Origin of the sequence: Sphingobium xenophagum (genome assembly GCF_002288285.1) — a bacterium.
Classification (GTDB): Bacteria; Pseudomonadota; Alphaproteobacteria; order Sphingomonadales; family Sphingomonadaceae; genus Sphingobium; species Sphingobium xenophagum.
In genome coordinates, this window is sequence record NZ_CP022745.1 from 2,851,162 (window position 1) to 2,908,832 (window position 57,671).

Consider the following 57,671-nt stretch of genomic DNA (forward strand, 5'->3'; position numbering starts at 1 on the left):
TGATCCTGGCGCTGGGCTGCGGCACGCGCAAGGACTGCAACCCCGACAATCTGCGCTATGAGCGCATCGTCATCATGACCGACGCGGACGTCGATGGCGCACACATCGCAACGCTGCTGATGACCTTCTTTTTTCAGGAGATGCCGGAACTGGTGCGGCGCGGGCATCTCTATCTCGCGCAGCCGCCGCTCTACCGGATCGTGGCGGGCGGCAAGAGCCTCTATGCCAAGGATGACGCGCATCGCGAGGAACTGTTGCGCAAGGAGTTCAAGGGCAAGAAGGTCGAGGTCAGCCGCTTCAAGGGGCTGGGCGAAATGAACCCGATGCAGTTGCGCGAGACCACGATGGACCCCGCCACCCGCAGCCTGATCCGCATCACCCTGCCCGCCGATGTCGAGGACCGCGCCAGCGTGCGCGATCTGGTCGACCGGCTGATGGGCACCAATCCGGCGCACCGCTTCGCCTTCATTCAGGAAAATGCAGCGGCGGTGGACGAAGAAGCGATCGACGCATGAAGATGCTCGTCGCGGCGCTTGCCTTGCTGGGGCTGGCGCTGTGGCCGACCGTTGGCGCAGCCAGGGACGCGACCTATCAGGCCAGGGCCGACCAGCTATTGTCCATCCTGTCCGCGCCGGGTGGCGAGGATGCCTATTTCTCCACCCTGTTTCTGGACGCCGTCCCGGTCGCGCAATGGCGCGCATTGGCCGCCGATCTGCGCAAGCAATATGGCAAGCCACTGGCGCGCGGCGCAGTGCAGGTCGAAAGCCCGACGACAGGCGTGGTGGAAATCCGTTATGAGCGGGCGACGATCGGCTTTACGCTAGTGGTCGCGCCCCAGGCGCCCAACCGGGTTGTCGGCCTGCAACTGATCGGCACGCGGCGGACGGATGACGATATGGACCGGGTTCTGGCCGGCATCGCCGCCCTCCCCGGTCGGACCGCGCTTTCGATAGCGCAACTGGGCGATGCAGGCCCGGTCTGGCTGCACGATCAGCACGCCGATACGCCAATGGCAACCGGCTCATCCTTCAAACTCTATATATTGGCGGAACTCGCCCGCGCCGTGGCAGCAGGCGAGCGACGCTGGAGCGACGTCATCCCGCTGTCGCACAAAAGCTTTTCCGGGCGGCTGTTGACGACGCCCGATGGCGCGCCGATGACGCTGCACAGTCTGGCGCTGGCGATGATCGCGGAAAGCGATAATAGCGCGGCCGATACGTTGTTGCTGGCGCTGGGGCGCACGCGGGTCGATGCCATGGTCGCAACCAGCGGCCATGCCCGCCCCGACGCGACGCTGCCCCTGCTGACGACGGCAGAGGCGTTCGCGCTCAAAATGCCCGCCCATGCCGATCTCGCACGCAACTATGCCGCAGCGACGCCCGACCAGCGCCGTGCGATCATCACCGCCAACGCCGCGCAACTGACGGCGGGCGCGGTCGACATCGGCACGGTTGCGGACATTCCCACCGCCATCGACAGCATCGAATGGTTCGCCACGCCGCGCGACATGGTTCGGTTGCTCGACTGGCTAAGGCGAAATGGCGGCGATGCCCTGCCGATCATGGCGGTCAATCCCGGCATTGCGCCTGCCGATGCGAAACGCTGGCGCTATCTGGGCTATAAGGGCGGATCGGAGCCGGGCGTCATCGCCATGAATTTTCTGGTGCAGGCGCGCGATGGCCGGTGGTTCGCCATCGCCGCCAGCTGGAATGACAGCGCCGCGCGCGTCGATGAACCCCGCTTCGTGGCGCTCATGACCCGCGCGCTGAACCTGCTGGCGCAATAGCGCTCAATCAGGATCGCGCGCGCCGTCAGTCATCATCGTTTAGAATGCGCAGCGCAGCACCATCGGGATCATCGAACTGCCCCGCCTTCAATGCCCAGAAAAAGGCGCCAAGCCCGACCAGCCCCAGCGAAAGGGCAATGGGAATGAGGAGAGCAAGGCCGATCATCGTGCCGCCCGCCGCAAACGCAGCGCATTGGCGATGACGATCAACGACGAACCGGACATGGCCAGCGCCGCGACCAATGGCGTGACAAGCCCGGCGATCGCCAGCGGCACCGCCAGAAGATTATAACCCACGGCCAGCATGAAATTCTGACGCACGATCGCCAACGTCCGCCGCGCTGCACGCACGGCAACCGCAACCGATGACAGGCTGTCGCCCAGAAACACGACATCGGCCGCCAGCTGGCTGGCGTCGCTGGCCGATGAAGGCGCCAGGCTGACATGGCCCGCCGCCAGCGCAGGCCCGTCATTCAGGCCATCCCCGACCATCAGCACGCGATGCCCCTGCGCCTTGAGCCGCTCGATCATCGCCAGCTTGGCCTGCGGGCTCATATGGCCGGTCGCCAGCATCCCCGTCGCCATCGCCACTTCATGCAGCGCCTGCGGCCGGTCGCCGCTTGCAATGATGGGATCGAGGCCAAGGGTACGAAGCGCCGCCGCCGTCGCGGCGGCATCGGGACGCAGCATGTCGGCAAAGGTCAGGAGAATATGGCAATCGCCATCCCGATATTCGGTCGCCAGGCTGGTCCAGTTGCCCGCATTGGCCGGTCGGGCAAGCGATACCGGCCTCCCCTGCCACAAGCCGCTGACGCCAACGCCAGCCTCCTCGCGCAGGTCGGACAGCGTGGCCGCCATGACGCCCTCCCGTTGCAGCGCCTCGGCCAAGGCAATGCTCAGCGGATGGCGGCTGGCGCGGGCCAGCGCCAGCACCACCGGCCGCGCATCGGCAGGCAATGCATCGAGGTTTTCGGGCATTGGCCGCCCCAGCGTCAACGTGCCGGTCTTGTCGAACATTGCGCGGTCCGCCTCTGCCAGCCGCTCCAGCGCAGACCCGTCCTTCACCAATATGCCGCGCCGCATCAGCGCGCCGCACGCGACCACCTGCGCGGCGGGCACCGCCAGGCCAAGGGCGCAGGGACAGGTGATCAGCAGCACGGCAGTCGCGATCAGCAGCGCCTGATGCACGCCAGCGCCAGCGATCATCCAGCCTGCAAACGACAGGGCGGCAAGCAGATGGACGGCAGGCGCGTAGAGCCGCGCCGCCCGGTCGGCAATCCGCACATAGCGTGACTTGCCCTGCCCGGCTGCATCCATCATCCGCGCAATGTCGGCGATCAGCGTATCCGCGCCCGCCGCCCTTACGACCACGCTGAGCGGCCCGTCCATGTTGAGCGCGCCCGCATGAACGCCATCACCGACGCCGACCGCCACCGGACGGCTCTCACCCGTCAGGAAGGCCAGATCGACGCTGCTTTTCCCCTCCCGAATTTCGCCATCGGCGGCAAAGCGTTCGCCCGCAGCCACCTGCATCATCATCCCCGGCACCAGCGCGCGCGCTTCCACCCAGCGGCGCTGGCCGGCCTCGATCACATAGGCGCCCGGCGCGGTCTGGCGCAGCAGGGCGGCAACGCCGTCCCGCGCCCGCCCCCGCATCATCGCGTCCAGGCATCGTCCAGCCAGCAGGAAAGTCAGCAGCATCACCGCGCCGTCGAACCAGGCATGGGTGCCGCCGGTAATCGTCTCATAGAGGCTCATGCCCGTGGCCAGCAGCACCCCGATGCTGATCGGCACGTCCATATTGGTGCGCCCGACCCGCAGCGCCGCAAAGGCGGAACGGAAAAATGGCTGCCCGGCATAGGCGACCGTCGGCAGCGCGATCAGGGCGGACAGCCAGTGGAACAGCTCACGAGTCGCGCCCACCGCCCCGGACCAGATCGATACCGACAGCAGCATGATGTTCATCGATGCAAAGCCAGCGACGGCCAGCGCGCGCAACAGCCGCTTGTCCTGCGCATTCTCCACCGCGATCGTCGGATCGGCCAGCGGCTCGGCGGCAAAACCAATGCCCGCAATCGCCGCGCGCAGGTCCGGCAGGGTCATCGCCGGATCATGGGTGATGGCGACGCGCCTGGCCGAATAATTGACCCGCGCGGCATGAATGCCCGGCAGCGCCGTCAGCCCGCGCTCGACCTTGGCGATGCAGCCTGCGCAATGCATGTCCGGCACCGCGAACAGGCTATGGGCCGCATCCGGTGCGATGGGATCAGGCGTCAGGGTGACGGGCAGGCTCGCCATCATCCATGCCTTTCCACAAAGCGCATCTCATGCCCGTCGGCCCTGACGGTCCAGTGGATGATCCACCGTCCCGCTGGCAATGGCTGCGCCGCCCGCCACTCGCCATCGGCCTGCCGCTCTATGCGCAAATCCAAGTCGGGTGCGCGCCCCAGCGGATGCTCCGCCGTCGCGGTGACCGTCATGGGCTGCGATCGCGGCCCGACCAGCTTCAGGATCACATGGCGGGCACCGTCCAGCCGCGTTTCCTGTTGCCAGCCAAGCGCATCCTGTTGCCGCGCCTGCGCCAGCCAGCCGTTGAAGCGTTGGCTGGCGACATAGCTATTGTCGACCACCGTGCCGCCAAAACCGCCCACGGCATAGCTCGCCATCAGGACATTCACCGCGATCACCACGGCAAAGAAGGCCACGAAAATCGCCGCGACATGGCGGCCGGTCAGGTGAAAGCCGGGCATCATTGCAACCTTTCAAAATGGGCGGGTTCGCTGGCTGTGCCGCCTTCGCGGTCAGTGGCGCGGACAGTGAAGGCAAAATCCTCGCGCTGCGGGCCATTCGCTGGCGCAGCGAGGAAGATGCGCAATTTCGCCACGCTGTCGGACGGGACGATCGTGTCGATCGCCGCCCGCGCATCGGCCCGGCCATCCCGGTCGGTCCACAGGCTGACCCCGGCAAGCCCTTCTGCCGATATACGCATGGGCCGTGGCCGCGATTCCATGTTGCGCAGCTTGACCGTAAAGGCATTGCGGACCGTGCCGTCGGACAGGCGCATCGCGATGGGATTGCGATCCTGCTGCGCACTGATGTCGATCCGGGTGCGAGTGCCCAGCGCAAACAGCATGGCGACGCCGACTGCGCTCCACAGCGTAAGATAGACGAGCGTGCGGACATGGAGCAGCGAACGGATGACGGGGCGCGGCGCACGGCCTGCCTTTTCCGCCGTGGCGTCATCCTCGGTGCAATAGTCGATCAGGCCGCGCGGACGCCCCACCTGCGCCATCACCTTGTCGCAGGCATCGACGCACAGCGCACAGGTGATGCAGCCGATCTGCGGCCCCTCACGAATGTCGATGCCGGTGGGGCAGACGGCGACGCACTGGTCGCAATCGATGCAATCGCCAAAGGCGTCGGGCTGCGCCAGCGATTTTTTCAGGCTCCCCCGCTGCTCCCCGCGCCAATATTTATAGGTGACCACCAGCGACTTTTCATCGAGCATCGCGGTCTGGATGCGCGGCCAGGGGCACATATAGATGCACACCTGTTCGCGCATGAAGCCGCCCAGAATGAAGGTCGTGGCGGTCAGGACAGCAACCGTTGCATAGGCAACAGGCGCAGCGGTCCCGCTCCAGAACTGTTGCTGCAACGTCGGCGCGTCGGCGAAATAGAATATCCACGCCCCCCGGTGCCAAAGGCGATGAGCAGCCATATGCTCCATTTGGAGACCCGCCGGGCGATCTTGCCCGCGCTCCAGGGCGCCTTGTCCAGTCGGATCTGGGCATTGCGGTCGCCGTCGATGAAGCGCTCGACATGCTGGTAGAGGTCGGTCCACACCGTCTGCGGGCAGGCATAGCCGCACCAGGCGCGCCCGACCGCGGAAGTGACCAGGAACAGGCCGACCCCGGCCATGACCAGCAGGCCAGCGACATAATAGAATTCATGCGGCCAAATCTCGATCGCGAACATGTAGAAGCGACGATGGGCGAGATCGACCAGTACGGCCTGATCGGGTGCATAAGGGCCGCGATCCCAGCGCAGCCAGGGCGTTATCCAGTAGATGGCGAGCGTGACCGCCATGACCACCCATTTCAGGCGACGGTAAAAGCCGTCGATCGCCTTGGGATAAACGCCCTTGCGCTTGGCGTAGAGGGACAGGGGAGCGGCGGTCATGGCAGGCGTACCTGACGCCTGCCATCCACCAACCCTTGCACAGGCAGGCTATTGCCGCGCATCGCTCGTCGCCTCCGCCGCGCCGTTGTCCACCGCCGCCGTCGGCACGGGCACCGCCACCGGAGCAGCCTCGCCCCCGCCCAGGCTGTGGACATAGGCAGCCAGCATCCGCACCGTCGCCGGGTCCAGCTTGTCGCCCCAGCGCGGCATCACGCCCTGCCGGCTGTTCCACACCGTCTGGTGAATGCTCTCCGCGTCGCCGCCATACAGCCAGATGCCATCGGTCAGATTGGGCGCGCCAAGCTCGCGATTGCCCTTGCCCGCCGGGCCGTGGCAGACGGCGCAATTGTCGGCGAAAAGCTGCCCGCCCCGCCGGGACGCGGCATCGGGCTTCTGCTGGCCACTGATCGTGCGGACATGCGCCACAAGATCGTCGACCTGCGCCGCCTGCAACAACTGGTCGCGGCCAAATGCGGGCATGATCGACATGCGGGTTTCGGCATGATCGGGATTGCGGACGCCATCGATGATCGTCTTTTCGATGGTGACCAGATCGCCACCCCACAGCCAGTCATCGTCATTCAGGTTGGGATAGCCCTTCGATCCGGCAGCGCCCGATCCATGACATTGCACGCAATGGACCTTGAACGCCGCGCGCCCGCCATCGACCGCCGCCTGCATCAGCGCGGCATTGGCCGGCAACTGGTCGATCGGCGTCGCCGCGATAGCGCGGTGGATCGGCGCGACTTTCTCCGCCTGCGCCGCCATGTCGCGCGCCAGATCGCCACGGCTGGACCAGCCCAGCATCCCCTTGGTATAGCTGTTCACCAGCGGCCAGGCCGGATAGGCGATGACATAGCCCAGCGAAAACAGGATGCAGGCGTAGAAGGTCCACAGCCACCAGCGCGGCAGCGGCGTATCCAGTTCCTCGATCCCGTCCCATTCATGCCCCATCGTCGGGGTGCCGCTATGTTGGTCGATCTTGCTCTTGGTCGGGTCAGCCATGGTCGCCCCCCTTGGTGTCGCTGTCGGTGAAGATCATCGTGGCGGCATCGCCGCTGCGGCGGCGCGCGCCGGGCCGGAAATGCCAGCCGATGAGGATCAGGTAGGAGAGGCCCATGAAAACCAGGCCCCAGCTGTCGGCGAAATGGCGCATCGCGTCATAGCTCATCGCGCCGTCTCCTGCGCGGCGGCGGCCTTGGTATCGACCAGCGTGCCGATCATCTGGAGATAGGCGACCAGCGCATCCATTTCGGTCAGCCTGTTCGGATCGCCGTCGAAATCGCGCACCTGCGCCTTGGGATAGCGCTTGACCAGCGCCGTGCTGTCGGCGTTTGGATCGGCCTGCGCCTTCAGGTCGTCGTTGGCGGCGGCGATGGCGTCCTTGTCATAGGGGACGCCGACGCGCGCCAGGGCGGTCAGATCGCCGCTCATGTCACCGGCCTTCAGGTCGCGTTCGGCCAGGAAGGGATAGGTCGGCATGATCGATTCCGGCACCACCGCGCGCGGGTCTTTCAGATGCTGGACATGCCATTCGTCCGAATAGCGTCCGCCCACCCGCGCCAGATCCGGCCCGGTGCGCTTGGACCCCCACTGGAAGGGATGATCATACATGCTTTCCGCCGCCAGGCTGTAATGGCCATAGCGTTCCACCTCGTCGCGGAACGGGCGGATCATCTGGCTATGGCAGTTGTAGCAGCCTTCGCGGATGTAGATGTTGCGCCCGGCCAGTTCCAGCGGGGTGTAGGGGCGCATCCCCTCCACCTTCTCGATCGTGGAGTCGATCCAGAACAGCGGCGCGATCTCCACGATGCCGCCGATGGCGACGACGATCAGCGCAGCGATGCCCAGCAGGGATACGTTGCGTTCCAGCCTGCCATGATCGAAAAATTTGCTTTTGGTCTTGGTTTCCATGTCGGTTTCTCCGTCACGCGGCGTGCGGCTGGAGGGGACGGTCGGCGGCGGGATCGAACGCAGCATCGCGCATCGGTTTTTCCTCGCGCTGGCGTCCTGCGATGGTCAGGCCGATATTGACCGCCATGATGATCGCGCCAGCCAGATAGAGCAGGCCGCCGGCCGCGCGGATCAGGTACATCGGGAACATGGCCTTCACGACTTCGGAGAAGGCATAGACGAGGTAGCCGTCGCTCCCATATTCGCGCCACATCAGCCCCTGCATGATGCCCGCCGTCCACATCGCCGCGGCGTAGAGGACTATGCCGACCGTCGCCAACCAGAAGTGCCAGTTGACCATGCGCAGCGAATAGAGCCGCTCCCGGCCCCACAGGCGCGGCGCCATATAATAGAGGCAGGCAAAGGTGATCATGCCGTTCCAGCCCAGCGCGCCGCTGTGCACATGGCCGATCGTCCAGTCGGTATAATGGGACAGGCTGTTGACCGCCTTGATCGACATCATCGGGCCTTCGAAGGTCGACATGCCGTAGAAGGCGAGCGCCATCACCATCATGCGGATGATCGGGTCGGTGCGGATCTTGTCCCAAGCGCCGTTCAGCGTCATCAGGCCGTTGATCATCCCGCCCCAGCTGGGCATCCACAGCATGATCGAAAAGACCATGCCCAGCGTCTGCGCCCAGTCGGGCAGCGCGGTGTAATGCAGATGGTGCGGCCCCGCCCAGATATAGAGGAAGATCAGCGACCAGAAATGGATGATCGACAGGCGATAGCTATAGACCGGGCGTTCGGCCTGCTTGGGGACGAAATAATACATCATCGCCAGAAAGCCGGCGGTCAGGAAGAAGCCGACCGCATTATGGCCGTACCACCATTGGGTCAGCGCATCCTGCACGCCCGCAAAGGCGGCATAGCTTTTGGACCCCAGCAGGCTGACCGGCATCGACAGATTGTTGACGATGTGCAGCATCGCGATGGTGATGATGAAGGACAGGTAGAACCAGTTGGCGACATAGATATGCGGTTCGGACCGCTTCAGGATCGTCCCGCCGAACACCAGCAGGTAACAGACCCACACGACCGTCAGCCACAGGTCGACATACCATTCCGGCTCGGCATATTCCTTGCCCTCGGTAATGCCCATCAGATTGCCGGTGGCGGCCAGCACGATGAACATCTGGTATCCCCAGAAGACGAAGCGTGCCATGGTGGGAAAGGCGAGCCGCGCCCGGCAGGTGCGCTGCACGACATAGAAGCTGGTCGCGATCAGCGCATTGCCGCCAAAGGCAAAGATGACTGCCGAGGTATGCAGCGGCCGCAATCGCCCGAAACTGGTATATTCGATCCCCAGGTTCAGCGCGGGAAAGGCGAGTTGGAGCGCGATGTAGAGACCGGCGAGAAAACCGGCCAGACCCCAGAATATCGTCGCAATGACGCCCCAGCGGATCATGTCGTCATCATAACGCCCCTGATCGGGCATCTTGAGCGCGCCGCGGATGATCGCACCATAGTCGGCGCGTTTCAGGGTGAGCGCCGCGAGCAGCAGTCCGGTCGCCGCCACGATCGTCATATGGACGGCAAAACCGCTGTCCGCCGCCATGACCGCCGCAGCGGCCGCGAGCAGGGCCAGCGCGAACCACCCGCCCGCCTTCATGACCAATTGTTCCATGCTTATCCCCCAGGAGATATGTTCGTCGAAATCGCCTGCACGGGCGGACATCGACTGTCCTTGTCCTCTGTCAAAAGGGGGCATCGGGGTCTGTAGGTGAATGTCCCTATCCGGGCCGATATGTGCCGGTCAGGCCGCTTCGGCGAGGCAGGACAACTGGTCGCGATCCAGTATTTCGACGGTGCGACGGTTCGGCAGGTCGATGATTTTCGCCCGCTTCATGTCGGTCATCTGGCGGCTGACCGTCTCGATCGTCAGGCCCAGCACATCGGCGACCTGCTGGCGCGACAGGGGCAGCGCGAAGCTGTCGAGCGGCCCCGCGCCCTCCCCCGCCAGCCGTTGCGACATATCGAGCAGGAAGGTCGCGATCTTTTCCCGCGCATTCTTCCGGCCCAGCAGCAGCATCCAGGCGCGCGCCCGGTCCAGATCGTCCAGCGTGCGTTGCAGCAGGCGGTGGCCAAGTTCGGGATGGGTGCGGGCAAAACCGTCGAACGCACCCCGCGTGAACAGGCAAAGGCGCGCGTCGGTCAGCGCGGTGACGCTATGGGGGGTGCTGCGGCCAAAGGGGCGACCGATGAAATCGGACGGATAGACCACCCCGACAATCTGTTCGCGTCCATCGCCGGTGGAGGCCGACAATTTGAGCGTGCCTTCGATGACATTGGCGACGATGGTGGCATCGTCCCCTTCCCACATCACCGTCTGCCCGGCCTGCACCGTCACCCGCCGGCCAAGGCGATTGAGCGCGGCGCGATCATCCTCCTCCAGCGTGCCGCAAATCGCGCGCGCGCGCACGTCGCATCGCTGGCAGAAGCTGGCGTCCTGGCACGGAACCGGGGCGGAGGCGGCGGGCGCGGTTTGCGCCAGATCAAAATGCATCATCATGATCGCTGCCTGACGCAGCGGCGGGCATCAGCCTATCCGTAATGTCCCTGATCGGGCATCATTGCATCCCGGCCTGGAACGCGATGCGCAGCGCTTCGGACAGGCTGCGCACGTCCAGCTTCTGCATCAGATTGGCGCGATGGATTTCCACCGTGCGCGGCGAAATGCCCAGATCATAGGCGATCGACTTGTTGGGCAGTCCTTCGACCAGGCCGTTCAGCACCTCGCGTTCGCGATCGGTCAGTATGTTGAGACGCGCCTGCGCATCCTCGCGCCGCGCGCCGGCATCGCGGTGGGCGGCAACCTGCGCATTGGCGGCGGCGATGGCGTCCAGAAGGGCCGCCTTCTCGAACGGCTTTTCGATGAAGTCGGTCGCGCCCGCCTTCATCGCGGCCACCGCCATGCCGACATCACCATGGCCGGTCATGATGATGACGGGCAGCAGGACGCCCCGCGCGCGCAGTTCACGCTGCACCTCCAGCCCGTCCATGTCCGGCATCCGCACGTCCAGCAGGACGCAGCCCTGTTCCAGCCCGGCCGCTTCCTTCAGGAACGGGATGCCGCCCGAAAAGCTCTGCACGGCAAAGCCGCTGGTCTTGAGCATGAAGCTGAGCGATCGGCGGATCGCCTCGTCATCATCGACGACATAGATGAGGGGTTGGGTCATGGCGTCAATCCGCGGCGTCCAATGTGAAATGAAAGGCGACACCGCCCCAGCGCGATCGCGTCGCCCAGATGCGGCCGCCATGGCCTTCCACGATGGTGCGGCTGATCGACAGCCCGACCCCCATGCCCGTCGGCTTGGTGGTGCTGAACGGGGTAAAGAGCGATCGTTCGACCGCCGGATCAAGGCCGGGGCCGCTATCGGCGACAATGATCTCCACCCGGCCATCATCGTCAGGCGCGGCCGACAGATGGAGAATGCGCATCGGACGCCCCTCCATCGCTTCCACCGCGTTACGGACGAGATTCGTGATCACCTGCTGCACCTGCACCCGGTTGGCCATGATGCGGCCTACACGGGGATCGACGGCGATGTCCATATCGATGCCCCGGCTGTTGATGCCGATAAAGGCCAGCGCCACCCCTTCCGACAACAGGGTCGATACGGTTTCGGGCTGGCGGTCCGCTTCGCCCCGGCGAATGAATTCGCGCAGCGACCGGATGATCTCCCCGGCGCGCAGCGCCTGCGTCGCGGCCTCGTCCATCGCTTCGCCCAGCAAGGTCCGGTCGATTGCGCCTTCCTGCGCCAGCAGGTCGCGCCCCGCCTCCATATAATTGGCGATCGCCGTCAGCGGCTGGTTGAGTTCATGCGCCAGCGCCGCGGCCAGCGTCCCCATCGCGGTCACGCGTGACGCATGGCTGAGTTCGGCCTGCAAATCCTGCACCCGCCGTTCGGTTTTCTGCCGCTCGGTCAGGTCGCGGATGAAGCCGGTGAACAATCGCATACCCTGATCGCTGACCTCGCCGACCGCCAGTTCGATGGGAAAGGTCGATCCATCCCGCCGCCGCGCCGTGGTCAGGCGACCGATGCCGATGATCTTCTTTTCCCCGGTCTCGCGATAATGGTCCAGATAGCCGTCATGCCGCTCGCGATCGGGCGATGGCATCAGCATCGACACATTCTCGCCCAGCACTTCGGCTTCGCCATATTGGAACATGCGCTGCGCCGCCGGGCTGAACGACATGATGCGTCCGCGTGCGTCGATGACGATCAGGGCGTCGGGCACCGTCGCCAGGATCGACCCCAGCAACGCCTGTTCCAGGCTATGCGCATCATCGCGCGGATCGACATCGTTGATCGCCATTGCCCATCACTGACGCGAAATCAGTGCGCCAGCAAGAGCGGAACCCGCGCTTCGCCCAACAGATAGCGGGTGACGCCGCCAAATATGGTTTCGCGCAGGCGGCTATGGCCGAAGGCACCCATCGTGATCCAGTCGACGCGCAATTCGGCGGCGGCGGCGGCCAGGGCCTCCTCGACCGTCCGGCCCTTGCGCGGCCATTCGTGGATTTCCGACGCGATGCCATGGCGCGAAAGATATTCGCTGGCGTCGATCGGCGGAAAATCGCGCTTGGCCTTTTCCTCGACGGTCACGACATGCACCTCGCTCGCCAGCGCCAGCAATGGCCGCGCGGCGCACAGGGCCACCGCGGCCTCGTGCGATCCATCCCATGCCACCATCGCCCGGCCCTGACAGGCAAAGGCCTTGCACCCCTTGGGCACGGCCAGGATGGGCGCGCGGCTGCTGATTGCCAGGTCGGCGACGATCGGCAGCGGATCGCCGATCCCCCGGCGGCCCGGCCCCGGCAGGGTCACGATGATCGCATCGACCAGCCGGGACGCGGACAGGATGCATTGCACGACGTCGCCATCGCTGTGCCGCCAGTCCCACGCCACCCCCTCGCGCTGGATACGCGCTTCGATCTTTTCCTTTTCCTTCGCTTCGGCAATGCGGATGTTGTCGATGTCCTGGGGCAGCACATAACTGCCGCCATACATGTCCGCCGACACATAATCGATCACCGGCGTAACCTGAAGGCAGCGAACATGCGCGCCGGTCGCACGGGCAATGTCCAGCGCCACCTCCATCCGGCTATTCTGGGCGCTATCCTCATGAATATGCAGCAGAATGGTTTTCATGGGCGAAACTCCGGCAGGCAAGGGCGTTGGACAATTGCCTTCCTGCTTATCCCTGCGCCGCCACCCGCTCCATCCGCAAATGTCCCTATTCGGGCCGTCAGATCAGATAGCCAACCTCATACAGGCCCCATCGCCGCCCTTCGAAAACCAGCGGCACGAACACGCTGCGCAGCGCGCGATAGCGACCCTCGCCCAGATCCTGGCGATAGGTGAACAGGAAAAAATCGCCTTCCCCGTCCAGCGCCCGCCGGGTCTGGCTGTCCATGAACATCTGGCGGTTGCGCGCATGTTCCATGTTCCAGCGCGGATCGCCGGGCCGCTGCGGCTGGCTGCGGGTGCTGATATGGGTGGGCAGATAGCCGTTCATGTCGATCAGGCAGCACCCCACGATCGCGCTGTCCTCGCCCGTGCGCCTGTCCAGCGTCGGACGCAGCAGCGCGTCGGCAAAGGCGGTGAAGCGGGTCTGATATTGCGCCGGTTCAGTCCCCTCGATCCGGCGATAATCGGTGTCGAACAGGTCGCCCCGGTTCAGCTGATTGTCCGCAATCCCCTGCCGGATCAGCGCCATCACCTCATCGGCGCCTTCCTCCGCCAGCGCGATATAGCGGCTGTTGCGGGTCCGCCCTGGCCCATGGGCGGCGGTATCGAGCATGGCGTTGGCCATGCCCTCCAGCCCTTCCAGTTGCCCGCGCGCCACGTCCACCCGCGTCGCGCTTTCGCTTGCCGACTGGCTGAACCGCGCCAACCCCTGCCGCAACGCCGCCACGTCACTGTCCGCCTCGTCGGTGCAGGTCACGATCGCATCGGACCGTTCGGCAAATTGCGTCACCAGCGATGCGATCTCCGCCATGCTCATCCGCAGCCGGTCGATATGCGTGCCGACATCGCGCCCGCGCACGATATTGGCCTCCACCCCGCCGATCAGCCGCCGGGCATCGCGATCCAGCAGGCCCAGCTTGTCGCCGACCGATGCCGCCGATTCGCCCGCCTGCCCCGCCAGCCGTCGGATTTCGTCCGCCACCACGGCAAAGCCCTGCGTCGCCTCCCCGCCGCGCGCCGCCTCGATCGCCGCATTGATACCCAGCAGCCGCGTCTGCCGCGCGATCGTCCCCAGCTCGTCGGAAATATCGCCCACCGCCTCGATCACCGACAGGAACTGGCGCAAATGCCCCTCCAGCCCCGTGACATGCTCGACCAGCCCCGCCACCTCGCCCAGCGACAATGTGATGGCCGCATGTCCATCGGCGATGATCCGCCCCGCCCGACGCGCGGTCAGGCTCAATTCCTGCGCGGCTGCGACACTTTCATTCTGGCTGGCGGCCAGCGTATCCATATTTGCGTGCAAATCGGACAGCCTCGCCGAATCCTGCTGTATCCGCAGGTTCAACTCGCTCAGAAAGCCCGCAGTTTCGCTGCATTGCAACGCGATGTCGCCTGACCGTTCCCCAAGATCAGCCAGCAAGTCCCTGTTTTCCAAGCGTAGGCCCCAAATTTCCCGATGACTGGATAGTGACGCATTAACCATGCACTGCAACACTTAATATTCCGACAAGCGCTGGGTCCGGCCACTTGCATCATGCGCCGCGCTGCCCGACAAAGGCGTCCATGCTGCTCAATTTTCTCGATGCGCTCCGCGCCGCCGGCATCCCCGCCAGCATCAAGGAGCATCTGCTGCTGCTGGAAGCGCTGGACCGCGACGTCATCGAACGGCGGCCGGAGGATTTCTATTATCTCGCCCGCGCAACCTATGTGAAGGATGAAGGGCTGCTCGACCGTTTCGATCAGGTATTCGGTCAAGTGTTCAAGGGCGTGCTCGGCAATTCGGGCGTAGAGGCGGAAATACCGGAGGAATGGCTGCGACTGGTCGCGGAAAAATATCTTAGCCCCGAAGAAATGGAGAAGATCAAGTCGCTGGGTGACTGGGACGAGATCATGGAGACGCTCAAGAAGCGGCTGGAGGAGCAGCAGGGGCGGCATCAGGGCGGCAATAAATGGATCGGCACCGGCGGCACCTCCCCCTTCGGCAATGGCGGCTATAATCCCGAAGGCGTCCGCATCGGCGGGACGAGCCGGCACAAGCGCGCGATCAAGGTGTGGGAAAAGCGCGACTTCGCCAATCTCGACAACACAAAGGAGCTGGGCACCCGCAATATCAAGGTCGCGCTGCGCCGCCTGCGCCGTTTCGCGCGCGAAGGATCGGCGGAGGAACTGGACCTGGATGAAACCATCCGCGGCACCGCGCGGCAGGGCTGGCTCGACATCAGGATGCGGCCCGAACGGCATAATGCGGTCAAGCTGCTGCTGTTTCTGGATGTCGGCGGATCGATGGACCCGTTCGTCAGGCTGTGTGAGGAGCTTTTCTCCGCCGCGACCAGCGAATTCAAGAATATGGAATTTTTCTACTTCCATAACTGCCTGTATGAAGGCGTGTGGAAGGATAATCGCCGCCGCTTCGCCGAACGTACCCCGACCTGGGACATCCTCCACAAATATGGCCATGACTATAAGGTGATCTTCGTCGGCGATGCGACGATGAGCCCCTATGAGGTCAGCCATCCGGGCGGGTCGGTCGAACATATGAACGAAGAGGCGGGCGCGGTCTGGCTGCAACGGGTCGCCCATACCTATCCCGCGACCGTATGGCTCAACCCCACGGCCGAAGCGCATTGGGGCTATAACCAGTCTATCCGCCTGATCCGCGAATTGATGAACGACCGCATGTATCCGCTGACGATCGAGGGCATCGACGCGGCCATGCGGGAGCTGACGCGCAAGCGCTGATGGCGACGATCGTGGCCGAAGCGCTGGCGCTGCTTCAGCGTGGCGACAGCGCGTCGGCGCATGGGCTGGTCGACGCGGCTTGTGCGCGCGGCGATGGCGATGCGCTGGCGATGCGGGCGCTCTGGCGGGTCGAGGGGCGATGGCTACCGCGTGACCTGGCCGCCGCGCGGGTGGATCTCGCCGCCGCCAACAGCATCGGCGCGGCGCGGATTCTCGCGGGCTTCTTGGCTTCCGGCGTCGGTGGCGCACGCGACTGGGCCGGGGCGCTGACGATGCTCGACGACTGGGCGGATCGCGACCCGATCGCGGCCGGGCAACGCGCCCTGATTGCGGCAATGGCGATCGACGCCCATGGCGATCCGCTCGCCTGGCCGACACCCGAACCATTGTCCGACAGCCCGATGATCCACGCCCTGCCCGGCCTGCTCACGCCATCGGAATGCGACCTGCTCGCCAGCCTGTCCGACCGCAGGCTGCGCCCGGCGCTGATCTTTCATGAAGGGCAAAAGCGCTTCGTCGCCGATCCTGTGCGCGATTCCGACGCGGCGGGCTTTCCCATCGTGTCCGAATGGCCCGCCATTCACGCCATCAACCGCCGCCTCGCCGCCGCCAGCGGCACCACGGTCGAACAGGGCGAAACCCTGCAAGTCCTGCGCTACCGCCCCGGCCAGCAATATCGCGTCCATCTGGACGCCGTGCCGGGCCTTTCCAACCAGCGCAGCCTGACCCTTCTGGTCTATCTCAACGACGATTACACCGGCGGACAAACCCACTTCACCCGCCTGCCCCTCTCCCATCGCGGTTGCAAGGGCGATGGACTGCTCTTCGCCAACATCCTGCCCGATGGACGCCCCGACCCTATGAGCGAACATGCCGGGCTGCCGGTGCAATCGGGGATCAAGCTGATCGCCAGCCGCTGGATACGGCAAAGGCCACCGGACGGCCCGAACGGCTTTGGCCAGCATGAGGCGACATCATCATGACCCCGCTGTCCTACGAAAAACCCGGCTGTTATGATGCGTCAGCCACTTTGCGATAGGATCACGCTCACATAATATAATGTCGCATTTGCCGGGAAATATGCGAAGTTAAGCCCGAAACAGCACCCCGCCCGTCATCGGCGCCGGCGCGCCCGTCGTCCCCGGAAAGCTGATCGGCAGCCCCGCAAGATGGCGCACCGCCATATAGGCGAAACCCTGCGCCTCCAGCGCGTCGCCGTCCCAGCCCAGCGCATCGACCGACCGGACATCGACCCTGCACCGCTCGGCCAGCATCGCCATCAACGTCCTGTTATGTCGCCCGCCGCCCGCGACATGCAGGCACAGCGGACGTTCGGCCAGATGGTCGATGCCGCGCGCGACCGCCGCCGCGGAAAAGGCTGTCAGCGTCGCCGCGCCATCCTCCAGATCCAGCCCCTGCACCGCCTCGATCGTAAACGCCTCACGGTCGATGCTCTTGGGCGGCGGCGCGGCAAACCATGGGTCGGCCAGCATCGCGCCCAGCCGCGCCTCATCGACGCGCCCTTGCGCCGCGCAGGCCCCGCCCGCGTCATAGGCCATGTCGCCATGCGCCTGCATCCAGTTGTCGATCAGGCCGCTCGCCATGCCCGTGTCGAACGCCGTCAGCGCCCCGTCCGATCCGATCGCGGTAATGTTGGCAACCCCGCCCAGATTGAGGATGGCCACCGGCTTTTCCAGCCCGGCGGCCAGCGCGCGATGATAGACCGGCAGCAGCGGCGCGCCCTGCCCGCCCGCCGCCACATCCGCGCTGCGCAGGTCACCGACGACCGCGATGCCGAACGCCCCGGCCAGCGCCGCGCCATCGCCGATCTGCCAGGTCCAGCGCCGGTCGGGCCGGTGCGCGACGGTATGGCCGTGAAAGCCGATGACGCCGACATCCTCCGCCACATGGCCGCTCCGCCCCAGCAGGTCGGCCACCGCCTCCACATGCAATTCAGTAAGCTCCGCCTCTACCGAGGCGATCAGCGGCTCGAACCCCGGCGCATCCATCGCCATGGCGCGAGCGCAGGCTTCGGCCAGCCGCACCCGGAAGCCGTCCTGATAGGCCTGCGCATGAAAAGCGAGCGGCTTGACCAGCCCATCCCCATCCGTCTCGATCAGCGCCGCGTCGATCCCGTCGCGCGATGTCCCCGACATCAGGCCGATTGCCAGCATTTACGACTCTCCGCCTCTTTTACAGCCGCCCTGCCAATGCTACAGGCGCGCGCCATGAGCAACTATCAGTCCGACCTCCTGCGCCTGCTCGACACGCGCGGCTATATCCATGACGTCACCAATGCGGCGGGTCTCGACGCGCTGGCGCAAAAGGAGATCGTACCGGGCTATATCGGTTTCGATCCGACCGCCCCCTCGCTCCATGTCGGCAGCCTGGTGCAGATCATGATGCTGCGGCGGATGCAGCAGGCAGGGCACAAGCCGATCGTCCTGATGGGCGGCGGCACCGGCAAGATCGGCGATCCCAGCTTCAAGGACGAAGCGCGCAAGCTGCTGACCGACGATCTCATCACGTCGAACGTCGCCAGCATCAAGCGGGTGTTCGAAAAATTCCTGACCTTCGGCGATGGTCCGACCGATGCGGTCATGGTCGACAATGCCGACTGGCTCGACGCCCTTGAATATATCCCCTTCCTGCGCGACATCGGCCAGCATTTCTCGGTCAACCGGATGCTCAGCTTCGACAGCGTGAAATTGCGGCTGGATCGGGAACAGTCGCTCAGCTTCCTCGAATTCAACTATATGATCCTGCAAGCCTACGACTTTCTGGAACTGTCGCGCCGTTCGGCCTGCCGGTTGCAGATGGGCGGATCGGACCAGTGGGGCAATATCGTCAACGGCATCGAACTGGCGCGCCGGGTCGATGGCACGCAGGTCTATGGCCTGACCAGCCCGCTCATCACCACGGCGGACGGGGGCAAGATGGGCAAGACGATGAACGGCGCGGTCTGGCTCAACGCCGACGCCCTGCCGCCCTATGATTACTGGCAATTCTGGCGCAACACCCAGGACGCCGATGTCGGACGCTTCATGCGGTTGTTCACGGACCTGCCGCTGGACGAGATTGCCCGTCTGGAAGCCTTGCAGGGTGCCGAGATTAACGAGGCCAAGAAGATTTTGGCCGATGCCGCCACCGCCATGGCCCATGGCGCGGACGCCGCCGCCGCTTCGGCGGAAACGGCCCGCAAGACTTTCGAGGAAGGCGCGTCGGACGCGAACCTGCCGACCGTCAGCATCGGCGCGGACGGGTTGACGGTGGTGCAGGCCAATGTCGCGCTCGGCTTTGCCTCGTCGAACAAGGAAGCACGACGCAAATTGCTGGAAAATGCGATCCGGGTGAACGGGAATGTGGTAAACGATCCTGCCCTGACCCTGAAACCCGGTGACAAGGTCAGTTTCGGGGCGAAAAAGCATGGGATCGTGGTCGCCTGACAGGGAAATAATGCTAGGGGAAAATTAACCGTCCCCGGTAGCATTGCGTCCATCTTCGCCCCCCTAGGCTGCGGCCATGTCTTCGCTGTTCGCCAACCTCAATCATGTCATGCGATCGCGCGATCCCGCCGTGGATCAGCGCCGCGCGCCCCGCGATCTGGTTGACATGGTCAGCCACGTCACCGCGCGCGGCCGCACCCATGGCGTGCGCATCATCAACATATCGCCGCTTGGCGCCATGTGCCGCAGCGATGGCGGCTTGCTGGTGGGCGAGCAGATGACGATCTGGCTGCCGATCGTGAAGGACCATCCCGCCGAAGTCCGCTGGGTCGAGGATGGACGGCTGGGCGTCGAATTTCTGCAACCCATCGCGCCGCGTACCTATGACGCGCTCATGGCGCTCGTCCCTCCGCGCCGGACGGCGTGGTAAACAATCCGTCCGCTTCTATCCGCTGACGGGTCCGCACCAGCGCTTCGGGCATATCCGTGCGCAGGAAGGACAGCATCGCTTCGCGCACCTCGCAGCGCAGGTCGAATGCAATGCCTGCATTGCGGGCACTCAACAATCCCCGCAACTCCAGCGCATCGGCGCGATGGTCAGTCACCTGCAGGATGGCGACGCGCTTGTCCCAGCGGGCATTGGCGCCGGTCACTTCGATGAACTTGGCGCGAATGCGCTCCACATCGGCGGTCGAGTCCACATAAAGAAATATGGTACCCAGCAGGTCGGACGTTTTCGTCGTCCAGTTCTGGAACGGCTTTTCCAGAAAATAGGACACCGGCACCACCATCCGCCGGTCATCCCAGATATGGACGACCACATAGGTCAGCGTAATATCCTCGATCCGGCCCCATTCCCCCTCCACGATCACCACATCGTCCAGCCGGATCGGTTCGGAAAATGCCATCTGAATGCCCGCAATCAGATTCTTGAGCGCCGGCTGGGCCGCCGCGCCAACCGCCAGACCGACCAGCCCCGCCGACGCCATCAACGTCACGCCCACGGCGCGGACACCCGGAATCGCGATCAGCATCATCGCGATCACCAACACCGCGACGATGCTCTGGGCGATGCGATAGAGGATGCGGACCCGCGTATGACGCCGCCGGGCCTTCAGATTATCCTCCACGCTCATGTCGGCCTTGTGCTCGATCATGCTGCGCAGCGCGCGCAGCCCACGCAGGACAAGCCAGCCGACCAGCAACGCGAAGATCATCTTCGACCCGATGGACCAGAACTCTTCGACACGCGGCCCCATCTCGATGGACTTCAGGCCGCCCGCCAGAGCCATTAGCACAACCAGCCATCGCGTCGGCTGGAATATTTCCGGCAATAGCAGCGGGGTCATGCGGGCGCGGACGATCCGCAACGCAACGGCATAGATCGCCCAGTGCAACAGGAATGCCAAGCCAACGGCGATGCCGATGGATAGCGCCGCCATGGGCGTGATGTGGGTCATGCTGATGTCGGTCATGGGATGCGAACGTGGCGCACCCTCATTTGTTTCGCAAATGCAGCATTTTTCCTAGCCGCCGCGCAACAGCCCCACCGCCGCATCCCGCTCGAACAGATAGAGGCAGGTCCGTGCCGCCTGTCCGCGCGGGCTGTCCAGCCCACCGTCGCGGTCGATCAACAAATGCGCGTCATCCCGCGCCGCTTCCAGCAACGATGCCAGATGCTCCGGCGTTGCGAGTTTCAACTGCTGTTCGCCCGACTGGCGCGTCCCCAGCACTTCACCGGCCCCACGCAGCTTCAAATCCTCCTCGGCAATGCGAAAGCCGTCATTCGTTTCCCGCATCAGCGCCAGCCGCGCCCGCGACGTCTCGCCCAGTGCATTGCCGCGCAGCAGCAGGCAGACGGACGGCTTGTCGCCGCGTCCCACTCGTCCGCGCAGCTGGTGCAACTGGGCCAGGCCGAACCGGTCCGCGCCCTCGATGATGATCAGGCTGGAATTGGGCACGTCGACGCCCACCTCGATCACCGTGGTCGCTACCAATATCTGCGTCCGGTTCGCGGCAAAGGCGTCCATCGCCGCGTCCTTTTCCGGCCCTTTCATCCGTCCATGGACTAGCCCCACCCGGTCGCCAAAACGCAGCTTCAACGATTCCGCCCGCGCTTCCGCCGCCGCCTGGTCGCTCGTCTCGCTCTCTTCCACCAGCGGGCAGACCCAATAGGCTTGCCCCCCTCCCTCGACATGGCGGGCCAGCGCGTCGACCACCTCGTCCAGCCGCGTCGCCGCCATCACCACGGTCTGGATCGGCTGACGGCCGGGCGGCATCTCGTCCAGCTTGGACACCTCCATCTCGCCATAATAGGTCAGGGTCAGCGTCCGGGGGATAGGCGTTGCCGTCATCACCAGCAGATGGGGCGCGCGTTCGGCCTTGTTGGCCAGCATCATCCGCTGGGCCACGCCGAAGCGATGCTGCTCGTCAATCACGGCCAGGCCCAGATTCTTGTACTGCACCGCTTCCTGAAAGATCGCATGGGTGCCGACCAGGATGTCGATGCTGCCATCGGCCAGCCCCATCAACGTCGCCTCACGCACCTTGCCCTTGTCGCGCCCGGTCAGGATGGCGATCTCGACCGGCAGGCCCGACGCCATTTTGCGCAGCGTCTCATAATGCTGGCGCGCCAATATCTCGGTCGGGGCCAGCATCGCCCCCTGCATCCCGGCCTCGACCGCGTTGAGCAACGCCATCAACGCCACCAGCGTTTTGCCAGACCCGACATCGCCTTGCAGCAATCGCAGCATCGGCGTGGCCTGCGCCATGTCGCCCTCAATCTCGCCAAAGGCCCGCCGCTGCGCACCCGTTGGCGCGAAGGGCAGCTTGAGCATTGCGCGCAACCGCCCGTCACCCGCGATCGGCACGCCGCGCCGCCGTCGCGAGGATTGCCGCACCAGCATCAGCGCCAGTTGTCCCGCGAAAATCTCGTCATAGGCCAACCGCTCGCGCGCCATGGCGTCGGACGGGTCCGCATGGATACGGGCCAGCGCCTCGCGCCAGCCCGGCCAGTCCTTGCGGGCCAGCAGGCTGGGTTCGATCCATTCGGGCAGGTCGGGCGCGCGGGCGAGCGCCTGCCTCACCAGATCGCGCATCCGGTTGTTGGTCAGCCCTTCGGACAGGCCATAGACCGGCTCGCGCGCGGGAATGGTAGCCGCCTCGTCGGGCGGCAGCACATGGTCGGGATGAACGATCTGAAGATTGTCGCCATAGGCTTCCAGCTTGCCCGATACGAATTTGGGTTCGCCCAGCGGCAACAGCTTGCGCGGCCAGGCGCTGTTCCGGCCGAAATAGGTGAGCGATACATTATTGCCATGCCCGTCGGTCGCATGGACGCGGAACGGCGCGCGGGCGCTGCCGCTCGCTCGATAATCCACCGGGGTCAGGACGATGCCGATCACCCGGCCCGCATCGGCCATATCCAGTTCGTCGGTCAGGACGCGATCGACCCAGCTGACCGGCAGGTGGAACGCCACATCGACCGCGCGCGCCAGCCCCAGCCGCTCCAGCGGGCGGGCCAGCGCCGGTCCAATGCCCTTAAGGACAGAGATTTCGGCAAAGAGCGGATTGAGAATATCGGGTCGCATGTCTATCTGCTGCCCATCTAGCTGAGCCGGGACGATGGCACAAACATCCGATCGGCTTTTTCGGCGTGTCCGCAAAAGGAACAAATTGTGAACGATGATCCCCAGATGCGCCGCCTGAAATTCCGCGCCTGGCACCGGGGCACGCGCGAATCCGATTATGCGGTGGGCGGCTTTTTCGAGCGGTATCACAAGGAGTGGAATGCCGAAGAGATCGCCTGGTTCGAGCGGTTCATGGATGAACAGGACGCCGACATCATCGGCTGGGCGCTGGGCACCATCCCCGTGCCGGACGAATGGAAGGGGCCGATGATGGACAAGTTCCTGAAGCTCGATTTCGTGAAGATCGAAAATTAGAAACTCCTCCCCTGCAAGGGGAGGGGGACCGCGCCCAAAGGGCGTGGTGGAGGGGTGTAACCCTCTCGATAGCCTGACACCCCTCCGTCAGGGCTTCGCCCTGCCACCTCCCCTGCAAGGGGAGGATGATTGAGTTGAAGAGCGAACATTTATGACCGATCTCCAGAAAATCCTCCGCGCCAAAGCGCCGCTGACCCTGTCGGGCGTTCCTGCGGGGTTCCAGCCCTGGCTGCTGGCGGACATCGCCCGCGCCGCGCATGGTGCAGGTTCGGCCCGCGCCGTGTTCGTCGCCTCCGACGAACAACTGATGCGTGCGGTCTCGGAAACGGCCCATTATTTCGCGCCGGAGATCGAGATCATCGAAATCCCGGCCTGGGACTGCCTGCCCTATGACCGCGCCAGCCCTTCGCTGCGCACCGCGTCGGCACGCCTGGCTGGCCTTCACGCCTTGCAGGCCAAGCCCAAAGGCCCGCAACTGGTGCTGACCACGCTCAACGCCCTGACGCAGCGGACGCTGACCCCGTTTCGCATCAGACAGTTGGTGGCGAAGCTGGCGCCCAAGGAGCGGATTGCGATCACCCGCCTTGCCGACATGCTGCAAGCCAATGGCTATGTCCGCACCGATACCGTTCATGATCGCGGCGAATTCGCGATTCGCGGCGGCATTGTCGATCTGTTTCCGGGCGGTGAGGATCAACCGTTGCGCCTCGACTTCTTCGGTGACGAGATCGAGACGGTCCGCCGGTTCGACCCCACCGATCAGCGCACCACCGGCAGCGTGGAAGGCTTCACCCTGCTGCCAGCGTCCGAAGCGTTGCTGGACGAAGATACGATCAAGCGCTTTCGCGGCCGCTATCGCGAAATATTCGGTGCGACCGCGACCGGCGATCCGCTCTATCAGGCGATCAGCGAGGGGCGGCGGCTGGCGGGCATGGAACATTGGCTGCCCCTGTTTGAGGAAAAGCTGGTTCCCCTGTCCGACCATCTGGGCGACGATGCCGTCATCATCCGCGACCATGGCGTCGTCGGCGCGGCGGATTCCCGGTTTGAGGCGATCAGGGACTATCATGCCAACCGGGTCCAGGCGAAATCGTCCGATCCGGGCGCCTATCGCCCGCTCAAGCCCGATCTTCTCTATCTAGACGCTGCCGAATGGGACGCGGTCGTCGCCCGCTGGCCGATGCACGTCGCGACGCCGTTTCACGAACCGGACAGCGCCACCGTGTTGGACTTTGCGGTCGATGGTCCGCGCGATTTCGCGCCGGAACGGGCGCAGAACGCCAATGTCTACGACGCGGTCGGCAAGCATATCGCGGCGTTGCAGCGGACAGACAAAAAGGTCGTAATCGCCAGCTATTCCGCCGGTGCGCGCGAACGGCTGTCGGGCCTGCTGGCCGACCATGGCGTCAGGCGCATGGCGGCGGCGGACGATTGGCAGGAAGCGCTGGGGCTGGCCGCCAATGGCAGCGTGGTGCTGACCATCCTGCCGCTCGACCATGGTTTCACCGCGCCCGACGTCGCGGTGCTGACCGAACAGGACATGCTGGGCGATCGCCTGGTCCGCCGGGCCAAGCGCAAGAAGAGCGCCGACGCCTTCCTTGCGGAACTGGCGACCCTCTCGCCCGGTGATCTGGTGGTTCATATGGACCATGGCATTGGCCGTTATGAAGGACTGACCCAGATCCCGGTCAGCAAGACCGCGCATGACTGCGTAGCGCTCAGCTATGCCGGCGGCGACAAGCTGTTCGTGCCGGTCGAAAATCTCGAAGTCCTTTCCCGCTATGGCTCCGACAGCGAAGGCGTGGGCCTCGACAAGCTGGGCGGCGAAGCCTGGCAGCGGCGCAAGGCGAAGATGAAGGAGCGCATCCGCGAAATCGCGGGTGAACTGCTCAAGACCGCTGCGGAACGCGCGCTGCGCGCGGCCACCGTCGCTGAACCGGACAATGCAGGCTACCCCGCCTTCGTCGATCGCTTCCCCTATCAGGAGACGGAAGATCAGGAGCGCGCCATTCTGGACGTGATCGAGGATCTGGGCGCTGGCAAGCCAATGGATCGGCTCGTCTGCGGCGATGTGGGATTCGGCAAGACCGAGGTGGCGTTGCGCGCGGCCTTCGTCGCGGCGATGGCGGGGATGCAGGTGGTGCTGATCTGCCCCACCACCCTGCTGGCGCGCCAGCATCATATGCAGTTTGAGGAGCGCTTTCGCGGCTTCCCGGTCAATATCGGTCGCCTCTCCCGCCTGGTCCCCGACAAGGAAGCCAAGGCGGTCAAGGCGGGCCTTGCCGACGGCACGGTCGATATTGTCGTTGGCACCCACGCGCTGCTGACCAAGGGTATCGAGTTCAAGCGGCTGGGCCTGGTCATCGTCGATGAAGAACAGCGGTTTGGCGTGACCCACAAGGAACGGCTGAAGGCGCTCAAGACCGACGTGCATGTGCTGACCCTCACTGCCACGCCGATCCCGCGCACATTGCAGATGGCCATGTCCGGGCTACGCGAACTGTCGGTCATCCAGACCCCGCCGGTCGATCGCCTGGCGGTGCGCAGTTACATCATGCCATGGGACGGGGTGGTGATCCGCGAAGCGCTGCTGCGTGAACATTATCGCGGCGGGCAGAGCTTCTTCGTTGTGCCCCGCATCGCCGACCTGACCGAGATCGAGGAGTATCTCCGCACCGAAGTGCCGGAAATCAAGGCGATCGTCGCCCATGGCCAGATGAGCGCCACGCAGGTGGAAGAACGCATGTCGGCCTTTTACGACAAGCGCTACGACGTGCTGCTCTCCACCACCATCGTCGAATCCGGGCTGGACATTCCCAGCGCCAACACGCTGATCATCCATCGCGCCGACCGTTTCGGCCTCGCCCAACTCTATCAGTTGCGCGGTCGCGTGGGCCGGTCCAAGACCCGCGCCTACGCCTATATGACGACGCCCGCCAACCGCATCATTACCGAAACGGCGGAAAAGCGACTGAAAGTGCTGTCCGACCTCGACACGCTGGGCGCTGGTTTCCAGCTTGCCTCGCACGATCTCGACATTCGCGGCGCGGGCAATCTGGTCGGCGACGAACAGTCGGGCCATATCCGCGAAGTCGGGTTCGAACTATACCAGTCGATGCTGGAAGAGGCGATCCTCGACGCCAAGGCGGGCGGCGCTGGCCTTGAAGCGCGCAGCGACAGCTTCTCGCCCCAGATCAGCGTCGATGCGCCGATCATGATCCCCGACGATTATGTCCCCGACCTCGACCTGCGCATGGGTCTCTATCGCCGCCTGAACGAGATAGAGGATCGGCAGGGGCTGGAATCCTTTGCCGCTGAACTGATCGACCGTTTCGGCAAGCTGCCCGCCCCCACGCAAAACCTGCTCAAGATCATCGAGATCAAGCAGAATTGCGTGAGGGCGAACATCGCCAAGATCGACGTTGGGCAAAAAGGCGCGCTGGTCAGCTTCTTCGAGGATCGCTTCCCCAATCCGGCGGGCCTGGTCGCCTATATCCAGCGGCTGGACGGCGTGGCCCGGCTGCGACCCGACAGCAAGGTGGTGGTCAACCGCAACTGGGCCGATTCCGCAGCTCGCCTCAACGGCGCGTTGCAATTGTCGAAGGGTCTGGCCAAGGCGGCAGCATGACGAAAGCAGGCTTTTGTCGTGCGCCAGCAATGGCCGGGAAACAGTGACTATCTAAGTCACGCTGCTGACGATCAGGCAAGATAGCCCGACGTCACAAAGCAGGAGAAATATATGAGCATGTCCCTTTTCGCGATGGCCGCCGCTGCCGCGGCTTCGCATAGCGTTGCGATCGATCATCATGGGATGCAGGTTCAGGCCAATTACACCGCGCGACTGGTGGTCAGCGCGCGCACGGTGGGCGCACGAACCCCCAACCGGATGGATATGCAGCGGTGCAAATGGACCGCGCGGGTCGAGATAGACCGCAGCCTTGCCCATGGTCCCGCACTGGCCCGCACCATCGCCACCGATCCATTGGCGTCGGGCAGCGAGAGCGCGGCCTGTCCTTCGGGCGACCGTTTCCGCAAGGATATTGCCGAACGCCATCAGGGCCAGGTTCAGGCCCAGCTGGCGGCAGCCGTGGCGCAGGACCGCGCGCCATTGCTGGCGGAACTGGACATGGTGCGTAATCTTGCGTCCAACTGATCCGCGTTACGGCATCCTTTGGGCGGCAATGCTTGTCACCGCCGCCCATGCCATGCCCGCCGTCGCGCAAAGTCCCGGCGTCGACGCATCTGTCGAGGCGATGAGCGATGAGCGGCGGCGGGGTATCAGCTGGAGCGATGGTGATCCGGCACTGCGCCTGGGCCTGTCCGTTCCCGTCACGGATGGTTTGAGCATCGAAAGTGCTGCGACCGGCCTGTGGGGCAGCACGCGGCATGGTGGCGCAGATGGCGTCATCGACGCCGGGTTGAACTGGACCCGGCAACTGGGCGGCTGGCGGCTGTCGGCCCAGGGGCGTTACCATATGTTTCCGGGCGCGTCGGGCCAGGACTATGGCGAAGTCGGCGCCGTTGCAGGCTTTCTTCTTGGTCCCGCAAGCATCGACTTCGGCGCGCACTATGCGCCCCATCAGTCGGCCATAGGTGGCGACAATCTCTATCTGTCCATAGCAGGCGCGATAGCACTGCCGAACACGCCCTTCACCCTGTCCGGCCATGTCGGCCGATCATCGGGCGATGCTGACGATCCGGCTCGTTCTGCCCGTTTGCGACCTGACGGCACCTACCGCGATCATGGCGTCGCGCTGGACTGGTATCGCGGGCGATGGTTTGCAGGATTGCGCTACAGCGGCACCAGCATCGGCGGACCCGCGCGCCGCGACGCGGGCGATACGCTGATCGCGCGAGCGGGGTTCAGCTTTTAATTGCCGCTTCCCCGGCATCGGCCTACCCTCTGTCTGTCAACAGAGGGACTATTGTCATGCCGATCGAACTGACGATCCTTGCCTGGGCCATGATTTTGCTGATGGCGCATGTCTTTGCCGCGGCGCATGCCAAAACGCGGCAATATGGCGCGCACTGGAATATGGGCGCACGCGACGAATCGCTGCCGCCGCTCAATGCCTTGGCGGGAAGGTTGGCGCGGGCGCAGGCGAATTTTCAGGAAACACTGCCAATTGCGATCGTCGCTCTGATCGGCGTGGTAGTGGCAGGACGAACCAGCGACATGACGGCGCTGGGCGGCTGGATATGGATCGGCGCACGCATCGCCTATCTTCCCGTCTATGCGCTGGGCATCCCCATGGTCCGCACGCTCATCTTCATGATCAGCCTGATCGGCCTTGGCATGGTGTTGTGGCCGCTGCTGGGCCTTTAGCCCGCCAGCACCAGCGCAACCAGATCGGCCGATGAAACCCCTGCCGATCGCAGGAAGCCCTGATAGAAATCGCACCCTTCGCGCGCCAGCAGGTCAAGCTGCTGCTGCGTTTCGACGCCCTCAGCCACGACCTTGAGGCCCAGCGACTTGGCCATGTGGATGACGCCGCGCACGACGATCCGGTCCCGCGCCGTTCCGGCAATATCCTGCGCCAGCCCGCTGTCGATCTTGAGATAGTCGAGCGGCAGGCTCTTGAGATAGGCGAGGCTGGAATAGCCAGTCCCGAAATCGTCGATCGCGACCGCCAACCCCTCCGACCGGAGCGCAGTCAGCAGCACAGAGGCGGCATCGACATCCTCGATCAATCCGCTTTCGGTGATCTCCACCGTCAGGCGGGACCGGGGAAAACCGCTTCGGTCAACGATCGCCAGCAACCCGGCCATAAACCCCGGCTGGGCAATATCCGCAGCCGTCACATTGATCGACAGGCGCAGCGTCGAGAGCGCGCGCGGCCACGCCGCGGCCTGCCGCAACGCTTCCGCCTGAATATGCGCCGACAGCGGCAGCATATAATCTGATCGTTCGGCGGTCGCGAACAATATGCCCGCACCCAGCGGCCCATATTGCGGATGGTTCCAGCGCGCCAGCGCCTCGACCCCGCTAATGACCTCCGAATCGACCGGATATTGCGGCTGGAACACGATGCCTATCTCGCCCCGGTCGAGCGCTAGTCGCAGGTCGGTTTCCAACTGGTCGGGATCGACCTGACGGCTGTGCCGATCGGTCGACAGGATGCGGATGCCCTCCCCGCCTGCCTGTCGTGCATCCGCCAGCGCAGTCCCGGCACGGCGCAGCAAATGGGTCGCATCGTCTTCGGGCCGCGCCTGGGCTATGCCGCAACGGGCGATCAGGCGGATAAGATGATCCCCCGCGCTGAACGGGCGGCCGATCGCCGCGATCAACTGGCGCGCCAGAAAGGTCGCCCGATCGCTGCCCGCCGCTTCGCCGGTCAGGCCGACCAGAAATTCGGTGCCGGTGATGCGTGCGACCATTGCACCGGGTGCGACATCGTCGACCATCCGTTCGATCCGCCGCGCGATCCGGCCAAGCAATGCGTCGCCGACGACCTGGCCATAGGCCGCGTTCATCCGTTCAAACTGACTGATCGACAGCAATATGGCGGTCGTCGCCAGGCCGGTACGCCGATCCAGCCAGTCCAGCGCCGCCTGTCGCGATCGCAGGCCGGTCAGATAATCGCGGCTGGCCAGATCCCGCTCCTGCGCGTCGGACAGCCATTCAACATCGGCGGCAACCACCCCCTGCTCGATCCGCAGATGATGCACCAGCCGATTGCCCGGCCGGTCGGGCAGATCATGCGCCAGTGCAGCAGGTCGCCCGGCACGCATCATCGCGCGCAGTGCCGTCAGCACCGCGCGCCGTTCCGCCCTTGGCAAACGGCGGATCAGCGTCGCAGGATGAACCTGCGCCATGGGCAGGTCGAGATGACGGGCCAGACTTTCGCTCAGCCGCAGCAGCGAATCGCCGCGTCCCAATTCCCAATAAAGCGCGTCGCCCCGTCGGATGCGCTGCGCGCGCTGACTGGGCGATGCCCCGCCGCCCAATCGCTCCACCAGCCGCTGGGCGGACGCCAGCACAGCGCGCAACGACGCCTCGCTATAGGGTGCGGTCAGAAAATGGGTCGCGCCCGCCGCCAGCAGATCAGGGATGATCGCTTCGTCTGCCTTGTCGACCAGCACGATCAGCGCGCCGCCACCCGCCTCCATCGCCGGGACTAGGGGCGCCAGCAATTTGGCTTCCCCGGCGCCTGAACGCATATCGACCAGCGCAACCTGCGCCTCGCTGCGCAAATAGCGTTGCGGTGCCTCTCGCGCGCGTCTGGCGCCGATCGCGCGCCAGCCGGCTGACCGCGCGGCATGGCACAGTCCGTCCCGGTCGCCGGGCGACAGGATGAACAGGCTGCGCTGTCCGTCTTCGGCCTGATCCGCGATCACTGATATGGTCCCCTGAACGCGCGCATCGTGCCGCCTTAGCAGCAACGGGTTACCGACGTCTTGCCTCTACCGCAACCGGGCTGCCCTTGCGCCGGGCAAGTCCATCGCCTAGCTAGGTTGCCATGGCCATGGCGGACCCCTCGCGCGCGCAGATGACCGACGGCCTGGGCCGCCGGATCAGCTATTTGCGCATATCCGTCACGGACCGCTGCGACCTGCGTTGCCGCTATTGCATGGCGGAAAAGATGCAGTTCCTGCCCAAAAATCAGGTGCTCACGCTGGAGGAGATCGCGCTGCTGGCCGACCTGTTCGTGGCGCGCGGCATCAACAAGATCCGGCTGACTGGCGGCGAGCCGCTGGTGCGGCGTGATATTGGCGATCTGGTGCGCCGGATCGGGCGGCATCTGGGCAGCGGGTTGGACGAACTGACGCTGACGACCAATGGCACCCAGCTGGCCGACCATGCCGACATGCTGGCCGACGCAGGGGTGCGCCGGATCAATGTCAGTCTGGACAGCCGCGATCCAGCCCGCTTTGCCCATGTCACCCGTGGCGGTGACATTGCCGCGGTGTTCGCCGGGCTGAAAGCGGCGCAATCGGTGGGACTGGCGATCAAGATCAACATGGTGGCGCTCAAGGGCATCAATGATGATGAAATCCTGCCAATGCTGCGCTGGTGCGATGCCGAAGGGCTGGACCTCACCCTGATCGAAACGATGCCGTTGGGCGAGACGGGCGAGGACCGCACCGACCATTATCTGCCCTTGAGCGAGGTAGCGGATGATATTCGCGCGCGCCACGCATTGACGCCCCTGCCCGACCGCACCGGCGGCCCGGCGCGCTATCATGCAGTCGCCGGGATGACGGCACGGCTTGGCCTCATCACCCCGCTTACCAATAATTTCTGCGCCGATTGCAACCGCATTCGCATGACATGCGAGGGCAAGATTTTCATGTGCCTTGGCCATGAGGATCATGTCGATTTCAAGACGGCCCTGCGCGAAGGCGGACTGGCTGCTGTCGAGCCGCTGATCGACCGCGCGCTGCGTTTGAAGCCAGCGCGCCACGACTTTCGCATTGGTGCGGGCGAAACCGCGCCTGCGACGCGCCGCCACATGAGCGTTACCGGCGGATGAGCGACGAAATGCGGCGTGCGCTGGTCGTGTCCCCTACCCAGGCAGCCAAGGCTGCCGAGGAACGGCTGCGCGCCACTTATGATTTCGTGCCGGTCGAAGAGGCCGAGATGATCATCGCGCTGGGCGGCGATGGCTATATGCTCCAGACGCTCCACGCGATGCTGGAAGCCCGACGGATTGTCCCCGTGTTCGGCATGAACCTTGGCACGGTCGGCTTCCTGATGAATGAATGGCGGCTGGAACGGCTGGAGCAACGGCTGGAAGCGGCCAAGATGTTCAAGGTCAATCCGCTGCGCATGATAGTCGATACGGTCGATGGTGAGCGGTTTTCGATCCCGGCCATTAACGAAGTGTCGCTGCTGCGCGAAACCCGCCAGACCGCCAAGCTGGAGGTGCAGGTCAATGGCCGCGTTGTCCTGCCTGAACTGGTGTGCGACGGCGTGCTGGTGGCGACTCCCGCCGGGTCGACCGCCTATAACCTGTCGGCTCATGGCCCCATCTTGCCGCTGGGATCGGCGCTCGTCGCATTGACCCCGATCAGTCCGTTCAGGCCGCGTCGCTGGCGCGGGGCGATCCTGCCGGAAAATACCGTCATCCGCTTCACCGTGCTCGATCCGGTCAAGCGCCCGGTCAGCGCCGTGGCCGACCAGCGCGAAGTGCGCGATGTCGCCCAGGTGGAGGTCAAGATCGACCGTGCGACGCCCCTGACCCTGCTGTTCGACCCGGAACATACGCTGGACGACCGCATCGCGGCGGAACAATTCATCGCCTGAACCGGCGCTTTGACAGCGCCAAAGCCCGGCCTGACGGGGAGCCAAAAAAATCATCAGATTAGCGCTTGCCAATTCTTAAAAGCCGCTGCTATAGGCGCGGCCTGCCCGGCGGAAGTCGGGCTGCTCCCCGATAGCTCAGCGGTAGAGCATTCGACTGTTAATCGAATGGCCGTAGGTTCGAATCCTACTCGGGGAGCCAGTTTTTCCTGCCAGCGCGGCGATACTGCCGCCCACGGTGCGGGCTCCAAACTATCCGACGATCACTGTCAGCCGCGCTCTTCCGGCGGGCTGAATACCGACCAGCCGGTTCGGCGGGCAAGTTCTTCGAGCGCCAGCGTGCCAAGGCAGCTATTGCCGCTGGCATTGAGGCCCGGTGACCAGACCGCAATCGCGGCACGGCCCGGCACGATCGCCAATATCCCGCCGCCAACGCCCGACTTGCCAGGGATGCCGACGCGAAAGGCGAAGTCACCCGATGCGTCATAATGGCCGCAGGTGAGCATCAGCGCGTTGATACGGCGAGCGCGGCGCGGCGAGATGACCCGGCCACCGCCCGGATGCCGGCCATCCAGCATCAGATAGCGACCGGCGAGCGCCAATTGCCGGCAGCTCATTTCGATCGCGCATTGATGGATATAGCTTCCCAGCACCAGTTCGGCAGGATGACGCACATTGTCAAAGGCGCGCATATAGTTGGCGAGCGCCATGTTGCGAAAGCCGGTGGCGGTTTCGGACGCGGCCACGGCCTCGTTAATGGCAATGCTGTCATCGCCGGCCAGATAGCGTACGAAGCGCAGCATCTCGCCAATCGCGACACGCGGCTCGTGACCGCCCAGATTGACGTCGGCGACGACGATCGCACCAGCATTGATGAAAGGATTGCGCGGGATGCCCTGCTCATGTTCCAGCTGGGTGATCGAATTGAACGCATTGCCCGACGGTTCGCGCCCGACCCGGTCCCACAGCTGATCGCCGACCTTGCCGAGCGCCAGCGTAAGCGCAAACACTTTGGACACGGACTGGATCGAAAAGCCTGTGTCGGCGTCTCCGCCGGTCAGCATCCTGCCATCGGCGGTAGCGATGGCAATACCGAACTGCGCCGGGTCGACCGTGGCAAGTTCCGGGATATAGGTCGCAACCTGCCCACGATCCTCCATCGACGCCATGGTGGCCGTAATATCGGCAATGACGGAAGATAGATCGAGGCTCATGCCCGCGCCGTGCCCCTGTTGTGCAAAGCCGAAAGGCCGTATCGAAGGATCATACACATCGCATGATGTCTCGATACGGCCTTTCCAGACGCTCTATAGAAGGGATGCGACCAAGCGCGCCGTGCAGGATCAGTCGTCCTGTTCGTTTTCGCCCGACAGGTCGAGCGAATGGAGCGGCTGAACTGTCGAAATGGCGTGCTTGTAGACAAGCTGAACCATCCCGTCGCGCTCCAGCAACATGCAGAACAGATCAAAGGCGGCGATTTCGCCCTGAAGCATTACGCCATTGACCAGGAACATGGTCACCGGGCTGCCGGACTTGCGCACCGCAGTCAGGAAGATTTCCTGCAACAGCTTGGCCTTGCCGTTGCCATCGCTCGCCTTGCGCAGATCGGTCAGATCCATCGACTGGGCAGGCATCACGGTGGAAATCGCGTGCTTGTACACCAACTGGGACTGGCCATCGCGGCGCAGCAGCACGGAAAAATTGTCGAACCAGGTGATGATGCCCTGCAACTTTACGCCCTTGACCAGGAACATGGTCACCGGGGTCTTGCTCTTGCGCAGGCTGTTCAGGAAAATATCCTGAAGATTGTTCACTTTATCGGCCATGGTCTCTGCCGGTCCTTTATTCTTGGCGGGACGTTACCCGCTCTTGCACCCCTGGGCAGGGTGTCTTGCCTGCCCCCGCTTGTCGGGGGTCAGGAGCAATCGTATCGCAATTGCGAAGGGGCGTCCATGGGGAATGGCACGCCCCTGATCGCTGTTGCTATTCCTTGCCGTCAGTGATGCCCAACAGCTTGAGTTTACGGTGCAATGCTGATCGCTCCATGCCGATGAAAGTCGCCGTGCGCGATATATTGCCGGAAAAACGGCGGATCTGGATACGCAGATATTCCCGCTCGAAACTTTCGCGCGCTTCCCGCAACGGCGCGCCCATGATGGCGGACTGCCCCATGCCTTCGCCGCCGCCACTGCTGGTCAGTTCAGCGGGCAGCATGTCCAGTTCGATCCGGCCAATCCGATCACCGGGCGCCAGAATCATCGTGCGTTCGATGACATTACGCAACTGGCGAACGTTACCGGGCCATTCATTGGCCTGCAGGGCCGCCATCGCGTCACTCGCCATATCTGGCGGCGGCACGCGCCGTTCCGCGGCGAAGCGGGCGAGATAATGTTCGACCAGCGGCGGAATATCATCGCGCCGTTCGGACAGGGGCGGAATGACCAGCGGCACGACGTTCAGGCGATAGAAAAGATCTTCCCGGAAGCGGCGCTCTTCAATCTCGGTCGACAGATCGCGTGCGGTCGAGGAAATGACCCGGACATCGACCTTGACCTGACGCTGGCCACCCACACGGGTGAAGCTCTGGTCGGTCAGGACGCGCAATATCTTGCCCTGCGTCGTGATCGGCATGTCGGCAACTTCGTCGATATAGAGCGTGCCGCCATGCGCCTGTTCCAGATAGCCCGGACGGACCAGACCGCTCTGATCCTCCAGACCGAACAGTTCCTCCTCTACCCGGTCGGGGTCCATGCGGGCGGCGGCGACGATGATGAAAGGCGAATCAGCCCGCCCGCTCCAGCTATGGAGCATCCGCGCGGCGACTTCCTTGCCGACGCCCGCCGGGCCGGAAATGAGGACGCGGCTGCCGGTTCCCGCGACCTTCTTGATCGTGGCGCGCACGCCGTTGACCGCCGCCGATGTCCCGGTCAGTTCATCATCCTGCCCGAACCGCGCCCGCAACACCTGATTTTCGCGCCGCAACCGTTCCGTCTCGGTTGCTCGGCTGACCAGATGCAGCAGCCGGTCGGCCTCGAACGGCTTTTCGATGAAATCGGCGGCGCCCTTGCGGATCGCGGCGACAGCCGTGTCGATATTGCCATGGCCGGAAATCATCAGCACCGGGATCGTCGGATCGCGCCGCTTGATCTCGTCCAGCAGCTCCAGGCCATCCAGGCGCGATCCCTGCAACCACACGTCCAGCAGGACCAGCGATGGACGGCGCGAATCCAGCGCCTCGATCGCGCTGTCGCTGTTGGCGGCGGTGCGAGTGGTAAAGCCCTCATCCTCCAGTACACCCGCGACCAGATCGCGAATATCCTCTTCATCATCGACTATCAGAATATCAAGCGCCATTGGCCGTCACTTTTCCTTTGGGCATGGCGATAGCCTGCCCTTCTTCCAATTTTTCCAGCGCCGCCGCAGCAAAGCGCAATGTTACCGATGCGCCGCCCCCCTGCGCGTCGTCGAAACGAATTTCCCCCAGATGCTCCTCGACAATCTTCTTGACGATGGCGAGGCCCAGACCCGTCCCCTTGGTCCGCGTGGTCATATAGGGTTCCAATATGCGCTCCCGCTCGGGGGGCAGGCCGATACCGTCATCGCGCACGGTGATGACCAGATCCTCGTCCACCTGCGCGACCTGCATCGATATATGCCCGCGCGGCTGACCGTCTGCCGGTTCGGGCTTGGGCTCGATGGCTTCCACCGCATTCTTGACGATGTTCGTCAGCGCCTGTCCCAACTGGCGCCGGTCGCATACCAGTTCCAGATCAGGCGCGTCGGCATGATAGTCAAAGCGAATGTCGGGATGCGCCACTTCGTGCAGGAACAGCGCGTGACGGGCAATATCGCCCACCGTCTCGCGTCGGAACACGGGTTTGGGCATCCGCGCGAACGAGGAGAATTCATCGACGATACGGCGCAGGTCGCCCACCTGCCGCACGATCGTTCCGGTTAACCGGGTGAAGGTTGATCGGTCGCTGTTAATTTCGTCGGCATAGCGACGCTGGAGCCGTTCTGCGGCCAGTTGAATCGGCGTCAGCGGATTCTTGATCTCATGCGCGATGCGGCGGGCCACGTCGGACCATGCGGCGCGGCGCTGATCGGACAGTTGCTGCGTAATGTCGTCGAAGGTCAGGATATGGCCGGACGCATCGTCCGATACCTTGACCGCCAGCGTCCGCAAATCGCCATGGGCGCGGACCTGCACGATCCCCGCGCTTTCGTCCGAGGCGATCAGGTCTGCCAGATCGACCGACACGTCGCTGAGCAGGCGGCCGACCGGGTCGTCGCCTTCCTCCACCAATATCGCCGCAGCCGATCGGTTGAGCAACTGGATCACGCCCTTCCGGTCAACCGACAGCACGCCAGCAGTCACGCCCGACAGGATCGCCTCGATAAAGGCGCGGCGTTCGTCCAACTGGCTGTTGGCGGCGACCAGCGCCCCGGTCTGCGCCTCCAGCCGCTGGGTCATGCGATTGAAGGCGGACGCCAGCGTGCCGATTTCGTCGCGGGCAAGCGGGCTGGTGACACGCGCGGACAGATCACCCGCCGTGATCCGGCGGGCCGCCGTCACCAGTTCATTGACAGGCCGGACCATCCAGTCGGCAACGGCCAGCGCGATATAGACCGCAATGCCCACCAGCAGCAGCGATCCCACAAACAGGGCAATGTTGAAGCGGAGCTGTAACGCGCGCGATTGCGCCGAAAACATATCATAATCGGCGATCACCTTTTGCGCGCGCTCGACATTGCTGAAGGCCCAAGACCCGGAATCGCGGGTGGCATAAAGATAGATTTTCGAATTCGGATAGAGCAGCGTCACAGCCTCGATCTGCTGCGGCTTGGCCTGCACGACCACATTTTCGCCTGCGTTCAGCCGCTTGATTACGGCATCCGTCAACATCTGCGCAGCGGGGCGGTTTTCCGGGTCGACCGTGGCGGCGGTGCGGGCGACGCCATCCTTGCCGACTTCAATGATGGCCGAACGATTGAGTTTGCGGGTTACGACCTGATAGATGAAGCCCTCGGCAAAGCGCGGGCTGCTGACCTTCGACTGGGCCAGATAGTCGCGCAGATCGCTCGCCATGGTGACCGTTTCATCGCCGACTTCGCGCAGATTCTGCTCATAATAGCCACGCGCCAGATCGCTGGCATTTTGCAACATTCCGCGCGCGCTGTCGGAAAACCAGAACTGCACGCCATATTGAAACAGGAGCGAGGCGAAGATCACGACCAGCAGCATGGGAACGCTGGCAACGATCGAGAAGATGGCGACCAGCCGAACGTGCAACTGGCCATCGCTACCAATGGCCGAAGCCGCCGCGCGCCGCTTGGCGACACGCCGCCCCAGCAGCACCAGCAAGGCGATGGCAGGCACAAGATTGGCGACCAGCAACAGCGCAACGATCGGCGGGGTCAGCAGCGCATAGGATTGGCCGCTACTCGATACGAGCCGGTAGGTCAGCACCGCCATGCCCACGAACAGCGCCAGGGTCACAGCTTCGACCAGCGCCGCCAGGCGCCGTCGACGCAGGAAAGGCGGCAAATGCCTCCGCCATCCAGGCACCCGCCGTGAAACTGTAGTCGCGCCGCTCATAGTGGCTTTGTTACAACAACCCCGTGCCCGATCAAACACAGTAATTGTCGCTTCTGCTGTTACTGGTCGATCCAGGCCATCCGTTCGTCTCGCACGATGATGATCTGGATCAATCAATCAGGCGCAGTTGCAGCGGGTCCAGCCCATAATCGGTCAGCTTCTTGCGCAGCGTATTGCGGTTGATGCCCAGCAAGCCGGCAGCACGGATCTGGTTGCCATCGACCGTCGCCAGCACTTCCTGCAACAGGATCGGCTCGATGACAGCCAGCAGGTCATCATGCAGGTTGCGGTTGGGCTGGCCGATGCCGACCCCCAATTGCCGCCGCGCCCAGTCGCGCACGGCATGGGCCAGATGGTCGGCAGGGGCGGCATAGTCGGCCGGAACCGCCTCCAACGGCAGCATGTTGCGCAATATCTCGCCAGTGATGACATTTTCGCGGCTCAGCACCGCCAGACGCTGCATCATATTCTGCAATTCGCGGACATTGCCCGGCCAGTGATAGACCATCAGCAATTGGGTCGCATCGTCCGCCAGCGTCTTGCGCGGCAAGCCTTCCTGCGCGGCGCGCTCCAGAAAATGGCGGGCGAGCAGGATCACATCCTCCCGCCGTTCACGCAGCGCGGGCAGGGAAATCGGCACGACATTCAGGCGATAATAAAGGTCCTGCCGGAACCGGTTTTCCTCGATCAGTTGCGGCAGATGCTTGTTGGTCGCCGCGATAATGCGGACATTGACCCGAACAGGTTTGGAGCCACCCACCGTCGTCACTTCGCCCGATTGCAGCACCCGCAGCAGCCGGGTCTGCGCCTCCATCGGCATGTCGCCGATTTCGTCGAGGAACAGCGTGCCACCCTGCGCCTGCTCAAATTTCCCGGCGGTACGGGCGTGGGCGCCAGTGAAAGCGCCTTTTTCATAACCAAATAGTTCTGCTTCGATCAATTCGCGCGGGATGGCGGCCATGTTGATCGCGACGAAAGGCTTGGTGCGACGTTGGCCCAGACTGTGGATGGCTTCGGCCACCAGTTCCTTGCCGGTGCCCGATTCGCCCAGCACCAGGATCGACAGGTCGTTGGACAGCACGCGCGCAATGGTCCGATAGACTTCCTGCATCGCAGGCGATCGCCCGACGAGCGGCAGCCCGTCATGGGGCAGAGCCCCCTCTCCCTCCTCCGCCTCTCCATTTTCAGCCTGCCGGGTGCCCAGCGCATCGGATACGGCGCGAGTCAGTTCGTTCAGATCGAACGGCTTGGGCAGATATTCAAACGCGCCCTTTTCGGTCGCGCGAATCGCCGTGTTGAGCGTGTTCTGCGCCGACAGGATGATGACGCTGAGCGCCGGGCGGTCGGCGATGATGTCCGCCACCCCTTCCAACCCGTCGCCATCGGGCAGCATGACGTCCGTGATCAGCACATCGGGCGTGAAACTGTCCATCAGCGCGGCGCGCTCGCGGATCGACCCGGCGGTCTTGACCTTGTGCCCCTGCCGCCGCAGCGCTTCACCAACCACCACGCAGATGGCCGGATCATCATCGACCACCAGCACCGTTCCCGTCGCGGCCATCAGCCCATCCCCATCGGCAACAGGATGCGGAAGGTGGATTCACCCGCCTCCGCATCGCGCGCATATTGCACAAATCCGTTCATGTCCCGCACCAACTTGTCCACCAGCGCCAGGCCCAACCCCTGCCCATCGCGCTTGCCGGTGATGAAGGGGTTGAAGAGATGGTCCAGAATATGTTCCGGCACCCCCGGTCCATTGTCGACCACCACGATCTCGATGGGCAGCACCGCACTGCCCTTGCCTCCGCCAACCATCACCGACACACCGTGCCGGAACGCTGTTTCGACCCGAATGCGGGGCTTGGCGACATGCTCCAGTGCCTCCGCAGCATTTTTGAGCAGGTTGATCATGACCTGTACCAGCGCATCGTCATTGATATTGGCGAATGGCAGGGATGGGTCATAACGCTTTATAATACGGATATTTCTTGCAAATCCTGCTGCGGCGATGTCTGCCGCCCGGTCGATCAGGGGATAGATGTTGCCCGGACGACATTCCAGCGTGCGATCGGTGGTAAAATCCTGCATCCGGTCGATCAGCGCCGCGATCCGATCAACTTCATTGCAGATCAGTTGGGTCAGCGCCGCATCGCGACCGCCCTGCCCGCCTTCCAGCAATTGTGCCGCGCCGCGTATGCCCGACAGCGGGTTCTTGATCTCATGCGCCAGAATGGCCGCCGCGCCCATGGCGGATCGCGCGCCGCCCGACGTGCCGCGATGGCCGATCTTGCGTGCCTGGCTTTGCGCGTGGAGCGACACGACACGCCAGCCGTCATGGTCGACGATCGGCGCGATCATCAGGTCGACCTCCATTTCGGCGGTGCGCCCGGCATGGACCTTTATATCATAGGCAGCGATCGGCTTCTGACTGTGCCAGATGTCGAAGCGCGCGCCAGCCTCCGCGATACGAATGGTGCGTGCGACATCGCTGCCGACGATGGCGGAACGGGCCATGTTGAGCAGGGTTTCGGCCCGCACATTGGCTTCGGCAATGCTGTTGTCGGGCCGGACCAACAAAGTCGCCACCGGCAGCGCCGTCATCTGTTCGGCCAGCGATGGCCCGTCCTGCTGCATCCGTAGCGGCGGCACCAGCGGCTGCGCGCCGGTCATGCCGCCTGACGCGCGTCCACCGCCTCTGCACCGCCGGCGATCAGCGGTTCGTAGAAGCGGGCGAGCATGTCCAGCACCTTGTCCGCGTTTGGTTCCTGATTGACCGCATGGCGGAACTCGGCCGATCCGGTCAGCCCCTTGGTGTACCAGCCGATATGCTTACGCGCCATATTGACGCCGGTATAATTATCATAATGTTCGAGCATTGCCTTATAATGCCCTATGATAACGTGATATTGTTCTTCCAGCGTCGGGTCGGGAACGCGCTCGCCCCGGTCGAGCCAAGCCATAACCTGACTGATGAGCCAGGGTCGCCCATAGGCACCCCGCCCGATCATCACCCCGTCCGCGCCGCTCTGTTCCAGCGCCATATCCGCGTCTTCGATCGAACAAATGTCGCCATTAGCGATGACCGGCAGCTTGACGGCGTTCTTGACGGAACGGATGAAGCCCCAGTCCGCCGACCCCTTGTACATCTGGCAGCGGGTCCGACCGTGAACGGTAATCAGCTTCGCACCCAGATCCTCGGCAATATGCGCCAGTTCAGGCGCGTTGAGGCTGCTATGGTCCCAGCCCATCCGCATCTTGACCGTCACGGGCACGTCCACCGCCTCGACCGTCGCCTTGATCAGCGCAGCGGCCAGCGGCAGGTCGCGCATCAGTGCGCTCCCCGCGTCACCATTGACCACCTTCTTGACCGGGCAACCCATATTGATGTCGATGATCGCCGCTCCCCGATCCGCGTTGAGCTTCGCGGCATCGGCCATTTCGGCGGGAGAGCAGCCAGCCAATTGCATTGACACCGGTTCTTCCAGCGGATGCCATGCGGCCTTTTGCAACGACTGGCGGGTTTCCCGGATCATCGCCGCAGTCGCGATCATCTCCGTCACATTGAGGCCGCAGCCATAGCGGCGCACCAATGTGCGGAACGGCATGTCGGTTACGCCAGTCATCGGCGCCAGCACGACGGGCATGTCGATCGTAAGCGGACCGATGGATATGGGGGAAAGCCTGCGCATGATACTCAAAGGATAGTGCCTAAAAAACAGGCAGCCCATAGCGGTTATTGACCGATGGAGCAAGCGAAGGGGTCTGGCGGGGGTGCGTGCAAGCGTCTATGCCCCGCGCCATGACTGACAACAGGCACAGGACCGTTGCCCTGCTGGTAGCTGCTGGCACCGGCAGTCGCGTGGGCGGCGACATTCCCAAGCAATTCCGAACCATCGGTGGCAAGGCTGTTATCCTCCATGCCGTCGACGCCATGATGGCGCATGGAGGTATCGATGCGATCCACCTGGTCATCGGCGCCGGACAGGAAGCGCAGGTGCGCGCGCTGCTGGCGGATCGCGCCATTGCTGGCTTGACCGAAGGCGCCGACAGTCGGCGCGGGTCGGTGCGCGCGGGGCTGGAAGCGATTGCGGCAACGGGCGGGGCCGATCGGGTGCTGATCCACGACGCCGCGCGGCCTTTCGTGCCTACTGCCGTGATAGACCGGCTGCTCGGCGCGCTCGACGATGCGCAGGGGGCGATTCCGGTGCTGCCGGTCGCCGATACGCTGGTGCGGGGTGCGGATGGCGCGATGGGCGATGGCGTCGCGCGCGATGGCCTGTTTCGGGTCCAGACGCCACAAGCCTTCATGTTCGACACGATATTGGCCGCGCACCGCTGCTGGGACGAAAGCCGCGAAGCCACGGACGACGCGCAGATTTTGAAAGAGCAGGGCCATGATGTCATATTGGTCGCTGGCGATGAAGGGCTGGAAAAATTGACCTACCCACAGGATTTCGCCCGCGCAGAGGCTCGGTTGGTGAGCACCCGCACGGTGCGCGTGGGCATGGGCTATGACGTCCATCGCCTCGCCGAGGATGAAGAATTATGGCTGGGCGGCATTCGCGTACCCCATGATCGCGGACTGGCCGGGCATAGCGACGCCGACGTGGCGCTGCACGCGATCGTCGATGCGCTGCTGGGCGCATTGGCGGAAGGCGACATTGGCAGCCACTTTCCTCCGTCCGACCCGCAATGGCGCGGGGCGTCGTCCGACCGCTTCCTCGCCTATGCGGGCGACCGGGTCACGGAGCGCGGCGGGACGATCGATCATGTCGACCTGACAATCATCTGCGAAGCGCCCAAGATCGGCCCTCATCGAGACGCCATGCGGGCGCGGATCGGGCAGATACTGGGCCTGCCGGTAGACCGGATCAGCGTGAAGGCGACCACGACCGAACGGCTGGGTTTTACAGGGCGGCGCGAAGGTATTGCGGCGCAAGCGGTTGCCACCCTCTCCCTTCCCGCGCTATCCTGACCTCATGCCAGACAGCATTCTTCCCCCCATCCTGGTCGAACTTGCCGACCGGGTCATCATCGCCAACCGTCGTGCCGGGCGGACCATCGCCGTCGCCGAAAGCTGCACCGGGGGCCTAGTGTCCGCCGCGCTCACGGAAATCGCAGGCTCGTCCGACGTGTTCGAGGCAGGATTCGTCACTTATTCCAATGATATGAAGGCGGAACTTCTAAAGGTTTCGCATGATGTGCTGGAAACATTTGGCGCGGTGTCCATCGCTACGGCCTGGGCCATGGCGCAGGGCGCCTTGCTCAACAGCCATGCCCATGTCGCCGTCGCGATCACCGGGATCGCCGGGCCGGGCGGGGGAACGGAGCAAAAGCCGGTTGGCACCGTGGTGTTCGCCCGCGCCGAACGCGGGGCAAGCCCCGACAAGATCGTCGCGGACATGCGGCATTTTGATAATGATGGCCGCGGGGGCGTGCGGCTTCAGGCCGCGCTGTGCGCGCTCGAACTGCTGCTGCCCGATTCGTCCGGCGCGTAAAGCTGGGCGGCGCGAGTCTCGAACGCGCCGATCATCTTGCGCAGCGCCTTGTCAAACATCTGCCCCGCCAGCATTTCGAACAGCCGGTTCTTGAAGGCGAACTCGACCTCGAAATCGACCAGGACTCCGCCCTGTCCGTCGTCGCGAAAAGCCCATTCATTGTGCAGATGCTTTAGCGGACCGTCGAGATAATCGACCCGGACATGGTCCGGCCGATGCTTATGAACGCGCGAGGTGAAGCTTTCCTTGATCCCCTTGAACCCGACGATCATGTCGGCGACCATTTCCGTGTCGCTATCGGAACGGACCCGGATCGCGCTGATCCAGGGCAGGAATTCGGGATAGCGCGCGACATCGGCGACCAGATCGAACATCTGGGTCGGGCTGTAGGGCAGGTGCCGGGTCTCATTATGCCGGTGCATGGGCTTACCGGGCAACCTTTGCCAGCTTGGCTTCCCGCGCGGCGCGCATTTCGGCGAAGTCTGCGCCAGCATGATAGCTGGACCGAGTGAGCGGGCTGGATGCAACTTGCAGGAAGCCCTTGGCCCGCGCGATTGCGGCATAGGCGTTGAATGCCGCCGGGGTAACGAATTCGATCACCTTGGCATGCTTGGGCGTGGGCTGAAGATATTGGCCCATGGTCAGGAAATCGATGTCTGCGGAGCGCATGTCGTCCATCACCTGATGCACTTCCAGCCGCTCCTCGCCCAGACCCAGCATGATGCCGGACTTGGTGAAGATGGAGGGATCAAGCCGCTTGACCGACTCCAGCAGCCGCAGCGAGGCATAGTAGCGCGCGCCAGGACGGATTGTCGGGTAAAGGCGCGGAACGGTCTCCAGATTGTGATTATAGACGTCGGGCCGCGCCGCGACGATCATCTCGACCGCCCGCTCATGCTTGTTGCGGAAGTCCGGCGTCAGGATTTCGATCGTCGTGCCGGGCGTGGTGCGGCGCAGCGCCTCGATCACCTTCACGAATTGCGACGCGCCGCCATCGGGCAAATCGTCGCGGTCGACAGAGGTGATGACGATATGTTCCAACCCCATTTCGGCGGCGGCATCGGCCAGATTCTGCGGCTCGTTGACGTCAACCTTGCGCGGCATCCCGGTCTTGACGTTGCAAAAGGCGCAGGCCCGCGTGCACACATCGCCCAAGATCATCACCGTCGCATGCTTCTTGGTCCAGCATTCGCCGATGTTCGGGCAGGCCGCTTCCTCGCAAACCGTATTCAACCCCTTAGTCCGCATCAGCTTGCGGGTCTCATGATAGGCCGGACTGGTCGGCGCCTTCACGCGAATCCAGTCGGGCTTGCGCAGACGCTCCGGCTTGGCAGGGTCACCGGGCATGGGGATAGGAGCGATATCGTTCATGCGCCCCAGATAGCGATCCATGGTCACACTTGCCAGCCCCGATATTGTGCGGCACAGACCAGCCCATGACCGATTTTTCAAACATGATCGAAGGCTATCGCCGGTTCCGCCAGACCGGATGGTCCCAGCAGCGCGAGCGGTGGGACGAACTGAACGAAGGGCAAAGCCCCAAGGTGATGATCATCGCCTGTTCCGACAGTCGCGTCGATCCCGCCCAGATTTTCGACACCAATCCAGGCGAGATTTTCGTCGTGCGCAATGTCGCCGCTCTGGTGCCGCCATTTGAAACGACGCCCGGTCGCCACGGCGTGTCGGCGGCGCTGGAATTTGCCGTGCAGGTGCTGGAAGTCGACGAAATCATTGTCATGGGTCATGGCAAATGCGGGGGTTGCAAGGCGGCGCTCAGTCAGGATCTGAAGGACGCCGAACCGGGTGACGGCGGCTTCATCCATAGCTGGATCGAACTGCTGGACCCCGCGCGGGCGAAGGTGATCGCCCAATATGGGGATGATCGCAGCCGGGACGTGGAACGCGCGATGGAGCAGGAAGGCGTCAAAGTGAGCCTTGCCAATCTGCGCACCTTCCCCTGCGTCCGGTCAAAGGAGCGCAAGGGCGAATTGAAACTGATCGGCGCATTCTTTGCCATTTCCGACGGGCAGTTGCATGTCATGGATGAGCAGAGCGGCATCTTCGCGCCTGCCTGAAAGGACATGTCATGACATCACTGGACGGGCCGAGCGGTAATATCGCCCTGCTGATCGATGCCGATAATGCCTCGGCGGCCCATTTCGATCCGGTGATGACGGTGCTGGCGGAACTGGGCACGGTCAATATCCGCCGTGCTTATGGCAATTGGAGCAAGGCGACGCTGAAAAGCTGGGCGGCGCTGTCGATCGCGCAGGCCATCGAGCCGCAACAACAGTTCGACCTCACCAAAGGCAAGAACGCGACCGACATGAAAATGACGATCGACGCGATGGACCTTATGGCAAGCGGCCGGGTGAGCGGCTTTGGCCTGATGTCGAGCGACAGCGATTTCACTCCCCTGGTGACCCGTATCCGGCAGCAGGGCATTCCGGTCTATGGCTTTGGCCGGATGAGTTCGCCGGAGGGTTTCCGCCGCGCCTGCACCCGCTTCATCGACGTCATGGCGCTGGCGGAGGTCGATGCGGAAGATCCGGTGGTAGAGAAGGCGACGTCCCCGGCGCGCGCGCGCAAGGCTGATGAAAAGAAAGCGCAGCCCGCAAAAGCCGCACCGCCAGCGCCCACGCCGGTCCCGGCGCAACCCTCCGCTCCCAGCATCAAGAAGGCTGTCGACGCGGAAGTCATCAAGTTGCTGATCGACGCCTATGATTCGGTCAAACGCGACGAGCGCGGTTTTGTACGGCTGGGATCAGTGGGCCAGCTTGCGGGCAACCGTTCCAGCTTCGACGTGCGCAACTATGGCTATAAGCGCCTGTCCGACCTTGTGCAGGCGATACCCAATTTCATCACCGAATCGCGCGAAGGCGGGCAGGTCTGGATCAAACGGGTGAATTGAATGTCCTCATGTGCCCAGGCCATCGAAGACCGCCCTGCCCCATCGCCCAATACCCATATTGGAATAAAAAAGGGCCGCCCCTGTGAAGGAGCGGCCCTTGAGAGTTTAGGAGAGGATGCCTGGAAGGCCCGCTGCTTGTGTATTGATAGCGCTATCATTGCAATTGCAAAATGCGCAATTGGCTCTGCGGGCAATGCAATCGCAATTGCGCTTATGGTTCGCCCCTGAGCGCCTCTACCGTACGCACGACCAGGTACAGCTTGACCCGCTGCCTGAAGAGTCCCGTTTGGTAATGAGGGAACGTAGGACGCAGCTTTACTGCGTCCCACCTCCCTAATCGCGCTTCAGCGGGTCAGCTTCTTGTAGGCCAACCGGGTCGGTCGATCGGCGGCATCGCCCAGGCGACGGCGCTTATCTTCCTCATATGCCTCGAAATTCCCTTCGAACCATTCGACATGGCTGTCGCCTTCAAAGGCAAGGATATGGGTGGCGAGACGGTCGAGGAAGAAACGGTCATGGCTGATGACCACGGCGCAGCCCGCGAAATTTTCGATCGCTTCTTCCAGCGCGCCCAGCGTTTCGACGTCCAGATCGTTGGTCGGTTCGTCGAGCAGCAGCACGTTGCCGCCCTTTTTCAGCATCTTGGCGATATGAACGCGGTTGCGTTCACCGCCCGACAGCTTGCCGACATTCTTCTGCTGGTCCTGCCCCTTGAAGTTGAAGGCGCCGACATAGGCCCGCGTCGACATGTCATGGCCGTTGACCTTCACATAATCGAGGCCGTCGGACACTTCTTCCCAGACATTCTTGCTGTCGTCCAGATGATCGCGGCTCTGGTCGACAAAGCCAAGGCGTACGGTCGTGCCGATGTCGATCTCACCCGAATCGGGCTGTTCCTGGCCGGTGATCAGCTTGAACAGGGTCGATTTACCCGCGCCGTTCGGCCCGATGACGCCAACGATGCCGCCCGGCGGCAACAGGAAGGACAGATCTTCGAACAACAGCTTGTCGCCGAATGACTTGGTGATGTTCTTGAATTCGATCACCTTGCCGCCCAGACGTTCGGGCACCTGGATAACGATCTGCGCCTTGCCCGGCGAGCGGTTGTTCTGCCCGGCGACCAGCTCTTCGAACTTCTTGATACGCGCCTTGGACTTGGTCTGGCGGCCCTTGGTACCGGCCCGGATCCATTCCAGTTCGTCGTTGATCGCCTTCTGACGGCCGGAGGCTTCGCGATCCTCCTGCTCCAGACGCTTGGCCTTCTTCTCCAGATAGGTGGAGTAATTGCCTTCGTACGGGAAATATTTTCCGCGATCGAGTTCGAGAATCCAGCCGACGACGTTGTCGAGGAAGTAGCGGTCGTGGGTGATCATCAGGACCGACCCGGCATATTCCTTCAGATGATTTTCCAGCCAGGTGACGCTTTCCGCGTCAAGATGGTTGGTCGGTTCGTCGAGCAGCAAGATGTCGGGCTTCTGGATCAGCAGCCGGGTCAGCGCGATGCGGCGCTTTTCACCACCTGACAGATTTTCCACGGACCAGTCGGACGGTGGGCAACGCAGCGCCTCCATCGCGATTTCCAGCTGGTTGTCGAGCGTCCAGCCATCGACCGCGTCGATCTGCTCCTGCAACGTGCCCATTTCCTCCATCAGCGCGTCGAAATCGACGTCTTCCGGCGGATCGGCCATGATCATGCTGATCTCGTTGAAACGGTCCATCTTGTCCGCGGTCTCGCGCGCGCCGTCCTTCACATTTTCCAGTACGGTCTTGGTCGGGTCGAGCTGCGGCTCCTGCGGCAGATAGCCGACGCTGATATTTTCGCCCGGCCAGGCTTCACCGGTAAAATCGGTGTCGATGCCGGCCATGATCTTGATCAGGGTCGATTTACCCGCGCCGTTCGGGCCGACGATGCCAATCTTGGACCCACGGTAAAATTGCAGGTTGATATTGCTCAGAACCGGCTTGGCCGCGCCGGGGAAGCTCTTGGTCATGTTCTTCATGACATAGGCATATTGCGAGGAGGCGGACATGTTTGGGCAGCTCCAACGGTAGGAAAAGAGGATTTGGCGCGGAGTTAGCGGAGGCGGGACGCATTGGCAAATGGGCGATGGCCCGCTACGCTTCCACCCATGCAGAAAATCCGATCGGGCACGCTTGCCGCCCTCCTCCTAGGCAGCCTTTTCACCCCCGTCCTGTCCCATGCCGCTCCGGCAGACAGCGCCGCGATTCGCGACGCCGCGCTCAAGGATGATGTCGCATGGGATTTCACCGAAGGCCTGACCACCGAAGTCGGCCCGCGTCCGGCCGGCACGCCGCTGGAAGCGCGGGCGCGCGAATGGGCGGTGGCGAAGCTCAAGGCGCTGGGGTTCAGCAATGTACGCGCCGAACCCTATACGATGCCGGTATGGCTGCGCGGCCGGGACGAAGCGAAAATCCTCTCCCCCTTCCCGCAGAATCTGGTGCTCTCGGCGCTGGGCAATAGCGGTTCGACCCCGGACAAGGGGATAGAAGGCGAAGTCGTCTATTTCCCGACTCTCGCCGATCTGGAAGCCGCACCCGCCGCCAGCGTCAAAGGCAAGATCGCCTTTGTCAGCCATGACATGACGGCAACGCAGGACGGTTCCTCCTATGGCTATTTCGGCGCCGCCCGGCGGCAGGGGCCCAGCATCGCGTCCAGCAAGGGTGCGATCGCCATATTGATCCGGTCGATCGGGACGGACCATCATCGCCTGCCTCATACCGGTGTTCAGATGTGGGCCGATGGCGTGACGCCAATCCCCGCCGCCGCGCTTTCGGTGCCGGATGCCGAGCAACTGGCGCGTGTGATCGGGCGGGGACAGCCGGTCAAGCTCCACCTGACGCTGACATCGAAAATGCTCAAGGACCAGCCGTCGGGCAATGTCATCGCGGAAATTCCCGGCAGCGATCCGGCGGCCGGCGTGGTGGTCGCGGCCTGCCATCTCGACAGCTGGGATCAGGGCACGGGCGCGATCGACGATGCGACCGGCTGCGGCATCGCGGCGGCCGCGGCATTGCAGGTGGCGAAGGCTGGCCAGCCCCGCCGCACCATCCGCGTGCTGATGGCCGGGGCCGAGGAAGTCGGCGGCGACGGCGCGCGGGCCTATTTCAAGGCGCATGGCACGGAGAGACACGCGCTCGCGATTGAATCGGATTTTGGCGCCGATCGTGTGTGGCGCGTGGATTTCAAACTTCCGCAGGGGCATGATGCGCTCGCGACCAGCATCTCTGCGGCCCTCGCGCCGCTGGGCATCGGCGCCAGCAAGCAGGAAGCGGGCGGCGGCGCCGACATTGCGCCGCTGGTGAAGGCAGGCGTGCCGGTGATCGACCTGCAACAGGACGGCACCCGGTATTTTGAGCTGCATCACACGCCCGACGATACGCTGGACAAGGTGGACCCGGCGCAATTGCGGCAGAATGTCGCCGCCTGGGCCGTAACGCTAAACCTTGTTGCCAATGCGCAAGAATCCATGGGCATTAAGTGAACTTTTATAGTAGACAACGCCCCGTCGCGTGATTCCATCGTTTCACCGGCGCAGAAAAGCATTGATTTGTGCATCGCACACGTTAATGCGGGTCGCTCGCGTAGGGTCACATTGTAACGTGCCTGACGCGGCATAATGCTATGGGAGCCGTACACAATGAAGAAGATCGCTGCTGTTTTCGCTTCGGCCAGCCTGATGGCCCTCGCCGCTTGCGGTGAGAAGCCGGCCAACGAAACCGCGAACGCTTCGAACGCCGTCGTGGAAAACGTTGTCGACAACGCCATGAACGCTGCTGAAAATGCAACGAATGCTGCTGACAACGCTGCGAACGCTGCCAACAACGCTGCGAACGCGATGTAATCTTCGCCTTAGCGAGATTTCCGAAGGGCGGGCTGTCTCTACAGCCCGCCCTTTTTGGTTGTGCCAGAGACATTGCGCCCCTGCCCCGGAACATCCGCCCCGCTCCATCAGTTGTTTCTGAACTGTTACAGGAGAGAATATCATGGGCAAGGGACTGTTATTATGGCTGATCGGGGTGCCGATCCCCATCATTCTGCTACTTTGGCTCTTCTTTCATTGATCGCCGATTGACGGGACGCGCGATAGACCGCTAAGGGCCGAGGCGTCGGGGAGTAGCGCAGTCTGGTAGCGCGCCTGCTTTGGGAGCAGGATGTCGCAGGTTCGAATCCTGTCTCCCCGACCATCTCGCAAAATCGCTAATGAAAATCGCGCGATCCCGGCAATATCCGCACGTTGCGCGGATGGCCGTGGCTGCGGATCCGCGACATCACCGGGTGGACAGCCTTGTCGCCCGGTCCCGCTTCGATAAGCGTCGCATGATCCTCTGACAGCCGATCGAGTTCGGCGGTACGGTCCACAATGCGATCGGCCATCAGATGTAACACATCGACCGGCCCTTCCCGCACCCGCTGCACCACCCCATGCGCCTCCATCAGCCGCGCGGCCATCAGCGGCAGGCGATAGCGGTCCAGCATCCTGGCCCAGAGCAGGATGTTGACGATACCCGTCTCATCTTCCAGCGTAGCGAAGATCGCATTGCCCTTACCGGGCCGCTGCCGCACCAGCACCACGCCTGCAACCTTTGCCCGTGCGCCATTCTTGACGCTGCTGACCTGCTCGCTGGTCAACAGGCCTTCGGCCGCGAAAACCGAGCGCAGGAAGGTCATGGGATGCTGTTTGAGCGACAGGCGGGTCAGCTGATAATCCGCCGCCACCGCTTCGGACAGGGGCATGGGCGGCAGGGCGGCATCGGCTTCTTCCCCCAGTTCGCGCGCGCGGGCAGCGGCGAACAGCGGCAATTCGCCCGCTGGCATCCTTCGCACATCCCAGGCCGCATCGCGCCGCTCACGCCCGATCGAGCGGCAGGCATCGGCATCGGCCAGCAAATGCAGCGCACGGACAGGCAGGCGTACCCGCCGCCCCAGTTCCTCGATCGTGGCGAAGGGGCCGGATGTCGCGCGATCCGCTGCAATCGCCTCCCCCCAAGCCTCCCGGAAACCGTCAATCTGGCGAAAGCCCAGCCGCAATGCGAACGCCCCGTCCTGCCGGTGACGCGGCACGATGTCGCCCCAGCGGCGATTGGCCGGGGTCCAGTGCTGCCCAGCATCGGGATCGTCCACCGCAATCGGCTCCAACCCATTGTCCCAGCCGCTGGCATTGACGTCGATGCCCCGCACGACAACGCCATGTTCGATCGCGTCGCGCACGATCTGCGCCGGGGCGTAGAAGCCCATTGGCTGCGCATTGAGCAAGGCCGCGGCGAACACGGCAGGCTGATAGCATTTGAGCCAGGCCGACACATAGACCAGCCGGGCAAAGGATATGGCGTGGCTTTCGGGAAAACCATAGCTCCCAAACCCCTTGATCTGGTCATAGCAGCGCTGGGCAAAGGCGCGTTCATAACCACGCGCCACCATGCCGCCGATCATCTTCTCCTCAAATTCGCCGATCGTCCCGACATTGCGGAAGGTCGCCATCGCCCGGCGCAGCTTGTTCGCCTCCCCCGACGTGAAATTGGCGGCGGTGATCGCCAGCTTCATCGCCTGCTCCTGAAATAGCGGCACGCCATAGGTGTGGCCCAGCACATGATGCAGTTCATCGGCGGGGTGCGGCGGGGCTGGCGAAGGAAAGCGCCAGGAAGGCGGCTTGCCATCACGCGCCTCGGCCCGGCGGGCGAGATAGGGGTGGACCATATCCCCCTCGATCGGGCCGGGCCGCACTATCGCGACCTGCACCGCCAGATCATAGAAGGTACGCGGGCGCAGGCGGGGCAGCATGTTGATCTGGGCGCGGCTTTCGACCTGGAACACGCCGACGCTGTCCCCCCGGCACAGCATGTCGTAAACCGGCGCCGCTTCGCCTGGCACCGACGCCAGCGTCTTGTCGCCCAGGCCATGGTCGCGCATCAGCGCAAACCCCTTGCGAATGCAACTGAGCATCCCCAGCGCCAGTATGTCGACCTTCATCAGGCCCAGCGCGTCGATATCATCCTTGTCCCACTCCAGAAATGTGCGGTCCGCCATTGCCGCATGGTGGATCGGCACCGTCTCATCCAGCCGATCCTGCGTCAGCACGAAACCGCCGACATGCTGCGACAAATGGCGCGGGAAGGTCAGCAGCCGGTCGACCAGTTCCTTCAACTGCATGACCAGCGGATTGCCCACGTCCAGCCCCGCATCGCGGAAGCGCCGTTCCTCCATGCCGCTGGCATGGCTGCCCCACACGGTGCTGCCGATCCGCGCGGTGACATCTTCCGACAGGCCCAGCACCTTGCCGACTTCCCGCACCGTGCTGCGGGGGCGGTAATGGATGACGGTCGCGGCTATGGCGGCGCGATCGCGACCATAGCGGGCATAAATATGCTGGATCACTTCCTCACGCCGTTCATGCTCGAAATCGACGTCGATATCGGGTGGTTCGTCGCGATCCTCCGAAATGAAGCGGGAAAAGAGCAGGTTATGCCTGGTCGGATCGACCGATGTGATCCCCAGATAATAGCAGACCGCCGAATTGGCCGCCGATCCGCGCCCCTGGCACAGGATCGGTGGATCGAGGCTACGGGCAAACTGCACCGCTTCATAGACTGTCAGGAAATAGCAGGCGTAATTGCGGCTGCGGATCAGCGCGAACTCTTCCGCCAGCATCGCATGGACCCTATCCGGCACGCCATCGGGAAAGGCCTCTCCCGCCAGCCGCAGCACTTCATGTTCCAGCCAGTCCTGCGCCGCCCACCCTTCGGGCACCGGCTCGTGCGGATATTCATATTTCAGATGGGACAGATCGAACCCGATCCGGTCCAGTACGTCGCGCCATGCCCCCACCGCCTGCGGCCAGTCGCGGAACAACCGGGCCATTTCGCGTGCGGGTTTCAGGTGCCGTTCGGCATTCGCCTCCAGCCGCCGCCCGGCCTCCCGCAGGGTCACGCCCTGCCGGATACAGGTGACGACATCATGCAACGGCCGGTCCTGCGCCATGGCATAGAGCGCATCGCAGGTTGCAAGCAGCGGCAGCCCCAGCCGCCCGGCCATCGCCGCCAGCCGGGCAAGGCGGCGACGATCCGGCCCGGCGCGCGGCATGGTGACGCCGATCCAAAGCGCACCTGGCACCCGTTGCGCCAGCCCTGCCAGCAGCGCCTCGTCCGCTTCCCCTGCCATAGCAATCAGGACCATGTCCTGCGCATGGTCGATCAGGTCGGACAGGCACAGGTCGCAATCGCCCTTTTGCACCGTCTCTTTCAGATTGCCGACGCTCAGCAGCCGGGTCAGCCGCCCCCAGCCATGGCGGTTGATGGGGTAGGCGACAATGTCCGGCGTCCCGTCGGCAAAGCAGAGCCGCGCGCCGGTGACGAGACGGAAAGCCTGCGCCAGCGGCAGCGCCTGCGCCGCAAGATGACGGCGCTCCGCAGCCGACTGTGGGGTTTCGCCCGTGCGGATTCCCTGATCCTCGGCATCCTCGGCCAGCATCCTGCGCACCGATTTGAGTGCGCTCCACGCCCGCACCACCCCGGCCACCGTATTGCGATCGGCAATGCCGATGCCCGCATGGCCCAGCGCCAGCGCCTGTCCGACCATATCGGCCGGGTGGGACGCGCCGCGCAGGAAACTATAATTGGTTGCCGCGACCATTTCGGCAAAATCCGGCGCAGGCGATGGCGGTCCCGATCGCCGCGCCCGCAGCGCCGTGTCGAGAGGGATGGGTTGACGCCCCTCCCCCTCCGGCCCCGGATCACGCCCCCGGCTCATGCGAACAGGCCATGCAGATACCAGCGCGGCATCGGCTTGTCCGGTTCGAAGAAACCAAGGCGGAATATCCAGAAACGGCGACCGCGCCGGTCCTCCACCCGGTAATAATCGCGAATATGATCGGGCGCGTCGCCCAGCAGATAGCGAATATCGACCTCGCCCGGATCGCTGCCGGGCCGGGGCAGTTCGATCGACACGGGCCGCCTGCGCCACCATTCCCCGGCGATCCGCTCCGGCCCTCGAACCGGGCGACTTCGTGCAACGCCCGGCGCCAGCGGAAACGGCGGGGCGGGCCGTCGGGGACTTCGGCGCCCAATACCTCGATCGGCTGGGGCGGATCGAACAGATGGATGGGACGCAGCGGCGGCTCGCCCGGTTCCGGTGTCGTCCAAGGACCGGACGGCGACGTATCGAGCGCGGGCAGCGCAAATTCGGCCTGTTCGGGCATATGGCTGTCGCGTGCGCCAAAGCGGCGGACGCGGTTGCGCCCCAGCCGGGTGCTCAGACGCTCGACCAATGCGGTCACCGCCGCCTCGCCGGTCGCGCCGCCCTCCAACTGCAATTGCGACGCACCCAGCGGTTCGGTCAGTGGGACGTTCAGCCGCAGCAGGTCAAAGCCGAATCCAGGATCGATCGGATCGTTCAGGCTGTCGATCCGCTCGCGGATCAACCGCATCAGCGCAGGCACATCCCGCATCGGCGCGCCGGTTTCCACGGTCAGGCGGCGCACCAGCCCGTCGCTGCGGAAAAACAGCGCCTCGAACCGGCGACCGCCATGGCCCCTCTGCTCCAATATCCCTGCCGCCTCCCCTGCCAGTTCAGCCAGGATCGTCATCATGGTTTCAGTGCGCGCGACCGGTTCGGCAAAGCGCCGCTCCACGCTCATCGGCGGGACCAGCCGGCGCGGGGTCAGCGCGCTGTCCGCCTCCCCCACGATCCGGCGGATCGCCATCACCGCGTCCGCGCCGAAACGGGCGGCGATGGAGGACATCGGCCGACGCGCGACATCGCCAATGGTTTTCAGCCCCGCGCGGCGCAACGCCAGCGTCGCCTCCTCCTCCAGTTCCAGCGCCGCGACGGGCAGGCGGCGGATCGCGCTATCCTCGTCGCACGCAGCTCCGGCCACATAGCGGGCCAGCGCCCGCGCGCCCTCCGGCGTTCCGGCAAAGGCCAGCCGCACCGCCACGCCCAGCCGCGCCAGCCGCCGCTCCAGATCGGCCGCCAGCCCAGCCTCTCCACCAAAGAGATGATCGCACCCGCTGGTATCGAGGATCAGCCCGTCGGGCGGATCGAGCGCGACGGTCGGGGTGTAGCGGGTGCAGCCATCGGCCAGCCGCTCCAGCCAGTCCTGATCCTCATGCGGGACATGGTCGAACAGGTCGAGGTCGGGCACACGGGCGCGGGCATCCGCCATCGACAGGCCGGGCGACAGGCCCATCGCCGCTGCCGCCTCATCCACCGCCGCCAGCCGCAACGCGCCGCGTATTTTCTCGACAAAGGCGCGTGGCCGTTCATCCTGCCCGGCGCACAGATGGGGCCTGGTCAGGCGCAACCGCTCCGCCGGGAGCCAGGGGAAGAACAGGGCGAGATAGCGGCGGTGCCGGGGGCTGGCGTCGCGATCGTCATGCTCTGCGCCTCCCATGGTTCGTCCATCACTGGCAGGACGTCTGAAACAAAGTCGGTCACGGTCCCACTCCATGCGCCAGGGACCGGCCGGGGGGCCGGCGCGCCGACGCAGCAATTCGATTTGAAACAGGGATGCCCCTGGCGCGTCCGCTTCCAGCGCGATCGAGGGGGACGCGCTCACCCGCCAGCGTGTATCGGCGGCGCTGGGCGCAGTATCGGCGGCGATGCGCAGCAGGAACAGGGTGACGCCCGATGCTTCGGCGGCCAGCATCAGGCGGCGAGTGGCGGTCAGGTCCAGCCCGCGCATCGCCCCCCATCCTTCGACCAGCACCGCGCCCAGCCCGGCGCAACGCGCCGCCTCCGCCGCTGCATGGAGCAAAGCGCCTTCGTCAGGGGCCAGCACCAGCAGCATATTGGCGGGATCGATCCCCAGTTCGACAAGGCCGGTGGCGTGCAACCCTCCAACCCGTTTCTGCATCGCTTCGGTGCGCAGCCACAGGAAGGGACGCCCTTCCCCAGCGCGCAGGCTGAACAGGGCGGCAACCCCAGCCCCGCTGCTGGCATCTTCCTGATCGGCAAAGATTTCATGCAAGCGCCCACGCGCCAGTCCACCGCCTAGTGCCGCGTCCACCCCGTCATGCCCCAGCGCAAAGAGCCCCGCTGGCGTAGCCGCGCGGCGCGGCTCCAGCTGTTGCAGGCTCTCCCTCAACCGGGCAAGAACAGGGGACGAATCGCGCATATGTTCACTATATGTTCTATTGTTCCTTTGCGCCAGTCGTCAGAACAGGGAGTGGGCAAGATACCAGCCCGGCACCGCCGCCAGCGCCAGAAATGTGCCGAGCGGCACCCGCGCCGTCGCTGCCATTGCCCGGCCCGTCGCCAGCATGACGCCCAGCCCGGCCAGCGCCGCGATCAGCAGGATGAAGGGCAAGGCCTGCCAGCCGAACCATGCGCCCAGCGCGCCCAGCAACTTGGCATCGCCCAGCCCTAACCCCTCCCGCCCGCGCAGCGCGCGATAGGTCAGCGCAATCGCCAGCAGGCTGCCATAGCCCAGCGCCGCGCCGATAATCCGGTCGGCCAGCACCACATCGGTCGCCCAAAGTCCCAGCGTCAGGCCCAGGAAAGCCAGCGGCAGGGTCAGCGCATCGGGCAACCAGTAATGCCGCCAGTCCAGCACCGCCAGCGTCAGCAACATCCAGCCCAGCAACGCCCAGCCAAGGCCGCCCAAATCCGGCATGGCGCCGATCGCCAGCGCGCCAATGACTGCGCAACTGAGTTCGATCCGCCCATGCAGCGGATCGATCGGCGCGCCGCACGTCCGGCACCGGCCATGCTGGAACAGGGCGCTGAGCAAGGGGATCAGATCGCGCGGCGTCAGCGTGCGGCCACAGCCATCGCAGGCCGATCGCCCCCGCGTCACGCCCCGTCCCTGCGGCCAGCGCAGGATCAGGGTGGCCAGGAAGCTGCCGAAAATCGCGCCGACCACCCCGCCGAGCAGCGTCGCCAATATCGGCGTCACAACGTCCCTTCGACCTTCAGCAATTGCGCATTGCCCACGGTCGCAAAGCCCGCCTGCCCCAACGATGCCGCCAGCGTCGGATCAGCGGTTTCCACCCGCATGGTCGCGCTGTACCGGCCCGACCGCCAGATGCGCAGCGCGATCGTTTCCATGCCCGACTGGCTGGCGAGCGGCAGCAACAGCGCATCGCCATCGCAGGCAAGGGCCCCGGAAAAACCCTGTGTCAGGTTCAGCCCCGGAAACTGCCCCGCCATCCGCGCCCGC

Annotated in this window: 48 protein-coding genes, 2 tRNA genes and 2 pseudogenes (2 of these 52 only partly in view); 21 read left to right on the plus strand and 31 right to left on the minus strand. The window is 64.2% G+C overall.

The window, feature by feature from the left end; translation table 11 throughout:
• Both parE and CJD35_RS13940 read left to right on the plus strand, forming a co-directional pair.
• Positions 1-515, plus strand: the final stretch of a protein-coding gene (gene parE, locus CJD35_RS13935) for a DNA topoisomerase IV subunit B (RefSeq protein WP_017182338.1). The gene continues 1,462 nt to the left of window position 1, outside the view; 515 of the gene's 1,977 nt are visible here — the last part of the coding sequence; its start codon lies off the left edge, out of view; the stop codon is at positions 513-515.
• On the plus strand, positions 512-1,786 hold the full coding sequence (locus CJD35_RS13940) for a serine hydrolase (protein ID WP_017182339.1): 1,275 nt from the start codon (positions 512-514) through the stop codon (positions 1,784-1,786). Before parE ends, CJD35_RS13940 begins: the two co-directional genes overlap by 4 nt.
• Positions 1,787-1,811: 25 nt before the next feature.
• Here CJD35_RS13940 and ccoS read toward each other — a convergent pair whose 3' ends face one another.
• The 13 genes and pseudogenes from ccoS to CJD35_RS14005 form a co-directional block, all read right to left on the minus strand.
• Entirely contained in the window at positions 1,812-1,952 is a 141-nt protein-coding gene (ccoS, locus tag CJD35_RS13945) for a cbb3-type cytochrome oxidase assembly protein CcoS (RefSeq protein ID WP_017182340.1), read from the minus strand.
• Complete coding sequence (locus CJD35_RS13950; RefSeq protein WP_026002250.1) at positions 1,949-4,084, minus strand: heavy metal translocating P-type ATPase; 2,136 nt, start codon at positions 4,082-4,084, stop codon at positions 1,949-1,951. Before CJD35_RS13950 ends, ccoS begins: the two co-directional genes overlap by 4 nt.
• Positions 4,084-4,539 carry a FixH family protein gene (locus CJD35_RS13955; protein WP_017182342.1) on the minus strand — a complete coding sequence of 152 codons (456 nt, stop codon included), beginning with the start codon at positions 4,537-4,539 and terminating at the stop codon, positions 4,084-4,086. The genes CJD35_RS13950 and CJD35_RS13955 overlap by 1 nt, the downstream gene beginning before the upstream one ends.
• Positions 4,536-5,965: pseudogene (gene ccoG, locus CJD35_RS13960) on the minus strand (cytochrome c oxidase accessory protein CcoG). Before ccoG ends, CJD35_RS13955 begins: the two are co-directional and overlap by 4 nt.
• Positions 5,966-6,013: 48 nt before the next feature.
• Positions 6,014-6,970 carry a cytochrome-c oxidase, cbb3-type subunit III gene (ccoP, locus tag CJD35_RS13965; protein WP_017182344.1) on the minus strand — a complete coding sequence of 319 codons (957 nt, stop codon included), beginning with the start codon at positions 6,968-6,970 and terminating at the stop codon, positions 6,014-6,016.
• Positions 6,963-7,136, minus strand: a complete 174-nt coding sequence (locus tag CJD35_RS13970; protein ID WP_017182345.1) for a cbb3-type cytochrome c oxidase subunit 3 — start codon at positions 7,134-7,136, stop codon at positions 6,963-6,965. Before CJD35_RS13970 ends, ccoP begins: the two co-directional genes overlap by 8 nt.
• Complete coding sequence (gene ccoO / locus CJD35_RS13975; RefSeq protein WP_026002251.1) at positions 7,133-7,879, minus strand: cytochrome-c oxidase, cbb3-type subunit II; 747 nt, start codon at positions 7,877-7,879, stop codon at positions 7,133-7,135. The genes CJD35_RS13970 and ccoO overlap by 4 nt, the downstream gene beginning before the upstream one ends.
• Before the next feature lie 13 nt (positions 7,880-7,892).
• The gene (ccoN, locus tag CJD35_RS13980) at positions 7,893-9,545 is read right to left on the minus strand and encodes a cytochrome-c oxidase, cbb3-type subunit I (RefSeq protein ID WP_026002252.1); all 1,653 of its coding nucleotides are present in this window, start codon (positions 9,543-9,545) and stop codon (positions 7,893-7,895) included.
• A 129-nt stretch (positions 9,546-9,674) separates the two neighbouring features.
• Complete coding sequence (locus CJD35_RS13985; RefSeq protein WP_017182348.1) at positions 9,675-10,430, minus strand: Crp/Fnr family transcriptional regulator; 756 nt, start codon at positions 10,428-10,430, stop codon at positions 9,675-9,677.
• Between the two features lie 58 nt (positions 10,431-10,488).
• Positions 10,489-11,097: a response regulator FixJ gene (gene fixJ, locus CJD35_RS13990; protein WP_017182349.1), complete on the minus strand. Its 609-nt coding sequence runs from the start codon at positions 11,095-11,097 to the stop codon at positions 10,489-10,491.
• Between the two features lie 4 nt (positions 11,098-11,101).
• Positions 11,102-12,238: a sensor histidine kinase gene (locus CJD35_RS13995; RefSeq protein ID WP_017182350.1), complete on the minus strand. Its 1,137-nt coding sequence runs from the start codon at positions 12,236-12,238 to the stop codon at positions 11,102-11,104.
• A 20-nt stretch (positions 12,239-12,258) separates the two neighbouring features.
• The gene (locus tag CJD35_RS14000) at positions 12,259-13,074 is read right to left on the minus strand and encodes a universal stress protein (protein WP_017182351.1); all 816 of its coding nucleotides are present in this window, start codon (positions 13,072-13,074) and stop codon (positions 12,259-12,261) included.
• A 97-nt stretch (positions 13,075-13,171) separates the two neighbouring features.
• Positions 13,172-14,536: a methyl-accepting chemotaxis protein gene (locus CJD35_RS14005; protein ID WP_017182352.1), complete on the minus strand. Its 1,365-nt coding sequence runs from the start codon at positions 14,534-14,536 to the stop codon at positions 13,172-13,174.
• Positions 14,537-14,679: 143 nt separating this feature from the next.
• Here CJD35_RS14005 and CJD35_RS14010 point away from each other — a divergent pair, with 143 nt between their 5' ends.
• The gene (locus CJD35_RS14010; RefSeq protein ID WP_017182353.1) at positions 14,680-15,855 is read left to right on the plus strand and encodes a vWA domain-containing protein; all 1,176 of its coding nucleotides are present in this window, start codon (positions 14,680-14,682) and stop codon (positions 15,853-15,855) included.
• Positions 15,855-16,838: a 2OG-Fe(II) oxygenase gene (locus CJD35_RS14015; protein ID WP_017182354.1), complete on the plus strand. Its 984-nt coding sequence runs from the start codon at positions 15,855-15,857 to the stop codon at positions 16,836-16,838. The genes CJD35_RS14010 and CJD35_RS14015 overlap by 1 nt, the downstream gene beginning before the upstream one ends.
• Before the next feature lie 105 nt (positions 16,839-16,943).
• On the opposite strand, the gene CJD35_RS14020 is transcribed toward CJD35_RS14015, so the two are convergent.
• Positions 16,944-18,029 carry an anhydro-N-acetylmuramic acid kinase gene (locus CJD35_RS14020; protein ID WP_095687168.1) on the minus strand — a complete coding sequence of 362 codons (1,086 nt, stop codon included), beginning with the start codon at positions 18,027-18,029 and terminating at the stop codon, positions 16,944-16,946.
• A gap of 54 nt (positions 18,030-18,083) precedes the next feature.
• Here CJD35_RS14020 and tyrS point away from each other — a divergent pair, with 54 nt between their 5' ends.
• Together tyrS and CJD35_RS14030 are read left to right on the plus strand one after the other, a co-directional pair.
• On the plus strand, positions 18,084-19,301 hold the full coding sequence (tyrS, locus tag CJD35_RS14025) for a tyrosine--tRNA ligase (RefSeq protein ID WP_017182356.1): 1,218 nt from the start codon (positions 18,084-18,086) through the stop codon (positions 19,299-19,301).
• Positions 19,302-19,377: 76 nt separating this feature from the next.
• Positions 19,378-19,731 (plus strand): PilZ domain-containing protein, encoded by a 354-nt coding sequence (locus tag CJD35_RS14030; RefSeq protein ID WP_019053695.1) that lies wholly within the window; start codon positions 19,378-19,380, stop codon positions 19,729-19,731.
• On the opposite strand, the gene CJD35_RS14035 is transcribed toward CJD35_RS14030, so the two are convergent.
• Both CJD35_RS14035 and recG read right to left on the minus strand, forming a co-directional pair.
• Positions 19,694-20,776: a mechanosensitive ion channel family protein gene (locus CJD35_RS14035; RefSeq protein ID WP_017182358.1), complete on the minus strand. Its 1,083-nt coding sequence runs from the start codon at positions 20,774-20,776 to the stop codon at positions 19,694-19,696. The genes CJD35_RS14030 and CJD35_RS14035 overlap by 38 nt on opposite strands.
• A 51-nt stretch (positions 20,777-20,827) precedes the next feature.
• Entirely contained in the window at positions 20,828-22,891 is a 2,064-nt protein-coding gene (gene recG / locus CJD35_RS14040; RefSeq protein ID WP_017182359.1) for an ATP-dependent DNA helicase RecG, read from the minus strand.
• An 87-nt stretch (positions 22,892-22,978) separates the two neighbouring features.
• Between recG and CJD35_RS14045 the strand changes: the two genes are divergently transcribed.
• From CJD35_RS14045 to CJD35_RS14065, 5 genes are all read left to right on the plus strand, one after another.
• Positions 22,979-23,245: an FAD assembly factor SdhE gene (locus CJD35_RS14045; RefSeq protein WP_017182360.1), complete on the plus strand. Its 267-nt coding sequence runs from the start codon at positions 22,979-22,981 to the stop codon at positions 23,243-23,245.
• A gap of 151 nt (positions 23,246-23,396) precedes the next feature.
• Positions 23,397-26,873, plus strand: coding sequence for a transcription-repair coupling factor (gene mfd, locus CJD35_RS14050; protein WP_017184529.1), 3,477 nt, complete (start codon positions 23,397-23,399; stop codon positions 26,871-26,873).
• Positions 26,874-26,984: 111 nt separating this feature from the next.
• Complete coding sequence (locus CJD35_RS14055) at positions 26,985-27,398, plus strand: hypothetical protein (protein WP_017184530.1); 414 nt, start codon at positions 26,985-26,987, stop codon at positions 27,396-27,398.
• Positions 27,385-28,119, plus strand: a complete 735-nt coding sequence (locus CJD35_RS14060) for a TorF family putative porin (RefSeq protein ID WP_303393665.1) — start codon at positions 27,385-27,387, stop codon at positions 28,117-28,119. The genes CJD35_RS14055 and CJD35_RS14060 overlap by 14 nt, the downstream gene beginning before the upstream one ends.
• Positions 28,120-28,175: 56 nt before the next feature.
• The gene (locus CJD35_RS14065) at positions 28,176-28,571 is read left to right on the plus strand and encodes an MAPEG family protein (protein ID WP_017184532.1); all 396 of its coding nucleotides are present in this window, start codon (positions 28,176-28,178) and stop codon (positions 28,569-28,571) included.
• Here CJD35_RS14065 and CJD35_RS14070 read toward each other — a convergent pair.
• Entirely contained in the window at positions 28,568-30,583 is a 2,016-nt protein-coding gene (locus CJD35_RS14070; RefSeq protein WP_017184533.1) for a putative bifunctional diguanylate cyclase/phosphodiesterase, read from the minus strand. The two genes, CJD35_RS14065 and CJD35_RS14070, sit on opposite strands and share 4 nt — an antisense overlap.
• 122 nt (positions 30,584-30,705) lie before the next feature.
• On the opposite strand from CJD35_RS14070, the gene moaA reads away from it, so the two are divergent.
• From moaA to CJD35_RS14085, 3 genes are all read left to right on the plus strand, one after another.
• Positions 30,706-31,719 carry a GTP 3',8-cyclase MoaA gene (moaA, locus tag CJD35_RS14075; RefSeq protein WP_017184534.1) on the plus strand — a complete coding sequence of 338 codons (1,014 nt, stop codon included), beginning with the start codon at positions 30,706-30,708 and terminating at the stop codon, positions 31,717-31,719.
• The gene (locus tag CJD35_RS14080; RefSeq protein ID WP_017184535.1) at positions 31,716-32,492 is read left to right on the plus strand and encodes an NAD kinase; all 777 of its coding nucleotides are present in this window, start codon (positions 31,716-31,718) and stop codon (positions 32,490-32,492) included. The genes moaA and CJD35_RS14080 overlap by 4 nt, the downstream gene beginning before the upstream one ends.
• A gap of 124 nt (positions 32,493-32,616) precedes the next feature.
• Positions 32,617-32,691 (plus strand) — tRNA-Asn (locus tag CJD35_RS14085).
• A 67-nt stretch (positions 32,692-32,758) separates the two neighbouring features.
• On the opposite strand, the gene CJD35_RS14090 is transcribed toward CJD35_RS14085, so the two are convergent.
• The 7 genes from CJD35_RS14090 to dusB form a co-directional block, all read right to left on the minus strand.
• Positions 32,759-33,703, minus strand: coding sequence for a glutaminase (locus CJD35_RS14090; RefSeq protein WP_017184536.1), 945 nt, complete (start codon positions 33,701-33,703; stop codon positions 32,759-32,761).
• A gap of 129 nt (positions 33,704-33,832) precedes the next feature.
• Positions 33,833-34,315, minus strand: a complete 483-nt coding sequence (gene hfq / locus CJD35_RS14095) for an RNA chaperone Hfq (RefSeq protein ID WP_006960545.1) — start codon at positions 34,313-34,315, stop codon at positions 33,833-33,835.
• Between the two features lie 157 nt (positions 34,316-34,472).
• Positions 34,473-35,843, minus strand: coding sequence for a nitrogen assimilation response regulator NtrX (gene ntrX / locus CJD35_RS14100; RefSeq protein WP_017184537.1), 1,371 nt, complete (start codon positions 35,841-35,843; stop codon positions 34,473-34,475).
• Positions 35,833-38,088, minus strand: a complete 2,256-nt coding sequence (locus tag CJD35_RS14105) for a sensor histidine kinase (RefSeq protein ID WP_026002656.1) — start codon at positions 38,086-38,088, stop codon at positions 35,833-35,835. Before CJD35_RS14105 ends, ntrX begins: the two co-directional genes overlap by 11 nt.
• Before the next feature lie 109 nt (positions 38,089-38,197).
• Positions 38,198-39,649 carry a nitrogen regulation protein NR(I) gene (ntrC, locus tag CJD35_RS14110; RefSeq protein WP_017184539.1) on the minus strand — a complete coding sequence of 484 codons (1,452 nt, stop codon included), beginning with the start codon at positions 39,647-39,649 and terminating at the stop codon, positions 38,198-38,200.
• Positions 39,649-40,758 (minus strand): two-component system sensor histidine kinase NtrB, encoded by a 1,110-nt coding sequence (locus CJD35_RS14115; RefSeq protein WP_017184540.1) that lies wholly within the window; start codon positions 40,756-40,758, stop codon positions 39,649-39,651. Before CJD35_RS14115 ends, ntrC begins: the two co-directional genes overlap by 1 nt.
• Positions 40,755-41,777 carry a tRNA dihydrouridine synthase DusB gene (gene dusB, locus CJD35_RS14120; protein ID WP_086485709.1) on the minus strand — a complete coding sequence of 341 codons (1,023 nt, stop codon included), beginning with the start codon at positions 41,775-41,777 and terminating at the stop codon, positions 40,755-40,757. The genes CJD35_RS14115 and dusB overlap by 4 nt, the downstream gene beginning before the upstream one ends.
• A gap of 98 nt (positions 41,778-41,875) precedes the next feature.
• Here dusB and CJD35_RS14125 point away from each other — a divergent pair, with 98 nt between their 5' ends.
• Together CJD35_RS14125 and CJD35_RS14130 are read left to right on the plus strand one after the other, a co-directional pair.
• A complete protein-coding gene (locus CJD35_RS14125; protein ID WP_017184542.1) occupies positions 41,876-43,063 on the plus strand; it encodes a bifunctional 2-C-methyl-D-erythritol 4-phosphate cytidylyltransferase/2-C-methyl-D-erythritol 2,4-cyclodiphosphate synthase in 1,188 nt (395 codons plus the stop codon).
• Between the two features lie 4 nt (positions 43,064-43,067).
• Entirely contained in the window at positions 43,068-43,586 is a 519-nt protein-coding gene (locus CJD35_RS14130; protein ID WP_017184543.1) for a CinA family protein, read from the plus strand.
• Here CJD35_RS14130 and CJD35_RS14135 read toward each other — a convergent pair.
• Together CJD35_RS14135 and lipA are read right to left on the minus strand one after the other, a co-directional pair.
• Complete coding sequence (locus CJD35_RS14135) at positions 43,532-44,008, minus strand: type II toxin-antitoxin system RatA family toxin (RefSeq protein ID WP_026002657.1); 477 nt, start codon at positions 44,006-44,008, stop codon at positions 43,532-43,534. The genes CJD35_RS14130 and CJD35_RS14135 overlap by 55 nt on opposite strands.
• Before the next feature lie 4 nt (positions 44,009-44,012).
• A complete protein-coding gene (gene lipA / locus CJD35_RS14140) occupies positions 44,013-44,978 on the minus strand; it encodes a lipoyl synthase (RefSeq protein ID WP_017184545.1) in 966 nt (321 codons plus the stop codon).
• 44 nt (positions 44,979-45,022) lie between these two features.
• On the opposite strand from lipA, the gene CJD35_RS14145 reads away from it, so the two are divergent.
• A complete protein-coding gene (locus CJD35_RS14145) occupies positions 45,023-45,661 on the plus strand; it encodes a carbonic anhydrase (protein ID WP_017184546.1) in 639 nt (212 codons plus the stop codon).
• An 11-nt stretch (positions 45,662-45,672) separates the two neighbouring features.
• On the plus strand, positions 45,673-46,497 hold the full coding sequence (locus tag CJD35_RS14150) for an NYN domain-containing protein (RefSeq protein ID WP_017184547.1): 825 nt from the start codon (positions 45,673-45,675) through the stop codon (positions 46,495-46,497).
• A gap of 344 nt (positions 46,498-46,841) precedes the next feature.
• On the opposite strand, the gene ettA is transcribed toward CJD35_RS14150, so the two are convergent.
• Positions 46,842-48,527 carry an energy-dependent translational throttle protein EttA gene (gene ettA / locus CJD35_RS14155; protein ID WP_017184548.1) on the minus strand — a complete coding sequence of 562 codons (1,686 nt, stop codon included), beginning with the start codon at positions 48,525-48,527 and terminating at the stop codon, positions 46,842-46,844.
• Between the two features lie 99 nt (positions 48,528-48,626).
• On the opposite strand from ettA, the gene CJD35_RS14160 reads away from it, so the two are divergent.
• The 3 genes from CJD35_RS14160 (at position 48,627) to CJD35_RS14170 (ending at position 50,703) form a co-directional block, all read left to right on the plus strand.
• A complete protein-coding gene (locus CJD35_RS14160) occupies positions 48,627-50,000 on the plus strand; it encodes a M20/M25/M40 family metallo-hydrolase (RefSeq protein ID WP_017184549.1) in 1,374 nt (457 codons plus the stop codon).
• A 156-nt stretch (positions 50,001-50,156) separates the two neighbouring features.
• Positions 50,157-50,360, plus strand: a complete 204-nt coding sequence (locus tag CJD35_RS14165) for a hypothetical protein (RefSeq protein ID WP_017184550.1) — start codon at positions 50,157-50,159, stop codon at positions 50,358-50,360.
• A gap of 266 nt (positions 50,361-50,626) precedes the next feature.
• Positions 50,627-50,703: transfer RNA gene (locus tag CJD35_RS14170), tRNA-Pro, on the plus strand.
• A 13-nt stretch (positions 50,704-50,716) separates the two neighbouring features.
• On the opposite strand, the gene CJD35_RS14175 is transcribed toward CJD35_RS14170, so the two are convergent.
• The 4 genes and pseudogenes from CJD35_RS14175 to CJD35_RS14195 all read right to left on the minus strand — a co-directional run.
• A complete protein-coding gene (locus tag CJD35_RS14175) occupies positions 50,717-54,262 on the minus strand; it encodes an error-prone DNA polymerase (RefSeq protein ID WP_017184551.1) in 3,546 nt (1,181 codons plus the stop codon).
• Positions 54,259-55,814, minus strand: a pseudogene (locus CJD35_RS14180) (Y-family DNA polymerase). The gene CJD35_RS14175 and the pseudogene CJD35_RS14180 overlap by 4 nt, the downstream one beginning before the upstream one ends.
• A gap of 852 nt (positions 55,815-56,666) precedes the next feature.
• Positions 56,667-57,407, minus strand: coding sequence for a prepilin peptidase (locus tag CJD35_RS14190; RefSeq protein ID WP_086485710.1), 741 nt, complete (start codon positions 57,405-57,407; stop codon positions 56,667-56,669).
• Positions 57,404-57,671: the 3' end of a type II secretion system protein N gene (locus CJD35_RS14195; RefSeq protein ID WP_019054325.1), read on the minus strand. 455 nt of this gene lie beyond the right edge of the window; 268 of the gene's 723 nt are visible here — the last part of the coding sequence; its start codon lies beyond the right edge, outside the window — the gene reads right to left on this strand; the stop codon is at positions 57,404-57,406. The genes CJD35_RS14190 and CJD35_RS14195 overlap by 4 nt, the downstream gene beginning before the upstream one ends.

Bases quoted from the DNA above. Each gene is read 5' to 3' on its own strand.
- CJD35_RS13940 (WP_017182339.1), top strand. From the start codon at position 512: ATGAAGATGCTCGTCGCGGCGCTTGCCTTGCTGGGGCTGGCGCTGTGG.
- ccoS (WP_017182340.1), bottom strand. From the start codon at position 1,952: ATGATCGGCCTTGCTCTCCTCATTCCCATTGCCCTTTCGCTGGGGCTG.
- CJD35_RS13950 (WP_026002250.1), bottom strand. From the start codon at position 4,084: ATGGCGAGCCTGCCCGTCACCCTGACGCCTGATCCCATCGCACCGGAT.
- CJD35_RS13955 (WP_017182342.1), bottom strand. From the start codon at position 4,539: ATGATGCCCGGCTTTCACCTGACCGGCCGCCATGTCGCGGCGATTTTC.
- ccoP (WP_017182344.1), bottom strand. From the start codon at position 6,970: ATGGCTGACCCGACCAAGAGCAAGATCGACCAACATAGCGGCACCCCG.
- CJD35_RS13970 (WP_017182345.1), bottom strand. From the start codon at position 7,136: ATGAGCTATGACGCGATGCGCCATTTCGCCGACAGCTGGGGCCTGGTT.
- ccoO (WP_026002251.1), bottom strand. From the start codon at position 7,879: ATGGAAACCAAGACCAAAAGCAAATTTTTCGATCATGGCAGGCTGGAA.
- ccoN (WP_026002252.1), bottom strand. From the start codon at position 9,545: ATGGAACAATTGGTCATGAAGGCGGGCGGGTGGTTCGCGCTGGCCCTG.
- CJD35_RS13985 (WP_017182348.1), bottom strand. From the start codon at position 10,430: ATGATGATGCATTTTGATCTGGCGCAAACCGCGCCCGCCGCCTCCGCC.
- fixJ (WP_017182349.1), bottom strand. From the start codon at position 11,097: ATGACCCAACCCCTCATCTATGTCGTCGATGATGACGAGGCGATCCGC.
- CJD35_RS13995 (WP_017182350.1), bottom strand. From the start codon at position 12,238: ATGGCGATCAACGATGTCGATCCGCGCGATGATGCGCATAGCCTGGAA.
- CJD35_RS14000 (WP_017182351.1), bottom strand. From the start codon at position 13,074: ATGAAAACCATTCTGCTGCATATTCATGAGGATAGCGCCCAGAATAGC.
- CJD35_RS14010 (WP_017182353.1), top strand. From the start codon at position 14,680: ATGCTGCTCAATTTTCTCGATGCGCTCCGCGCCGCCGGCATCCCCGCC.
- CJD35_RS14015 (WP_017182354.1), top strand. From the start codon at position 15,855: ATGGCGACGATCGTGGCCGAAGCGCTGGCGCTGCTTCAGCGTGGCGAC.
- CJD35_RS14020 (WP_095687168.1), bottom strand. From the start codon at position 18,029: ATGCTGGCAATCGGCCTGATGTCGGGGACATCGCGCGACGGGATCGAC.
- tyrS (WP_017182356.1), top strand. From the start codon at position 18,084: ATGAGCAACTATCAGTCCGACCTCCTGCGCCTGCTCGACACGCGCGGC.
- CJD35_RS14030 (WP_019053695.1), top strand. From the start codon at position 19,378: ATGTCTTCGCTGTTCGCCAACCTCAATCATGTCATGCGATCGCGCGAT.
- CJD35_RS14035 (WP_017182358.1), bottom strand. From the start codon at position 20,776: ATGACCGACATCAGCATGACCCACATCACGCCCATGGCGGCGCTATCC.
- recG (WP_017182359.1), bottom strand. From the start codon at position 22,891: ATGCGACCCGATATTCTCAATCCGCTCTTTGCCGAAATCTCTGTCCTT.
- mfd (WP_017184529.1), top strand. From the start codon at position 23,397: ATGACCGATCTCCAGAAAATCCTCCGCGCCAAAGCGCCGCTGACCCTG.
- CJD35_RS14055 (WP_017184530.1), top strand. From the start codon at position 26,985: ATGAGCATGTCCCTTTTCGCGATGGCCGCCGCTGCCGCGGCTTCGCAT.
- CJD35_RS14065 (WP_017184532.1), top strand. From the start codon at position 28,176: ATGCCGATCGAACTGACGATCCTTGCCTGGGCCATGATTTTGCTGATG.
- moaA (WP_017184534.1), top strand. From the start codon at position 30,706: ATGGCCATGGCGGACCCCTCGCGCGCGCAGATGACCGACGGCCTGGGC.
- CJD35_RS14080 (WP_017184535.1), top strand. From the start codon at position 31,716: ATGAGCGACGAAATGCGGCGTGCGCTGGTCGTGTCCCCTACCCAGGCA.
- CJD35_RS14090 (WP_017184536.1), bottom strand. From the start codon at position 33,703: ATGAGCCTCGATCTATCTTCCGTCATTGCCGATATTACGGCCACCATG.
- hfq (WP_006960545.1), bottom strand. From the start codon at position 34,315: ATGGCCGATAAAGTGAACAATCTTCAGGATATTTTCCTGAACAGCCTG.
- ntrX (WP_017184537.1), bottom strand. From the start codon at position 35,843: ATGGCGCTTGATATTCTGATAGTCGATGATGAAGAGGATATTCGCGAT.
- CJD35_RS14105 (WP_026002656.1), bottom strand. From the start codon at position 38,088: ATGAGCGGCGCGACTACAGTTTCACGGCGGGTGCCTGGATGGCGGAGG.
- ntrC (WP_017184539.1), bottom strand. From the start codon at position 39,649: ATGGCCGCGACGGGAACGGTGCTGGTGGTCGATGATGATCCGGCCATC.
- CJD35_RS14115 (WP_017184540.1), bottom strand. From the start codon at position 40,758: ATGACCGGCGCGCAGCCGCTGGTGCCGCCGCTACGGATGCAGCAGGAC.
- dusB (WP_086485709.1), bottom strand. From the start codon at position 41,777: ATGCGCAGGCTTTCCCCCATATCCATCGGTCCGCTTACGATCGACATG.
- CJD35_RS14125 (WP_017184542.1), top strand. From the start codon at position 41,876: ATGCCCCGCGCCATGACTGACAACAGGCACAGGACCGTTGCCCTGCTG.
- CJD35_RS14130 (WP_017184543.1), top strand. From the start codon at position 43,068: ATGCCAGACAGCATTCTTCCCCCCATCCTGGTCGAACTTGCCGACCGG.
- CJD35_RS14135 (WP_026002657.1), bottom strand. From the start codon at position 44,008: ATGCACCGGCATAATGAGACCCGGCACCTGCCCTACAGCCCGACCCAG.
- lipA (WP_017184545.1), bottom strand. From the start codon at position 44,978: ATGGATCGCTATCTGGGGCGCATGAACGATATCGCTCCTATCCCCATG.
- CJD35_RS14145 (WP_017184546.1), top strand. From the start codon at position 45,023: ATGACCGATTTTTCAAACATGATCGAAGGCTATCGCCGGTTCCGCCAG.
- CJD35_RS14150 (WP_017184547.1), top strand. From the start codon at position 45,673: ATGACATCACTGGACGGGCCGAGCGGTAATATCGCCCTGCTGATCGAT.
- ettA (WP_017184548.1), bottom strand. From the start codon at position 48,527: ATGTCCGCCTCCTCGCAATATGCCTATGTCATGAAGAACATGACCAAG.
- CJD35_RS14160 (WP_017184549.1), top strand. From the start codon at position 48,627: ATGCAGAAAATCCGATCGGGCACGCTTGCCGCCCTCCTCCTAGGCAGC.
- CJD35_RS14165 (WP_017184550.1), top strand. From the start codon at position 50,157: ATGAAGAAGATCGCTGCTGTTTTCGCTTCGGCCAGCCTGATGGCCCTC.
- CJD35_RS14175 (WP_017184551.1), bottom strand. From the start codon at position 54,262: ATGAGCCGGGGGCGTGATCCGGGGCCGGAGGGGGAGGGGCGTCAACCC.